Here is a 57,671-nt window from a genome sequence, read left to right on the forward strand (position 1 = left end):
AAACAGCTAAAACCATAGATACAAGCTCAGGAATAGAGAAGATCAGCGGCATTTGTTTTTGAAAAAAGATCGATAATAAGACAAGAACGGGTGCTACAAACATCGCAATTTGTAGCGTTGAGCCGACCGCGATTTCAAAAGTAACACCGACTTTATTCTTATAGGCCATCACGACAGCAGACGCATGTTCGGCTGCATTCCCGACAATCGCAACGATAATGATGCCGATAAACGTTTCGCTCCAGCCGAGCGTCCGGCCAACCTCTTGAAACGTATGAACGAGACTTTCAGAAATAAAAGCAACAGCAACCGTTGCTAAAGCGAGCACCGTAATCGCTTTTTTCTTGCTCCAATCAGCAGTTTCATCGTCATGCTCATTAGGAGCTCCCTCAATTTTATAAACATAAATTCCTCGATGGGTAACGAGTTTAAAATAGAGAGCAGCTAAGTACAAAATAATCATAATGATCGAAACCCAAATGCTTAATGTAAAAGATTCAGCGTGACTTAAACGTAAGGAAAAAACCTCTGGAAATACAAAGGCAACAACAATCGCGAAAATCATCAAGGCAGCATTATGCTGCGCATCATACACATTAAACATTTGCCGTTTATATTTTAAACCGCCAATAAAGTAGGAAAGGCCCCCAACAAGCAACAAGTTACCGAGCACCGAACCAGTAAGCGAAGCGAGCACAACCGAGAGTAGTCCCGCTTTTAAAGCGAAGATTGAAATAATGAGTTCAACGGCATTACCAAACGTTGCATTTAATAAGCCCCCAATGCGTGGACCCGCAATAATCGCTAAGCTTTCCGTAGCTCTTCCCATATAAGAAGCAAGCGAAATAATCGTTAAGCAATAGATGATAAACGATAGGACTGCCGGCCAATGCAAGAAGTTAGCAGCAAGTGATAATGGAATGCCAACGACTAAGCATATAAAAAAAATTCGATTCACCAATAAAAGTAGCTCCTTTCTTACCAAGAGTGACGGCAAGTGCATTCTCATTACGTAGTATTCCCGGCAAATGCTAATTGAAACGGCTGTTGCTTGTTCTTTTTTAGTTGACGTATTTAAAAAACACGTGTAGACTACGGGGTATATTTTATCTTGGTAGTATGTTAGCGAACTAAAGGATTTTACGAAAAGGTGTGAAAGTATGACAAAACCGCTCATGTTTGAAAAGCCAGTTGGAATGAGAGATACCCTTCCCCCGTTATATGATGCAAAGCATAACATTCGTTCTGTCCTTATGAACTCAATCGTGCAATGGGGATATTCGTTTTTACAAACGCCGGCATTAGAATATTACGATACGGTAGGTGTCACTTCGTCCATTGCGGATCATCAGTTATTTAAGTTGCTTGATGCAGAAGGACAGACGCTAGTATTACGGCCAGATGTAACAGCACCGATTGCCCGAGTTGTTTCTTCCATTATGAAAAAGGAGCCCTTTCCGCTTCGCCTTGCCTATGATTCTCCGGTGTATCGTTCACTACAAAAGGAGGGCGGTCGACCGGCTGAATTTGAACAGATGGGCGTGGAACTTATTGGTGACAAAACTAGTAGTGCTGATGCAGAAATTGTTGCCCTGATGATTGCCTTGCTTGAAGAAATTGGCTTGCGTGATTGTAAAATCGCCATTGGGCATGTTGGCTTTGTAGATGCGCTGTTTACAGACATTCTTAGCAAAGAGGAAGACGTGGATCTGCTTCTTCGCTATTTATATGAGAAAAATTACGTTGGCTATACCCATCATGTGAAAAATTTATCGCTGTCTGCACAAAATGAACAGCGCCTGTTAGCGCTTTTAGAATTAAAAGGAGGCAAAGAGACGCTAAAAAAAGCGCAAGCGATCGGGGCCCAAAATAGCAGTCCTTTATTAGCGGAAATTGACCATCTTTTTGACGTACTGAATATGTACGGTGTGCAAGAAAAAGTGAGTTTTGATTTTTCCTTACGAAGTCATATGAGCTATTACACAGGCATTATATTTGAAGGCTATACAGCGAATTATGGGTTTCCTCTCTGCAGGGGAGGACGATATGATCATTTGCTACAAACGTTTGGTCGTGTCGCTAAAGCGATTGGCTTTGCTCTTTCCATAGATGATGTGATGGAGGCATTGCCTCCTTCTGGAATTCAAAACAAGCAAGAATGTATTATTTACAGTCCCTCTTTGCGAAGAGAAGCTTACGAAAAAGCGCAGGCGTTACGGCGTAACGGATGCGCGGTTGTTCTACAAGATGTAAGAGGAATCGATGAAATGGATCACTTCACACGCCGTTTTTCATCAGTGACTTATATGTTAGACACGCATCAGGAGGGGGAGTCATGTTAACGATCGCCATGCCAAAAGGGCGGATTTTTGAAGAGGCACTACAGCTGTTGCGCGCAGCAGGTTTTCCGTTACCTTTAGAATTTGCGCAATCTCGAAAACTCATTTTAACGAGTGAAGAAGCACAATTAACGTTTATTTTAGCAAAACCAATGGATGTTCCTACCTATGTAGAACATGGTGTTTGTGACGTTGGGATTGCTGGGAAAGATGTGTTGCTTGAAGAACAAAAAGATGTCTATGAGGTGCTCGATTTAAAAATTAGTGCCTGTCATCTCGCTGTCGCAGGCATTTCAGGCCAGACATTAGATGTGGTAACACCTAAAATTGCTACGAAATATCCAAAGGTAGCTGCGGCCTACTATCGTGACAAAGGTGAGCAAGTGGAAATTATTAAGCTGAACGGTTCAATTGAGCTTGCTCCATTAATCGGACTTGCCGATCGCATTGTCGATATCGTTTCTACCGGAAGAACACTTCAAGAAAATGGACTCGTAGAATTTGAGAAAGTAAGTGAGATCACTTCTCGAATGATTGTAAATCGTGCAAGTTACTATATGAAAGGTCCGAAAATTCAAGAAATGGTAGAAAGATTAAAGGAAATTGTGTAGTAGATGGAGGTGGAGAGATGAAGATTTTACGAACAGGTGATGCACTGACGGTTACACGAAATTTAGAAGATAACATTGATTCTGAACGTGAAGCTGTGCAACGCATTTTAGCATCAGTAAAAAAAGAAGGTGATGCAGCTTTACTAGAGTGGACGAAAACGTTCGATCACGTAACACTCTCATCCTTACAAGTGAGCGAGCAAGAAATAAAAGAAGCATATGAAGCGATTGATCAAAAGACCATTACACTGATAAAAGAAGCGGCACAAAACATTGAAACGTATCACAAAAACCAAGTGAGAGCCTCTTGGTTCATGACGAATGAAGAAGGAACACTATTGGGGCAAAAGGTAACGCCTCTTGCTGCGGCGGGTGTTTATGTACCTGGGGGAACAGCGGCCTACCCATCTTCTGTATTAATGGGCGTCATTCCAGCAAAGGTTGCAGGAGTCTCTCGCATCGTACTTACATCGCCACCGATGCGTAATGGAAAGCTAACACCGGCTGTGATTGTCGCCGCGAATGAATGTGGCGTTCATGAAATGTATAAAGTTGGTGGTGCTCAAGCAATTGGTGCCTTAGCTTATGGTACACAATCCATTGCAGCGGTTGATAAAATTGTTGGTCCGGGAAATCTATATGTCGCCTTAGCTAAAAAAGAAGTGTTCGGTACGGTAGGCATCGATGCGCTCGCAGGACCGAGTGAGATTGCTATTTTAGCAGATGAAACAGCGAATGCCGCCTACGTTGCTGCTGATTTATTATCACAAGCAGAGCATGATGTGCGGGCAGCGGCTGTTCTCGTTACAACGAGTGAAACGTTAGCACAAGAGGTGAAGCAACACGTTGCCCTTCAACTAGAGCAGCTCCCGCGACGAGCCATTGCTGCCCAAGCACTCGATACGTATGGATTGATCTATGTTGCCTCTTCAATAGAAGAAGGCATTAACATCATTAACGAACTCGCACCGGAACATTTAGAAATTATGACTCGTGATCCTTATCAAGAACTTGCCTCTATTAAGCACGCAGGTGCTATTTTTCTCGGTCGCTATAGCTCGGAGCCGGTTGGCGATTATTTTGCCGGCAGTAATCATGTCCTGCCAACGAGTGGCAGTGCACGCTTTTCTTCGGGTTTAAGTGTCGATGACTTTGTGAAAAAGTCCAGTGTCATTGCTTATAGTCAACAGGCATTGAAGCATCACGGTGAAAAAATTGCTGCCTTTGCACGGTTAGAAGGTCTTGAGGCACATGCACGCGCAGTTGAACTTCGATTGGAGGAACAATAAATGACGTCACGCAACTATGAAATAGAACGACAAACAAATGAAACAAACATTGCGCTTTCGATCAATTTAGATGGTGAAGGAAACGCAGCGATTGAAAGTCCCGTTCCTTTTTTAAATCATATGTTACAAGGGTTTGCCCGCCATGGCTTATTTGATCTCTCCTTGCGAGCACAAGGCGATACCGAAATTGATGATCATCATACGACAGAAGATATTGGGATTTGTTTAGGAACCGCCATTCAAAAAGCGCTCGGTGATAAGCGAGGCATCAAGCGATTTGGCAACAGTTTTATTCCAATGGATGATGCGCTTGCCCAAGTCATTGTAGATGTTAGCAATCGACCACATCTTGAATTTCGGGCTACGTTTCCGACCGAAAAAGTAGGTGCGTTTGACACAGAGCTTGTGCATGAGTTCTTTTGGAAACTTGCGTTAGAAGCGCGCATTAATCTACACATTATTGTTCATTATGGCAGCAATACGCATCATATGATTGAAGCGGTTTTTAAAGCGTTTGGTAAAGCGCTTGATGAGGCAACGATGCGAGATGAACGCGTTCGTGGTGTTCCATCAACGAAAGGAAGCTTATAAATGATTGGAATTATTGATTATGGAATGGGCAATTTATACTCTGTTTCCGCTGCCCTCGAACGGCTTCATGTACCCTACGTCTGTAGTCAGGATCCGGAGGTGCTAAAGACGGCTGATCGGTTACTATTACCTGGTGTCGGAGCGTTTGGTGATGCGATGCGTTTATTGAATGAAACAGGCTTAGCAACGTTTATTCAAAACGCAACAGCACAAGGTACACCGCTGCTTGGGATTTGTTTAGGGATGCAATTATTGTTTGAAGAAAGTGAGGAGCATGGTGTATCAGCCGGTCTTGGATTATTACAAGGACGTGTTGTACGCTTTCCTGGTGTTGATGGATGCGGTGTCCGTTATAAAGTGCCACACATGGGGTGGAATACGTTACAGATTAAGCAAGCATCGTCGCTAGTAGATGATAGCGAGAATGCTGATGTTTATTTCGTGCATTCATATTACGTCAAGCCGGCGCATGAAAAGACAGTCATTGCTTCGGCTACCTATGGTGAAGAGAAGGTTCCTGCGATCGTTAGCGATGGCCGCCATATTTTTGGTACGCAGTTTCATCCGGAGAAAAGCGGAGGAACCGGCATGCGTATTTTGCAAAATTACTGTATGAGATCACGGAGGGAACTATGAATTCATTGACTTTATATCCTGCAATAGATTTACGAGACGGAAAATGTGTGCGGCTACTTCAAGGAGATTATGCTCAAGAAACGGTTTATAGTGAGGCACCCCTAGATATGGCGGCAGCATTTGTGGAAGAGGGCGCGCAATGGCTCCATATGGTTGATTTAGATGGAGCAAAAGAAGGCAAGCGACGCAATCACAGCCTCGTCACGCAGGCGGCAACCACACTAGACGTGTCCATTCAAGTAGGCGGTGGCATTCGCACCGAACGTGATGTGTACGAGTATCTTTCACACGGAGTTAAGCGTGTAATTCTCGGCAGTGCAGCCATTGCGCAACCTTCTTTTGTTTCGCAAATGTTGCGACAATACAAAGAGGCGATTGCCATTGGCATTGATGCAAGAGATGGCTACGTTGCTACGCATGGCTGGTTACAAACATCGTCTATAAAGGCTACTGAACTCGCAAAAGCACTCGTTGAAGAAGGTGCAGAAACGTTTATTTTTACCGATATTGCGAGTGATGGCATGTTAAGTGGACCCAATCAAGCGCGCATTGCTGAGCTTAGAGAGGCGACCCAAAAGCAAGTCATTGCATCGGGTGGCATTTCATCACTGAACGATTTACAAGCGCTACAGGAAGATGAAGCTGGCATTGCGGGGGCAATTATAGGAAAAGCATTATATACAGGACAGTTTACTTTACGTGAAGCGCTTAAGAAGGTGACGATATGTTAAAAAAACGAATCATTCCTTGTTTAGACGTAAGCGAAGGACGCGTTGTGAAAGGCATTCAATTCGTACAGCTTCGCGATGCGGGGGATCCGGTTGAACTGGCCACTTTTTATGATGCTGCAGGTGCCGATGAGCTTGTATTTCTCGATATTTCCGCTTCTCATGAAGGCAGACAAACGATGCTAGATGTGGTGCGGCGTGTTGCTCAGACACTCGCTATTCCGTTTACTGTCGGGGGCGGTATTTCTTCAGTAGAAGCGATGAAAGCTGTCTTACGAGCGGGGGCGGATAAAGTTTCCTTAAACACAGCCGCGTTAGAAAATCCAGGATTGATCGAGCAGGGTGCTCGTTATTTTGGCTCTCAATGCATCGTTGTTGCAATTGATGCGCGTTTTGATGAGACAATTGGTACGTGGCGGGTGTATACACATGGCGGTCGTAAGCCCACGCAATGGACGGTGATGGACTGGGCAGGAGAAGCCGTACGACGCGGAGCAGGAGAGCTACTGCTCACTAGCATGAATCAAGATGGACAAAAAAGCGGGTTTGAACATGCCTTAACACGAGCAGTTAGTGAAGCGGTATCAGTTCCGGTCATTGCTTCAGGAGGAGCGGGGAACGCGGCGCACTTTTATGACGTATTTACAGAAGGAAAAGCAGATGCTGCACTCGCTGCTAGTATTTTTCATTACAAAGAAACGTCCATTACAGCAGTGAAGGAATACGTGAAAAAGAAAGGTGTGAATGTTCGATGCAACTAGATAAGGTTGTTTTTGACAAGCAAGGGTTACTTCCCGTCATTGTTCAACATGTGGAAACGAAGGAAGTATTAACACTTGCCTATATGAATGAAGAAGCTCTTCAAGAAACGATGAAGCGTGGTGAGACCGTATTTTATAGTCGCTCGCGCCAAACGCTATGGCATAAAGGCGAAACGTCAGGCAATAGACAAAGAGTCATAGATATGAAGCTTGATTGTGATCAAGACGCTCTTCTCGTGATTGTTGAACCAGCAGGTCCTGCATGTCATACCGGAACCGACAGCTGTTTTTCACGCACGACTTCTTATGGTGATTATGTGCCGTTACGAATGGAGAATAGGCAAACAATCTTAGAGCAGCTGCAAGCAGTCATTGCCCAACGCGAACAAGAACAACCAGCAGGCGCCTATACGACGTATTTATTTCAAGAAGGTCTTGATAAAATATTAAAAAAAGTAGGCGAGGAAGCAGCTGAAGTTATTATTGCAGCAAAGAATCGTTCGGCAGAAGAATTAACGTGGGAGACGGCGGATTTATTGTATCATGTCCTTGTTTTATTGCAGGAACAAAAAGTGCCACTACAAGAAGTTTTACACGTTTTAACGAAGCGCCATCGTGAGAACTAACAAAGAGCTGACGCAAACCCGATGCGTCAGCTCTTTGTGTGTAAAATGATATAGGACGATAGTTTTATAGGGTGATTATTAATTGAAAATTGTAAAAATTAATGATTATTAGTCAAAAAGACCTATTATTCGCTATCTTTCTCGTGATATAATTTTGATAGGTCTGCTAGACTAGCAGATTCGAGGGAGGTATGTCGAATAGCATCATAGAATGAGTTCTAGGGCTTATCACCCGACAAAATAACAGAAAATTCTTTTATTATTCTTAGGGGGGAAACAGCTATGAATTGGAAGAAAACTGCAGGTTCATCCGTACTTGCATCTGGCCTTGTTCTTAGTTTAATGTCACCAGCAGCGCTCGCACACGAAGCCGCTCAAGGAAGCACTTCAGAAGGTGTACATAACGCGTCTGCACCGATCGATATGAACATCGTTGATCGCGACCGTTTAGCGCAAGGGCTAAAGGATCGTGGCATGATTGCTAAATCAGCTTCAAAGGAAGAAATCGCGAAAGCTGTTGATAAATACATCGCGAAAAAGAATCAAAAAACAGCTGGAAACAGCTTTAAAATTGATAACAGCAAAAAGAACATTGAGCTTAAAGCAAAAGATCGTTTAATGAAACAAAAGCAAAAAGTGGAGAAAAACAAAGCAAAAGGCAAAGCTGACCTTGATCCAGGAACGCCAAATGGAACCTTTAAGGTTAATCCAGCGAAGCCAAAAGGCTACGATGGTAGTGTGCGCAAAGATAAAGTGCTCGTATTATTAGCGGAATTTGCGGACTTCAAGCACAATAATATCGATCAAAAACCAGGTTATATGTTCTCGAAAGATTTCAATCAACAACATTTCCAAAACATGCTATTTGGAACGAAACCATTTGAACTATTTAACGGTTCGAAGATTGAAACGTTCAAAAATTTCTATGAAGAGCAATCTGGTGGAAGCTATACCGTTGACGGTCAAGTTTCTGAATGGGTAACAGTTCCAGGAAAAGCAGCAGAATACGGAGCTGATTCTCCAAAGGGTGGGAATGACAACAAAGGTCCTAAAGGTCCACGTGACTTTATTAAAGACGCGTTGGATGCAGCAGTAGCCAAAGGGGTTAATCTAGCGGATTATGATAAGCTCGATCCATATGATCTTGATGGTGATGGCAATACAAACGAACCAGATGGAATCGTGGATCACTTAATGGTCATTCATGCTGGTGTTGGTCAAGAAGCAGGTGGCGGTAAGCTTGGTGACGATGCGATTTGGTCACACCGCTGGACGCTTGGCTCTCCTTATAAAGTAAAAGGTACAGATATGAAAGCATACGATTATACGGTAGAGCCTGAAGACGGTGCTGTTGGGGTATTTGCTCATGAATTTGGCCATGACCTAGGTCTACCAGATGAGTATGATACAAAGTATTCAGGTGATGGTGAGCCGGTTGAATCTTGGTCGATCATGAGTGGCGGTAGCTGGAACGGTGAAATTGCAGGTACAACACCTACAAGCTTCTCTCCGCAAAATAAAGAATACTTCCAAAAGAACCTGGGTGGTAACTGGGCGAACATTAAGGAAGTAAACTTTAAAGATCTGAACTCACTCGGAACGATTGAAACCATCGATCAATCGGTAACCAAGTCAGAGAACCCAGGAATGATTAAAGTCAACTTACCAGACAAAACGGTTACTACGATTACGCCTAAGTTTGGGAAGAAGTTCTATTACAGTGGAAAAGCAGATAATCTTCACAGTACGATGACAACACCTGAAATTGATTTAACAAAAGCAACGAAAGCAACCGTTGATTTCAAAACGCTGTATGAAATTGAAACAGATTTTGACTACCTGAACGTGAAAGTTGTAAAGGCAGATGGAACAGCGGATACGATTGACGTGTATGGTGATGAGCTTGTAAACGAAGAGGATGGCTCTGATACTACAAACGGAGAATGGGTCGATAAATCTTATGACCTATCCAAATACAAAGGTCAAAAAGTGAAGCTTCAATTTGAATATGTAACTGACGGTGGAAAAGCACTTAACGGCTTTGCACTTGATAATCTTTCTGTAAAAGTAGATGATCAAGTCGTTCTTTCTGATGATGCAGAAGGTACACCGAAGCTTACGCTTTCTGGTGCAGAAGTATCTAACGGAACAGCTCAAAAAGAGCATAACTATTACGTTGAATGGCGTAACTATGCTGGAGCGGACGTTGCGCTAAAAGCGGGACGTGGTCCAGTTTATAATACAGGAATGGTACTTTGGTATGCGGACTCTAGCTTCAATGATAACTGGGTTGCAGATCACCCAGGCGAAGGATTCCTTGGAGTTGTCGATTCTCATCCGAAAGCAATCGTTGGTAAGTTAAACGGTGTGCCTTCTGTATTTGATTCTACGCGTTACCAAATTGCAGATGCTGCCTTCTCATTCGATAAAACACCGGCTTGGAAAGTCGACAACCCGACGCGTGGTATGTTCGATTATAAGGGTCAAGATGGTGTAACAACGTTTGACGATGGCCGTAGCTATATTGATTACACAGATTATAATGGCAAATTAGACGGCGGTGTCATTGACGATGCAGGACGTAAAGTTCCAAATCTTGGACTGCAAATTCGCGTTCTAGGTGAGGCGAAAGATAACTCTGCTGGAGCTGTTTGGATTCGCAACAAAAATTAATGAAGAAGAGGGAGATTCTCGTTAATGGGAATCTCTCTTTTTTTTTGGAAACAAGGTGCTATATCGATAAATTCCACTCTTTTTCATCGGAAAACCTATAAAATACACGTTTTTTAGCGTTGCTAAGTAAAAAATAGAAGAATAAAGTAATAGCTTCGTTTTTCAGGGTGATTTTTAATGCTGTGTTTTTAGTAGAAATCAGATACAATGAAAAGTGGTAAATGTTTAAAGAATGCAAATGTAAAAAGGGTATGCCGAAGAGTAGGACTATGGTATACTTTTTTTCGGTTGAAATGGAACGGAATCTTGAAATAATGGCTATGTAATAGCGTCTTATTTACATAGAATTGGAGGAAGAAATGAAAAAGGAAAAACACGCGGAACGTGATATGCGCATACTTCCTTTCAGACAGGACGGCGAACGCTTTTTTCAACGCGGAATGAAAGCGTACCGTCAGAAAGAATATCAAAAAGCGATACGTCTCTTTCAGCGTGCAGTTGAACTGCAACCAGAAGAGCCTACTTATTATTGTCAATTAGCGTCTACGTTAGCCGAAATCGGTGAATATGATCGCTCTAATGAATATTTAGAACAAGTGATCGACGCAATGGGACAAGACATTAGCGAGTGCTATTTCTTTATGGCAAATAATTATGCGCATCTTGGCATGTTTTCGGAAGCAGAAGCCTATGCAGCAATTTATATAAAAAAAGATCCAACCGGTGAATTTGTACCAGATGCAAAAGAATTGTTAGAATTAATTCATTTTGAAGTGGGTTCAGAAGCGCTTTCTGAAGAAGAAGAGCTCATCTTAACGCACGAGGAAGCTCGGCAGTCCATCGTGCAAGGAAATTTAAAAGAAGCCAAAAAACAGCTTGGCAAATTGATTGAAAAGCATCCCACGTTTTGGGCGGCCTATAACAATTTAGCATTAACTCATTTTTATTTAGATGAATACGATGAGGCATTATCCGTGTTGCGCTCGATTTTAGGGAAAAACCCCGGCAACTTAAATGCATTGTGCAATATTGCGATCATCCTCGATCATATGGGTAAAAAGAGCGAAGCATTACAGATGATGGACGCTTTAAAGAATGTGTATCCTATTCATCCTGATCATCGTTATAAGCTCGGAACAACCTTTGGCATGTTTCATGAACATGCGTATGCTAATCGTTGGTTATCTTCTATCCAACGCCATTATTATGGCAATGATCCTGCCTATTTACACCTATTAGCGGTCTCTTGTTATGCGACGGGTCAAAAAGAGCGCGGTATGAGAGCGTGGCGTAAAATTGAAGAAATTGATCCGGGTAAAGAAGTGGCTGCGTACTATTTAAAAAAGGCAGCTAACAACGAATTGGTCGTAACCGGGACAGATTATCAGTATCGAATACCCGTTGACGAGGTGCGAGTCTCTCAAGAACAGATGCCTAAAAACACGTTTGCAGCACGCTTTAATCAAGTAGCAAGTGGGTTTCATAAAGGTAAATTAATGCATTTATGCATGCTTCGTGGAGATACTACAACAGAAAGCATAACGTTGCTGACTGATTTTTGTTTGCGAAAGGAAGAACACCCTGTTCTCAAACAGCTTGCTGCTAGTTTGTTGTTAGAAATGAATGCCGCTAAAACAGTGACAATCACGCAAGAAAACGAGCAAGTGACAATGAGTACCATTCCTGACATGATGAAGCATGGCTTAGCCATTCTTTCTTATTTAAAGGAACACGAAACAGCAATTGACGATGACGTTACGTTTCTTTGGATTGAGTTGATGAGCGGCCAACGATTTGATACGACGTGGCTTCGCAATGAGAAGGCGTTAGCGGCAGCGATCGATTATGTATCGAAAAAAAGAAAAAGCGGAACAACACAGGCGAAGATCGCCGAGCGCTACGGAATTTCGGTTTCTATGTTGTCTTCGCGTATTCAATTTTTAAAAAGAGGGTTAGAACGCGCAGACTAAGCAAATTAATGGACGGAAAGCGCTTTATGGAGATATGATAAACGTACAAAAAACGTCTCCATGTAGAAGTTTAAAGGAGTGAATCAACATGAGCGAAGAGAAAATTTATGATGTTGTGATTATCGGTGCAGGGCCGGCTGGCATGACAGCAGCTGTTTATACATCACGAGCCAACTTAAGTACACTAATGCTTGAGCGTGGCATTCCAGGTGGACAAATGGCAAACACAGAAGATGTAGAAAACTATCCTGGTTTTGAATCGATCTTAGGACCAGAATTATCCAATAAAATGTTTGAACATGCGAAGAAATTCGGCGCAGAATATGCATACGGTGATGTAAAAGAAATCATTGACGGCGATGCGTATAAAACAATCGTTGCTGGTGGAAAAGAATATAAAGCACGTTCGATTATTATCGGTACAGGTGCAGAATATAAAAAGCTTGGTGTACCAGGCGAGATGGAACTTGGTGGCCGCGGCGTATCTTATTGCGCAGTATGTGACGGAGCATTCTTTAAAAATAAAGAGCTCGTCGTTATTGGCGGTGGTGACTCTGCTGTTGAAGAAGGTGTATATTTAACGCGTTTTGCAAGCAAAGTAACGATTATTCATCGTCGTGACACGCTTCGTGCACAACCTATTCTTCAACAACGTGCGTTTGATCATGAAAAAGTCGATTTTATTTGGAATACAACGGTGAAGGAAATTCACGGCGAAAACAATAAAGTGAGCGGTGTAACCCTTGTAGATACAGCAACTGGCGAAGAACGTGAATTTAAAACAGATGGCGTCTTCATTTATGTAGGCATGCTTCCATTAAACGGTGCGTTCCTTAATCTTGGGATTACGAACGAAGCGGGCTATGTTGAAACAAACGCTCTTATGGAAACGAAAGTCCCAGGCATTTTCGCAGCAGGGGATGTTCGTGAAAAAACACTTCGTCAAATCGTAACGGCAACAGGTGATGGCAGTATTGCTGCACAATCTGCACAACATTACGTAGAAGAGCTAAAAGAACGTTTAAAAGCGTAATGCTGTTTTAACGAAAGTGATACACGTTTGCAATGAAAAGGGAGTATGATGAAAGAAGAATACCCCCCTTTTGATAAAGTTATCTTTTGAGGCACGGAGAACTTACACTCCGTGCTTTTTTTTATGAAAAAAAGCTAATCAGTTTATAGAAATTTAAGAATAGCGTGAGGGTCTGTTCGTTGTGACAGGTGTTATTTTTTAGTATACTAAAGGTAATGTAACGGTTAATGAGGTGAACTCTGTGCAAAGAGTAACGAATTGTGTATTAGTACATGACAATGAAATTCTTCTCTTACAAAAGCCAAGAAGAGGCTGGTTTGTCGCTCCTGGCGGTAAAATGGAGTCAGAGGAGTCGATTCGCGATTCTGTGATTCGAGAATATCGTGAGGAGACGGGGATTTATTTGAAAAATCCTCAATTGAAAGGCGTATTTAACTTTATTATTAAAGAACAAGATAAAATCATTTCAGAGTGGATGATGTTTACATTTTTAGCTACTGAATTTGAAGGTGAAGCCCTAACAGAGTCCGAGGAAGGCGTACTTTCTTGGAAACCGGCATCCGATATTCGAAACTTGCCAATGGCACCAGGAGATCATCATATTATTGATTATATGGTACATGGGTCAGGAATGATTTTTGGTACGTTTACGTACACACCAGATTTTGAATTGTTATCTTATCGGTTAGATCCAGCGTAACGCTTTAATTAGCATAGAATGAGTGAAACGATAAGGGAGGGAGCAGTATGAATAAACAAGATGTACAAATGGTAATTATTACGGGGATGTCAGGCGCAGGAAAAACGGTGGCCATGCAAAGCTTTGAAGACCTTGGTTTTTTCTGTGTCGATAATCTGCCTCCCGCCTTGTTGCCAAAATTTGTTGAGTTGATGGCAGAATCTCACGGCAAGCTTAATAAAGTAGCACTCGTGATGGATTTAAGAGGACGTGAATTTTTTGATCAGCTGTTTAACGTGCTTGATCAGCTGTCGGTTCACTCTCACATTCAACCGCAAATTATGTATTTAGAAAGCAAAGATGCAGCCCTTGTTCGTCGCTACAAAGAAACGAGAAGATCTCACCCGCTTGCAAAAAGTGGCAATCCGCTCTCAGGTATTGAGCAAGAACGGGAGATGCTCCAAGAATTAAAAGGACGGGCGCAACTCGTTATTGATACGACCGACCTTAAACCGATTCAGCTTCGTGAAAAAATTATCGAAGGATTTTCTTCCGAGTCAAAACATCCGTTTACAGTAAATGTGATGTCATTTGGCTTTAAATATGGCATGCCAATTGATGCGGATTTAGTATTTGATGTGCGTTTTTTACCGAATCCTCATTATATTGATCATATGAGACCACGGACGGGATTAGAGCCTGATATTTCTGAGTATGTATTACGCTGGCCAGAAACGAAAACGTTTTTAGAAAAGCTGATTGATCTTCTTAACTTTATGATTCCACAATATAAGCGAGAAGGGAAAAGTCAGTTGATTATCGGCATTGGCTGTACAGGGGGTAAACACCGCTCTGTAGCGCTCACAGAATATATAAAAAATGCACTTTCTAAAGAATTTGTGACGTTAAGCAGCCACCGGGATATGGGAAAGGATAAGTCATAAATGAGTTTAATACCAAAAATAGTCGTTCTTGGCGGCGGCACAGGGCTATCCGTTTTGTTACGTGGCTTAAAAGCGTTTGCGGTTGATATTACTGCAATCGTAACCGTTGCGGATGATGGTGGAAGCTCTGGTCGCCTTCGTCAAGCATATGACATGCCCCCACCTGGCGATGTTCGAAATGTTCTAGCAGCGCTCTCTGAAGTTGAGCCGCTCGTAGAACAACTTTTTCAACATCGCTTTACAATTGGAGAGGGAATCACCGGGCATTCAATGGGCAACTTGCTGTTAGCAGCCATGCATGATATTACCGGTGATTTCGTCATGGGTATTCAAGAGTTAAGTAAAGTGTTAAATGTGCGTGGAAAAGTACTACCAGCAGCCAATAAAAGCGTGGTGCTTCATGCGGAGTTTGAGGACGGCTCTGTAGTTACAGGAGAATCAAAAATTCCACTTCATGATAAGAAAATTAAGAAAGTGTTTCTTACACCCACTCATATTGAGCCGCTTCAAGCAAGCATTCATGCCATTGAAGAAGCGGATCTTATTGTTGTTGGGCCAGGTAGCTTGTATACGAGCATTATTCCCAATTTACTTGTAACCGGTATTAAAGAAGCGCTTTATGCTTCCTCTGCTCCAAAGGTGTATGTGTGCAATGCGATGACACAGCTTGGGGAAACGAATCATTATACGGCGAGCGATCATGTGCAAGCGCTCATTGATCATGCTGGGCAAGGCATTATTGATACGGTCATTGTGAATAATGAACCGATTTCAGAGGAGTCAATCGCGCTCTATAAGGAAGAAGGAGCCGAACCTGTTGTTTGCGACTTAGAGCGCTTAAATGGGTTAGGCTATGAAGTAATCAGTGAAAATATTATTCATTATGGCACGCTCATTCGCCATAATGCAAAAAGAGTTTCAGAGTTGCTTATTTCTTGTTGTTTAAAAGGAAAAGCACCCTTGAAAGACGAATAAAGAACCATTGAACTCACATGTCCCTCATGATGACACCCAATGGAAGGAGGGATCACATGTCATTTGCAGCTGAAACAAAAAACGAGTTAACAAAACTTGAAATGAAAGATTGCTGTGCGAAGTCAGAGCTTGCGGCACTCATACGGATGAATGGCTCAATTACCTTTTCGAATCGGCAGCTCGTGTTAAACATTCCAACCGAAAATGCGGCGATTGCGCGCAGAATCTATACGCTTATAAAACGCGTGTATTCTTTTGATGTTGAGTTGCTCGTGCGTAAGAAAATGCGTTTAAAGAAAAACAACGTATACATCGTCCGCTTAACAGAAGAGGCGCGCACGTTACTTGAAGATTTAGCGATTATGGAGGAAGGCTTTACCTTTAACCGTAGTATAGCTGCTGAAATTCAAAAGAAATCGTGTTGTCGCCGAGCGTATATGCGCGGAGCTTTTCTAGCAGGTGGTTCCATTAATCATCCAGAAACGAGTTATCATCTTGAGATTTTTTCCATGTATGAAGAGCATACCGTGGCATTGCTAGAGCTCATGAATACGTTTGATCTAAAGGCGAAAATGCTCGAACGCAAAAAAGGCTATATTATTTATTTAAAAGATGGCGAAAAAATCTCCGAGTTTTTAACACTCATCGGTGCACATAGTGCCATGATGTATTTTGAAGATGTGCGCATCTTAAAAGATATGAGAAACTCTGTGAATCGACTGGTGAACTGTGAAACCGCCAATTTAAATAAAACAGTAGGTGCAGCGATGCGTCAGGTAGAGAATATTAAGTTCATTGAAAGTGAAGTGGGCCTAGAAATTCTGCCAGATAAACTTCGTGAAATTGCGGAGTTACGAGTTGCCCATCAAGAGATTACGCTTAAGGAACTTGGCGAAATGGTTTCATCAGGTCCGGTAAGTAAATCAGGCGTGAATCACCGTCTCCGGAAAATTGATGAAATTGCTACTAAAATTCGTGAAAGTTCTTCAACATCTCTGTAAAGAATAGAAGAAGAGAAAGGGAGGCAGAGAGTAGATGATTGAAAAGAAGGTAACGGTATTGCTGAAAACGGGTCTTCAAGCACGTCCTGCTGCTTTATTTGTGCAAGAAGCAAACCGTTATAGTTCCACTGTATTTGTAGAAAAAGATGGAAAGAAAGCGAATGCGAAAAGCATTATGGGTATTATGAGCTTAGCTATTCGTTCTGGTGCGGATCTAACGATTTCCGTAGACGGCCATGACGAAGCAGAAGCCATGAAAGCATTAGAAGCATTCATAACCGAACAAGAATAAGAAAAGCCATCTCCATGTCTGTTAAAAAAGGAGATGGCTTATCTTTTTTTCGTCGTTGCAAATAAACCTAATAGGACCAGCAAAATGGTAATTACTCCAATCCCGGCTAACACGTCATATAGAGACAATTATCTCCCTCCTACTTTAATAAAAGAGGCCGCCCCCCGATAGGAGGCGGTCTCTTTATACTTATTTCTTATTTAGTTTCTTCTACAGAAGTCATGACGCGGTCAACAAGACCGTATTTCACAGCATCTGCTGCAAGCATAAAGTTATCACGATCTGTGTCGCGCTCGATTACTTCAAGTGGTTGACCAGTATTCTCAGCAAGAATTTTATTAAGCTGTTCACGCATTTGAATAATACGACGCGCATGGATTTCGATATCCGCTGCTTGCCCTTGTGTACCACCAAGCGGTTGGTGAATCATTACTTCTGCATTAGGAAGCGCATAGCGTTTTCCTTTTTCACCAGCTGACAGTAAGAACGCACCCATAGATGCTGCCATACCGATGCAGATTGTCGATACGTTTGGCTTAATGAAGTTCATCGTATCATAAATAGCCATTCCAGCTGTGATCGATCCACCTGGGCTGTTTATGTACAGGGAAATGTCTTTATCAGGATCTTCAGCAGCCAAGAAAAGAAGCTGAGCCACGATGGAGTTAGCTACGTTATCATCAATTGCACTTCCGAGCAAGATGATGCGGTCTTTCAAGAGGCGAGAGTAAATATCATAGGCACGTTCACCACGGTTTGTTTGTTCAATAACTGTAGGTATTAAATTCATAGTAGTACTCCTCCTTTAAAGGTCTGTTTTTCATGTGTTACTGTCATCATACAAAAAAGGTCAAAAAAGGTCAAACAAAAAGCACCTTTGCTCATAATTCTATGTAGCAAGGGGTGATTCCTTCTTTCCAATGTATGTTTATGCTATCAACATCATTCCCGTTTACACAGCGTTTAAACGTGTGTGCGCTGTAAAAAAGAATCATCCCTCATTATGTATGTTTAACGTTGTTATACGCCTCTTCTAAATTTCGAATGCGTCGTACAATCTCACCATTTTTATTTAAATGATCATTGATCAACGTCCCAACAATCGAGCGATAATATGCATTCATCGCATGCGCTTTCGAAAACACATCCTTATTGCGCTCAATATATTGTTGAAAATTCTCTTCAAAAAAAGCAACCGAAAACTGCTCAGCCATCCTTGTTCCTCCTTTTCTTGCACTCCTTCTATAGTAACAGATATAGCTCTTCTGTTCTAGGGAAGGGGGTGTAAAGTGCGGGTTAATGTGTCGGCTGTTTTTATTGGGGAAATGTATAGTAAGAAATATACAGATGCGGTACAAATGTATAACTAAAAAGAAACGCAAAAGGGAGAATTGGCATACTTTTAAAAAGTAATTTAGCGCTATCGTCGTATATCAAAAGATTCCTTTATTTTGTAAACTGTTAGAAAGGGAAATTATGGAGGTGCTACGAAGCGTGCGCATAAAAAAAAGAGTGCCATTCGTAACAAGTATAGCGATTGTAAGCTTACTATTAGGAGGTTGTGGTATGACTGAAAAAAAGAAAGAAGACAGTGAATCATCTTATTATACACCTGTACAAGATTATGATGGTAAAGCGGTGGAATTACCGAATGGAACAGAGATGTCAGAGTTTGCGAAAACTCATCGTAAAGAAGTGAGTGATGCGGCCCTTCGCTATTTTAATAAAAAATATAAGATTAAAAATGCAAAAATAACGAATTTAGTAGGTGCAGAAGATGCGGTTGTCGCTCATATTAGCTCGGATCAGTTACCAACCTTTTATACATCGGTCATTGTTTTTGTGAAAAATGGTGTGGTTAATCACGTTAATGAATTGGAAGGAAATGTGGAGAGTGCCATTATGTCAGGCATTTATGTAAAAGCCTATGAAAAAGAATTTCAGAATTTAGAAAACTTTTGCAAGAAAATGACCGAGAAGTACCCTGTAGTAGGGATGCGCGAAGATGCGATACAGCGCGTTTTTGATTCGGGGGTTGTGCGACCATTTTTTCGGGTTAATATTCTCAAAATTGATGCACCCGCTACATATGATTCATTTATGAAGAATCCTCTTATGACAAGTGGGGAATTAAGGATTGAGATTGAGGAAGAGTTAAAAGCAAATGATCCTCAAATAGCGCTGACCTTTTTTATGAAAAAAAAACATAGTCCACCTGATGAAAAACTAGGTCAGCAAATTATTCAAGATTTTAAACAGAATAAATATTACCCCCCAGGGAGATATGCTGTTCTCCTTAGTAGTAACGAAATATTAAAAGATAAAGGTGACGGAAAAAGTTATAAAGGAACACAATTAGGTATTGATGAAATTCAAGTTGATATCAAGGGGAGGTGAGTCTATTGCAAGCCAATAAAGGTCGAATTATTAAAAAAACAGAATACATTAATGATGAAGATCTAGTTCGTTTAGCTGGGAAATACTCATACAAAAACCTTAAACTATTTGATAGATTAATTTTGAACAGAAAGCAATTTGAAGTGATTAATATTAGAAGTAATAAAAAAACGGGACTTAATGCAATAACAGTTTTGAATTTAAAAAGTAAAGAATACGCTGTTATATATCAAGGCACTCAAGCGCAAAAAGATGGAGGCATAGATCTTTTTGCTGATGCGAGTTTAGTAACCACACATACTTCGCATCCTCAGTTTGAGGATGCCTATCAATACCTGGTAGAAATGAAGAAGAAATTTCCAAATCTAAACTATGTAGCAGGAAATTCTCTAGGTGGAGACTTATCAAATTATGTAGCAAAAAGGACCCGAAATGAGTACCCTAAACTCAAATCGGTTACGCTTAATCCTGCTATGCTTCCTGAGGATGTACTTAACCCTAGTCAGGGGATGAAAGATGATCGTATTACGAACTATTTAACTAACAGAGATCCACTAACAAAGGCACAAATGAGTAATGGCTTTGGAAACAGAATACCGGGTAAAAATATTTATCTTGATTTTCAAATTACATCTGGATTAGGCATTGGGGAAATGCTAAGCAAAAACCATACAGGTTATGTTGAAAAAGACTATCTAGTTGTTGACGGAGTGAAAATTGAGACAGCTGCTGATTTAGCGATTGCTACTAATATTTGGACAGGAGAGTCCCTTCAGGCAACTGGTGTTGATAGAAAAGAAAAAATAATCATTAATCACGAGAACATTCAAATTCTAGTAGATGCTCTAGAAGATAGAGTTCTCACAGCTATTCACAATGCAGATCAATATTTATCACACTCTATAAAAACAGTACAAGAACAAGGAAGTCGTCTGGATGATAGGCAAGAAACGTTAAAGTTACAATTTGACGAAGTAATTAATTCAATTCCGTTGCTTTCTATATTTATGAAATGGATTAACGGTGAAAATACAACACTAGATGTAATGAAAAAGTTAAATCCTGTATGGATGATGATTTCACAGCGTGTTAACGAAATTTTACATCACCCGTTAGTCCAAGCAGTAATTTCAGAGACGACAAAAATCATATCAATGTTCAGTATAATACAAGCTATTCCAGGTTACATAGTAATTATTGAAAATATTATATATCAAATTAATAAGTTCCTAGACAGGGTTGTAAATGATGAAATACCAAAATTATTTCGAGGGATAGATAATCACTATTTTGATGGGGTTGTTGATGAATTAATTGCCCATTATAAAATTATTAAGAGTAATAAGAATATTATTGTGAAACAAGTGGGTAATTTCCAATCAGCCACTAAAAGTGTTAGTGCTGTATTTGGTAAATTAGATCGTCAATTAGCTGATAATATTGCTCAAGGCAAAGTGAACACTATTGATACTGGAGATGCTGTGATTGCTCCGGCAGATCATCATAAATGTATTACTTCAGATTTGTTGATTGATAAGATGGGGATTAAAAAGCGGCAACTAGCCTTAAATTATAAAAACTTTGCACAGAATGTGGCTGTTTCCATAAGTCCGCTGTTAGAGGCATTAGTTAATGCAATTGATCAATTACATTCAAAACTTACTGAGCTATTAAGTTCTACACTTAATGTTGCTATGGTCATGGTGCTAATTCCAGAGAGCATTTTAATTAAAATCGGAATACATAAATCCGGTGGATTGAAAAATATGCAGTCTGAAATTAAAGATTTGTTAGATCAACTCTCAGAATTTAAGAATGTTGCTCGTAAAGCAAATAATAATATGGATTCATTATTTTTGGAGTTTGAAAGTTATGTTGATACTGCTCTCTTTCATGGGACCAAATATGAAAACGTTATTTCTTTAAATTACTCTGCTCTTACTTTACTAAATAAAATGTCGTTGCAGTTTGAAAACATTTCTTATCAATTAATGGGAAATAAAGCTGACATCATTGAGCGCCTGCAAAAGCAAGCAGCTAAAATTAAGAATAATATTGATATCTTAAATGAACAAGTAGAAAGGGGAACGGTTACCCCTTAGAACGAGAGGAGCAGGAGGAATAATTATTCTTCTTGCTTTTTTTTAACATGATGAATGAAAAACGAGTAGGAGGATACATGTACAAGGTAAGTAATACCATACTACTAAAAAGTTTAGTTGCAAGTTCCCTATTATTAAGCGGCTGCGCCATAGCAGAAGAAACTACTAGTACGTCTCCATACACCCCCGTCCAAGACTACGACGGCAAAGCATTCGCCTTACCAAATGGTGAAGAAATGTCGCAGTTTGCGAAAAGTCATCGTAAAGAAGTAAGCGCGGCTGCGCTGAACTATCTTAAAACAAAATACAAACTTCAGAATACAAAAGTAACCAATTTAGTAGGCGCTCAAAATGCAGTAGTCGCTCACGTAAGCTCCGATGACTTGCCTACCTTTTATACGTCGGTCATTGTGTTTGTGAGAGATGGGAAGATTAGTGATGTAAGTGAAGTAGAGGGGAAAGTAGAAGGCTCCATTATGTCAGTACTTTATGTGAAAGCCTACGAAAAAGAATTTCAAAACCTAGGAAAATTTTGTAAGAAGATGACAGAGAAGTACCCTGTTGTAGGGATGCGCCAAGATGCCATTGAGAATGTTTTCGAAATGGGAGTTGTGCGACCAAATTATTATGTAAGTATTACAGACCTATCAGCTCCTTCTGCTTTCAAACTGTATAAAAAGAACCATAATTCATCTAGTGAGCAACTGCGAAGAGAGATTGAGAAAGAGTTAAAAGTTTCTGAGCCTCAAATAACATTGACTTTTTTTATAAAAAAAAGATTTAGCGATCCCGATAAACAGTTAGGTCAAAAACTAATTAGTAATTTTAAGCAGTACGGAAGCTTTCCGCCTGGTTTATATGCGTTTTTTCTTAATAGTAACGAAATTTTAAAAGATTCAGGTATTGGCAAAAGTCACAAAGGAACAGATGTAGGTAAAGATGAAATTCAGATAAACTTAAAAGGTCAAATGCTTTATGAGTATTAAAAATATCAATAGAAAAGACCACATTAACGATGAAGATTTAATTCGCTTGTCGGGCAAATATGTTTATATGACACTTGATCCTCGTACTATAATTAAAATTTATAAGAAAAAGTATCGGGTAGTAGATGTAGTTAAACACAAAGATACAGGTCTAAATGCGGTAACAATACAAAATCTAAAAAGTAAAGAATACGCTGTTATATATCAAGGCACTCAAGCGCAAAAAGATGGAGGCATGGATCTTTTTGCTGATGCGAGTTTAGTAACCACACATACTTCGCATCCTCAGTTTGAGGATGCCTATCAATACTTGGTGAAAATGAAGAGGGAATTTCCAAATCTAAACTATGTAGCAGGAAATTCCCTTGGTGGAGACTTATCAAATTATGTAGCAAAAAGGACCCGAAATGAGTGCCCTGAACTCAAATCGGTTACGCTTAATCCTGCTATGCTTCCTGAGGATGTACTTAACCCTAGTCAGGGGATGGAAGATGATCGTATTACGAACTATTTAACTAACAGAGTCCACTAACAAAGGCACAAATGAGTAATGGCTTTGGAAACAGAATTCATCTTGATTCTCAAATTACATCTGGATTAGGCATTGGGGAAATGCTAAGTTAGCCGATGAATCTATCAATATTGACGATATCATAGAAGGTGGAAATACGATTGTTGAAGGGAAAAAGAACTTAACTCTCTTCACATCCACTTTAGGGACATATACAGATAAAGAAGGGATTAAAGATACATATCCTGAATATATTGTGAAAAAAACAGACGAAACACTAAAATAATAAAAAAAGGATTGGCTAAAAACTAATCCTCTTTTCTTTAATTCGTGTACATCTTATTTAACGGTAAATTCAAAAGTGGATATATATTGAGGGATTTTATTCACGAAGTACATATAATTCTTGTAATCTTTCGTACCCTCTTCAAATGGAATATCACCAGCTTTCCTCCATGTAACAACACGAATAGGTGTCCGTCCTAAAATAGGTTCTGCATGTATTGATTCATCTTCATCCCAAACAACTAAAGAATAACTATTAATACTGAAAACATGAGCTTGAATTTCAGGAGTTACGTAGTAAAAGGCAATAGATTGAATCATATTTTTATCTTCTTCTTTAACAACTAATCTATCTAAATCAGCTGTAGGCATAGTGATATTAAAGTCAATCACCTTATGTGACAATTTCTCCATCATATTTCCGAAACTATCTTTAGATATTTCGATGTTATTAAAAGCTTCTTTACGCAACTTCTGCATTTTCTTTGCATCTGGTAGTGGCCCAAGGTCACCCAATTGACCAGCATTTTTACTATCGTCACTTTTTTTCTTTTCATCACCATGATTTTCAACCTTTATAGTAGAAATAGGGGATACCTCATCCTTTTTACTAAATAGATTACCGACCAAGATTAAAATTACTGCGAGAACCAATAAAGCACCTAAAATCATAAGTCTTTTTTTTGACATATCGCTCGACTCCTTTCACTATTACTTCGTTAATTTTTGTTTTAATCATCTGTTAGCATGTGATGTTAAACAAAGAAGCATAGCGTTATATGGTTATTCCAAGAATAATTATACAAAATTTTTGTATTTATGGTATGAAATTCTTAGAGAAACGCCAATGACGTACTGTTTGCTGCGTGCAAAAATTGCAAAAACCATACAGGTTATGTTGAAAGACTATATAGTTGTTGACGGAGTGAAAATTGACACAGGTGCTGATTTAGCAATTGTTGGGGAGCACATGTATGAAAAGATTCATTGTACTCATTTCTATAAATAGGAGTGAGTACAATGAATCTTTTTGTTTGAATATCCATTTTTTTCTTGAAGTGGCTTGAGAATAAGATTATTATTTTAGTAACCACTATAGTGGTTTATATAAAATAGAATGGAGAGGATTTTATGGAAAATGATGTTTATGAAAAAATAATCAACATGCTACGAAAAAATAATGTGAATTTTGAAGAGATGAGTCATGCTTCGGAAGGTGAAACTAAAAGGGTAAGTGAAATTAGAGGGAACTCTTTATCCCAATCGGCAAAAGCAATGGTAGTTCAAATTAATTTTAGTAAGAAAGACAAACAGTATTATTTAGCTGTGGTTCCAGGGAATCGAAAGTTGGACTTTTCTAAAATAAGCAGATTATTTAATGCTCAAAAAGCTTTGCTAGCACCTCCTGAAAAAGCATCACTATTAACAAACTGTGCGATGGGGACAGTTCCTCCAATTTCATTTAATGAAAATTTAAATGTATTGGTTGATGAAGCGGTAACAGATCATCATGTGATTTATTTTAATGCAGGGAGATTGGATCGTTCGATCTCCTTAAAAACTGATTTATATTTACAATTGGCACAAGCTAGAATTGTAAATATTACAATAGTAGATTAGTAATGACATTCACTTTATTTCATATTGTTATAGTTATAATAGGTGGAATTTTAGCAGGTGCTGTTGATACAATGATTGGGGGAGGAGGATTGTTTAGCCTTCCTACTTTATTCTTGCTTGGTTTACCTCCACAAATGGCATTAGGAACGAATCAGTTTGCTCTATCATTTGGTTCTCTAGTAGGTACAATAAAATTTTCTCAAAAAGGATTAATTAAGTGGTGGCCTGAATCAATCGTTGGTCTCATTGGGGCATTACCTGGTACCATTTTGGGTTGTATTGTAGCCATAGCGTTGCCGGCGTCTCTTCTACAAAGTATCGTAGTGATATTACTTGTAATAATCGGATTAGTTGTCTTAACGAAAAGGGATTTTGGAGATGAGGAACGACAAGCAGTTTCTAATCAATTGTGGATTAAAACGTTATTCACGTTTTTTCTAGGGATTGTTATAGGAATTTACGAAGGTTTTTTTGGTCCAGGAACAGGAATTTTAATAACGTTCTCTTACGTTTTATGGCTTGGATTAAATTTTTTACAAGCGAGTGGAGCTGCCAAAGTAATTAGTCTTATAGGAAACGTCACAGCGTTTATTACATTCGCAACTTTTGGAAATATAGATTGGCTATCAGGGGTTACCTTAGCTATATCTGTTTCAATTGGAGCATATATTGGAGCATTTTTTGCACAAAAAGGTGGAAGTAAGCTCATGAAACCTTTCATGTTAGGGGTAATTATTGTCTTAATAATAAATGTTTTCACACCTTTATTTTAAACTTAAAAGCAAAAGGAGATTTGAATGGAATTACTAGAAACATTACAGACATTTGGTCTTACACAATATGAAGCAAAAGCATATAAGGCATTAGTAGAGAGTGGTACTACAAGTGCTTACCAAATTAGCAAATTGTCAGGTATTCCCCGTGGACGAATTTATGATATATTGCAAGGTCTTGATGAAAAAGGAATTGTAATGGTTGAAGAAACCGAAGATGGTACAAAACAATACTCCCCACTTCCTGTGGAGGTTTTTTTAGAGCGACAAAAAAAACAGTGGGAGAAATCTTATGAACATGCTTCATCACAATTAAAGTTGTTAGAACAGCAGCAACCAGAAGCTGACGACTACATTTCAACAATTAAAGGTAGAACAGGAATTCTATCTTATTGTCGGACGCTGATTAATAATGCTGAAAAGCAAATAGTATTATCAATGTGGAATCCAATCTATACAGAACTTCTGCCTGATTTACTTAATCGTAAGCAAAATGGTTGTCATATTCAAGGGATTGTCTTTGATGTGGACAATCCAATTGATAGTGTATATAGTCATCGGAAAAATGAATATATGAGTGAACTATCCAACAATAGGTGGTTTATCCTTTCTGTAGATAATCGAGAGTTACTATATGGACATGATCAGGATCATAACCCAAAAGCCTTTTATACAAATGATTCCGTTCATTTATTTTTATTAGAAGATTACATATGGCATGACGTTTTAGTGAATCGACTAATAGAAACAGGAAATCAACAACAGCTTGATCATTGGATTTTACCGGAAATGGAGCGTTTCTTCCACAAAAAGATGCTCCCAGAAGTTTTTTGGGAAAAAAGAAATATGAGTGGTAGGAAAGAATAATATTTAAAAATATTGCAATGGAAAATACTTAATGAAACTTTTATTTGCGCGTTCTTTTATTGAAAAACACTTGCTATGAGCGCATTCCTGCCAGTTTCATAATGTCTGACAACTTCGAAGCCTTTTGACAATTGGAAATTACCATGATATAGTAAGTTTGACCATAACGTGTTCACATGACTGGATGTAAACATATAGTTTTCTTTTAGTTTGTTAGCATTGTAACATGGTTCCAATTTTTTAAAGCGCTTTAATTGCGCTGACAGGAGGATATACCCATGCAAAACGGGAAAGTAAAATGGTTTAACGCAGAAAAAGGTTTCGGTTTTATCGAAGTAGAGGGTGGAGACGATGTATTCGTACACTTTTCTGCTATCCAATCTGAAGGTTTCAAATCTTTAGATGAAGGTCAAGAAGTATCTTTCGAAATCGTTGAAGGTGCTCGTGGACCTCAAGCTGCTAACGTTGAAAAACTATAATAGCGCTATAAAAGGGCCGATGTAATCGGCTCTTTTTTTTATGAACTAATTTAGTAGTTTGCGATACTTCCGTAAAATGCAAACATGCTCGTTATATGAAGTCGTCCTCCTTTAACGATCAAGGTGCTTTCTCGACATGACTATGTTCCTCCCTTCATAAGTATAGTATGATAGAAGGTAGGAGGGATGGATCATGGAGCTGGGATTGTTTCAGCAACAGAACTTAAGCCTTGTTATGACGGCAGAGCTCCGGCAGGCGATCACCATCTTGCAATATCCAAGCTATGAGTTAAATCAGTTTTTGCAAGAACAAGCACTCGAAAATCCGTTGATCGAACTTTCAGAGCCGACATTACTTTTAAACAACAAAAAGAAAGCGCTTCAAAATCAAGGATCACAAGATTGGGAAGACATCGGTCATCGCCAGCCAGCGCGTGCAACAATGCATGAAACGTTGTTAGTGCAAGCGACTTCATTAGGCGTTCCAGATGCATTAGAGCCGATCTTACAGTATTTAATATTAAACATTGATGATGCTGGTTATCTTGATGTGACCGAAGAAGAAGTAAAGACGCGATTTCTCATGAATGATGAGCAATGGACGACTTGTCTTCATTATCTCCATCTGCTCGAGCCTGCTGGTATCGGTGCACGCACGCTTCGCGAATGTTTACTGCTTCAATTAAAGGCACTCCACATGGAAGGCGACCTATCGTATCGAATTGTAGACGGTTATCTAGAATGGCTAGGAGATCGTAAATTAAAGCAAATCGCGACGGCCCTACAAACAACGGCTGCTGATGTAGAGGCAGCGGCAGACTTCATTGTGACATTACATCCAAGACCTGGGCACGAATTTACTGAAAAAGAAGACCTCGCCTATGTCTACCCTGATTTATCCGTTATAGAAGAGGCAGGTGTTTTTAAACTCGCTATTAATGAGCCCTTTACACCGAGAGTACAGCTGCATAAACAATATGAGCACTTATTACACAATAAAAACAACAAAGCGAGTTCCTATCTACAAGAACAGTATCAAAAATACGTCTGGCTGCAAAAAAGCTTAGAACAGCGAAAAAATACCCTTGTTATGATTGCGAAAGATATCATTCGCCAACAGCAAGATTTTTTACGAAAAGGTCCTGAGGCGCTTGTGCCAATGACGCTAAAAGACGTAGCGAATCGCATTGGGATGCATGAGTCAACCGTGAGTCGCGCTGTTAAAAATAAATGGATTCAAACCCCGCGTGGCGTGATAGCATTAAAATCTTTTTTCACAACAAAGATTTCCACGCACGATGGTGAAAGCGCTTCCTCTAAAAGCGCGAAGCTGGCGATTAAGAAACTCATCCAAACGGAAGACAAGGCAAAGCCGATGTCGGATCAAAGTATTGCCGAAACACTTTATTCCGTAGAAGGTTTAAAGCTTTCCCGACGAACGGTTGCAAAGTATCGTGAAGAAATGAAAATCGGATCGTCTGCTAAGCGTAGACGCTATGCGTAATCATGTCAGCATCTATGTGAAATGTCATGCCTGGCATTTCACATATCTTTTCCTAGCATAACAATCAGCCTAAAAGGGGAATGGATCATGTCAACAAACATTCAGTTTTACACGAAACACCTCTGTCCATTGTGCGAAGAAGCGCATACACTACTAGTAGAGCTACAAGAGGAGCTCAAGCTATCGATTGAAGTGATTGATATTTATGAATCGGATGATTTAGTAGAACGCTATGGCTTAATGATTCCTGTCGTTTCTATAGACGGAGAAACGCTTTTATATGGTAAATTGAATAAAGATGGTATAAGAAAGCGTTTACTTACAAATAATAAGTAAAAAGTGTTGAAAAACAGTCACAACTTATGTAGAATGAGGGTGGCTAATAAATGAGGCGTCATTTTTTTTACCCCAATCGGGACATAAAATGACTACGAGGGACAATTCGAGTCCCGATTAGCTGCCGCAACGATAGGCGGACGATGAATAGGGGAAGGATCCATGAACGATTTAATAGAGATACAGAAAAAGCTTTTACCCGATTTGCTCGATGTGATGAGAAAACGGTATAGCATTTTAAAAATTGTTCGCTTTCATGAACCAATCGGCCGTCGCAACCTTTCGACGTTTGTGAACCTTACAGAAAGGGTATTGCGAGCTGAAGTTACTTTTTTAAAAGACCAAGGTCTCTTGTCCATACTACCTGGAGGCATGTCGTTAACACCTGATGGCATCAGCGTTCTTGATCGCTTGGAAGTGTTAATGAATGAACTTGCTGGACTTCGTGTTTTAGAAACGAAAGTAAGGGAATCCTTACAATTGTCAGAGGTCATTATTGTACCTGGCAATAGTGATGAAGACCCGTGGGTGAAAAACGAACTCGGCAAAGCTGCTGTTATGCGACTAAAGCAAGAGCTAGCTGGTGATAATATTATCGCTGTCACAGGCGGTACGACGATTGCTGCCATGGCAGAAATGATGACGCCAAGCAATAAGGACCAACAGCTATTGTTTGTCCCAGCACGAGGCGGTTTAGGCGAAAAAGTTGAAAATCAAGCGAATACGATTTGTTCGACGATGGCCGCTAAGGCACTTGGAGAATATCGCTTGCTTCATCTTCCCGATCAGCTTAGCAAAGAGACGTACCTCGCGTTACTCCAAGAACCAGGCGTTAAAGAAGTAATGGAGCTTCTTCAATCAGCAAGTATAGTCATTCATGGAATCGGCGATGCTAAAACGATGGCTGAACGGCGAAATTCTTCGCCAGCAGTAATGGAGAAGCTAAAGAACGAACAAGCAGCAGCTGAAGCATTTGGCTACTACTTTAACAGAGACGGTGAAGTTGTTCACCGCGTACGAACGATTGGTCTTCAATTGAATGACCTATCGCACAGCGATTTTATTATGGCTGTGGCCGGAGGTGCTTCTAAGGCACAATCAATTGCCGCCTTTATGAAGCATGGTCCGAAAAAGGTGTTAATCACCGATGAAGGCGCTGCGAACAAATTGTTAGCAAGCTCTTAAAAACGTGAATTAAGGGTTTTCCCTTTAATTATATTTTTGCAAAAACTAAAGGAGGTCATTTTTAAAATGGCAACTAAAATTGGTATTAATGGATTCGGCCGTATTGGTCGTAACGTGTTCCGTGCAGCACTAAATAACCCGAACGTAGAAGTAGTAGCAGTTAACGACTTAACAGACGCTAACATGCTTGCATTCTTACTTAAACATGACACTGTTCATGGTAAATTAAACGAAACTGTTGAAGTTGGCGAAAATGCATTGATCGTTAACGGAAAAGAAATTAAAGTTCTTGCTGAACGTGACCCAGCTCAACTTGGATGGGGCGAGCTTGGCGTAGAAGTAGTAGTAGAATCTACTGGTCGCTTCACAAAACGTTCTGACGCTGCAAAACATTTAGAAGCTGGCGCTAAAAAAGTAGTGATCTCTGCTCCTGCTAGCGACGAAGATATTACAGTAGTAATGGGTGTTAACGAAGATCAATACGATGCAGCTAACCACCACGTACTATCTAACGCTTCTTGTACAACAAACTGCTTAGCACCATTTGCTAAAGTTCTTAACGAAAAATTCGGAATCAAACGTGGTATGATGACAACTGTTCACTCATACACAAATGACCAACAAATTCTTGATCTTCCGCATAAAGACTACCGTCGTGCGCGTGCAGCTGCGGAAAACATCATTCCAACTACAACAGGTGCTGCTAAAGCTGTATCCCTCGTTCTTCCTGAATTAAAAGGTAAATTGAACGGTATGGCTATGCGTGTACCAACGCCAAACGTATCTCTAGTTGACCTTGTAGCTGAACTTGACAAAGACGTAACAGCTGAAGAAATCAATGCTGCGCTTAAAGAAGCTGCTGAAGGTCCACTAAAAGGAATTCTTGGTTACAGCGAAGAGCCGCTTGTATCTACTGACTACAACGGTAACACAAACTCTTCTACTGTTGATGCTCTTTCTACAATGGTTATGGAAGGTAGCATGGTAAAAGTAATCTCTTGGTACGACAACGAAACTGGTTACTCTAGCCGTGTTGTAGACCTTATTGACTTTATTGCTAAAAAAGGACTTTAATAATAGAGAGAATACTTTTTAGGAGGGGAAGGGTTAGCGAAGAGCCCTTACCCTCTTTCCTTGTTTTTCGTTTGTTTGAAGTGGCGAGCTGAAAATTAGCCGGTTTTCAAGTTCTCATTTTCGGATAAACTACGAGTGAATAAAAGTTCTCTTCTCGATTTATGACTGTTTAGGAGGAATACTTATGAACAAGAAAACAGTTCGTGACATCGACGTAAAAGGAAAAGTGGTTTTCTGCCGCGTAGACTTTAACGTACCGATGGAGAATGGTAAGATTACCGACGATACTCGTATTCGTGCGGCATTACCAACCATTCAATACTTAACAGAACAAGGTGCTAAAGTGTTATTAGCAAGTCACCTTGGGCGTCCGAAAGGGAAAGCAGTTGACGAATTGCGCCTTGATCCGGTCGCTAAACGTTTAGGAGAGCTACTAGGCAAGGATGTTGTTAAAACAGACGAAGCTTATGGCGAACCTGTACAAAAAGCACTAGACAGCCTCAGCGAGGGCGGCGTTATTCTTTTAGAAAACGTTCGTTTCTATGCTGGAGAAGAGAAAAATGATCCTGAGCTTGCCGAGAAATTTGCAGCGTTAGCCGACGTGTATGTAAATGATGCCTTTGGTGCAGCTCACCGTGCGCATGCTTCAACGGAAGGTGTAGCAAAACTTCTTCCTGCGGTAGCTGGATTTTTAATGGAAAAAGAGTTAGACGTGCTTGGTAAAGCATTATCTGAGCCTGAGCGTCCATTTACAGCGATTATTGGTGGCGCAAAAGTAAAAGACAAAATCGATGTGATTAATAACCTATTAGACAAAGTAGATAACTTAATAATCGGTGGCGGTCTTGGCTATACATTCATCAAAGCACTTGGCCATGATATTGGTAAGTCTTTGTTAGAAGAAGATAAAATCGAAACAGCGAAGCGTTTCATGGAAAAAGCGAAGGAGAAGGGTGTTAACTTCCTTATTCCACAAGACGTGCTCGTTGCGGATGATTTCTCTAACGATGCTGCTACGAAAATCGTTCCAATTGATGCGATTCCTTCTGACTGGGAAGGCGTTGATATCGGTACAAAAACGATTGAAACGTATATGGAAACGATCAAAAATTCTAAACTTGTGATTTGGAACGGACCGATGGGCGTATTTGAAATCGAAGCCTTTTCTAACGGTACACGTTCTGTGGCTAAAGCACTTGCAGAAGCAACGGACACGTATAGCGTAATTGGTGGCGGCGATTCAGCGGCAGCTGTTGAGAAGTTTGGTCTTGCAGAGAAAATGAGCCACATTTCTACAGGTGGCGGTGCTTCTCTTGAGTTTATGGAAGGAAAAGAACTCCCAGGTGTCGTTGCGTTAAACGACAAGTAAAGAGTGAAAGAGGAAGGTGAAATTCATGCGAAAACCAATCATTGCAGGAAACTGGAAAATGAACAAAACATTATCAGAAGCGAAAGCATTCGTTGCTGAAGTAAAAGGATCTATTCCTTCTCGTGATGTTGTCGATGCGGTCGTTTGTGCACCTGCACTATTTCTTGACGCGCTCGTAACAGATGTAAAGGGAAGCGACCTTGGCGTTGGTGCACAAAACATGCACGCGCAAGATAGCGGCGCATTTACAGGGGAAATTAGCCCTGTCATGCTTAAAGATCTAGGCGTAGGCTATGTTGTTCTTGGTCACTCTGAACGTCGTGAATATTTCGGTGAAACAGATGAGCTTGTGAACGAAAAAACACATGCGGCGTTTAACCATGGGTTAACACCAATCGTTTGTGTTGGTGAAACGCTTGATGAGCGTGAAGCAAGCCAAACGAAAGCTGTTGTTAAAACGCAAACAGAAAAAGGTCTTCAAGGCTTAACAGAAGATCAAGTGAAGCGTACGGTTGTTGCATACGAGCCGGTATGGGCAATTGGAACAGGAAAAACAGCTTCTTCCCAAGATGCGAATGAAGTATGTAGCTATATCCGTAGCGTAATTGCAGAGCAATTCTCTCAAGAAGCAGCAGATGCAGTTCGCATTCAATACGGCGGTAGTGTAAAACCAAGCAACATTCAAGAACTAATGAGCATGTCTGACATCGACGGTGCGCTTGTAGGAGGAGCGAGCTTAGAAGCTCAATCATTCCTTCAGTTACTAGAAGGTGTTAACAATGGCCAATAAACCAGTAGCACTCATCATTCTTGATGGCTTTGGTTGCCGTGAAGAAGATAAAGGAAACGCTGTTTCTCATGCGAAAAAGCCAAACTTTGATCGCTATTGGGAAACATACCCGCATCAACATTTAACTGCATGTGGAGAAGCCGTCGGTCTTCCTGCAGGTCAAATGGGGAACTCTGAAGTTGGACATTTAAACATCGGAGCGGGGCGCATCGTGTATCAAAGCTTAACACGTGTGAATGTTTCCATTAAAGAAGGCGAGTTTTATGAAAACCCAACGTTCCTAAAAGCAATGGATCTTGTGAAGAAAAACGACAAAGCGTTGCATATCTTCGGATTGCTTTCAGACGGTGGGATTCATAGTCATATCGACCATATCCTTGCGTTGCTAGAAACAGCTAAACAACAAGGTGTAGAAAAAGTGTACTTACACGGCTTCTTAGACGGTCGCGATGTGCCGCCGAAATCTGCTGAAAAATACATTAAGCAAGCACAAGCAAAAATGGACGAGCTAGAGCTTGGCGAAATCGCTACGCTTTCTGGTCGTTATTATTCAATGGATCGTGATAAGCGTTGGGATCGTGTTGAAAAATCATACCGCGCCATGGTGTATGGTGAAGGTCCTGACTATACGAATCCGCTGGATGTTGTGAAAGATTCATATAGCAAAGAAATTTATGATGAATTCGTTCTTCCTTCTGTTATTAAGCGCGAAGACGGTTCACCAGTTGCAACGGTTCAAGACGGAGATGCCGTTATCTTCTGTAACTTCCGCCCAGACCGTGCCATTCAAATTTCACAAGTATTTACGAATGAAGACTTCCGTGGCTTTGATCGTGGTGAGAAATTCCCGAAAGACATTCATTTCGTTTGTTTAACACACTTTAGTGAAACCGTTGAAGGCGATGTTGCGTTCCAACCAACAAACCTTGATAACACACTAGGTGAAGTGCTTTCTCAACAAAATTATCGTCAATTACGCATTGCCGAAACGGAAAAGTATCCGCACGTAACGTTCTTTTTCAGCGGTGGGCGTGAAGCGGAGTTTGCCGGAGAAAAGCGCATTTTAATTGATTCTCCTAAAGTGGCAACATACGACTTGAAGCCAGAAATGAGCGCCTATGAAGTAACCGATGCGCTGCTACAAGAAATTGAAGCAGACGCGCAAGATGCGATCATTTTAAACTTTGCCAATCCTGACATGGTGGGTCATAGCGGTATGCTAGAGCCGACTGTCAAAGCGATTGAAGCGGTCGATGAATGCTTAGGAAAAGTAGTTGATGCGATTCTTGCTAAAGATGGTGTAGCGATTATTACTGCTGACCACGGTAATGCAGATGAAGTCATCACGCTTGAAGGTGAACCAATGACAGCTCATACAACGAATCCAGTGCCAATAATCGTTACGAAAAATGGCGTTGAATTACGTGATGGTGGGATTCTTGCGGACTTAGCGCCAACGTTCTTAGATTTATTAGGCGGTCAGCAACCGAAAGAAATGACAGGAAAAACATTGATTAAAAAGTAAGGATGCGCTCTTCAAAGGGCCCTTGAAGCGCATCATCACTTGATAAATAAAGGAGAGAAAATAAATGTCAGCAATTATTGAAGTATACGCTCGCGAAGTCTTAGATTCTCGCGGTAACCCGACAGTTGAAGTAGAAGTTTACACAGAGTCTGGTGCATTCGGACGCGCAATCGTTCCTAGTGGTGCATCAACTGGTGAATATGAAGCAGTAGAGCTTCGCGATGGTGACAAAGGTCGCTACCTTGGTAAAGGTGTTCGCACAGCTGTAGAAAACGTAAATGCCCTAATCGCTCCAGAACTAATCGGTTACGATGTTCTTGACCAAGTCGGCATTGACAAAACGTTAATCGAGCTTGACGGTACAGAAAACAAAGGTAAATTCGGAGCTAACGCTATTCTTGGTGTATCTATGGCAGTTGCACGTGCAGCGGCAGATCTTCTTGGTCTTCCACTTTACATGTACCTTGGTGGATTCAACGCTAAGACGCTTCCAGTTCCAATGATGAACATCTTAAACGGTGGAGAGCATGCAGATAACAACGTAGACATTCAAGAATTCATGGTAATGCCTGTTGGCGCACCAACATTCTCTGAAGCTCTTCGTATGGGCGCAGAAATTTTCCACAGCCTAAAATCTGTTCTTAAAGAAAAAGGCTTAAACACAGCAGTAGGTGACGAAGGTGGTTTCGCACCAAACTTAGCTTCTAACGAAGAGGCACTTCAAACAATCATGGAAGCAATCGAAAAAGCAGGTTACAAACCTGGTGAAGAAGTTCGTCTTGCAATGGACGTTGCCTCTTCTGAGCTTTTCAACAAAGAAGATGGTAAATACCACCTTTCTGGCGAAGGCGTTGTAAAAACATCTGAAGAAATGGTTGCTTTCTACGAAGACCTCGTAGCAAAATACCCAATCGTTTCAATTGAAGATGGTCTTGACGAAAATGACTGGGCTGGTCACAAGCTTCTTACAGAACGTCTTGGCGACAAAGTACAACTTGTTGGAGATGACTTGTTTGTAACAAACACAGTGAAACTTGCACAAGGTATTGAGCAAGGTGTTGGTAACTCCATCCTCATCAAAGTGAACCAAATTGGTACACTTACAGAAACATTTGATGCAATCGAAATGGCGAAACGTGCTGGTTACACAGCAGTCATCTCTCACCGTTCTGGTGAAAGCGAAGATAGCACAATTGCTGACATCGCTGTTGCAACAAATGCTGGACAAATCAAAACAGGTGCTCCGTCTCGTACAGACCGCGTAGCGAAATACAACCAATTACTTCGCATCGAAGACGAATTGGCAAGCATCGCTCGTTACCCTGGAATGAGCACATTCTACAACCTACAAAAATAAGTAAAATAAAAACGCCGAAGCGCATGCTTCGGCGTTTTTTTGCGCGGTGACTTGGGAGATTTCTCCTCGTTCGCGCGCAGAGGTGCTCCGTTCGCGCGCAGAGATGCTCTGTTCGCGCGCAGAGGTGCTCTGTTCGCGCGCAGAGGTGCTCTGTTCGCACGCAGAGGCGTTCCGTTCATGCGCAAAGCTGCTTTAATCGCGCGTCAACACTCAAAATCGCGCAGAAAGCTCTCTTAATGGGACGAAAACAAGAAAATATTACGTGAAAAACCTTCAAATAGAGCAAAACCTAAATAAAATGTTGTGCAAAGACCTGTGATTGCGTAAATAGCAAAAATGTATATAAAACTCTTTCATCGGCGAGCAGAGTCGCTCCATTCGCGCGCAGAGCCGCTCTGATTGTCATAATCATGAGCAAAGCTCTCTTCATAGAACAAAAATAGTATAAAATTGCATGAAAAATCTCTCAAATAGGATAAAACTTATATAAAATGTCTGATGGCTTAAATAGCACTAAATTGCGCATAAAACTTTTTCCCTACGCGATTCGCACGCACCCAAGCACCTACCCTCAACCACTACTAACAAAGAATGGATACGCATACAATCGTTCACATAAGGGAAGTGTACATTAACTATTTTTCTCTCTGGAGGTCTATATTTATGAATCTAGAGCTAGAACGTCTTATTATTCGACCGGTTTCTGAACGGGATGCGCCTGATTTGGCGTGTTGGAAAAGCACAGCGACCTTTCGGAAAATGTCGACAGGTAGTGCGACCTTTATTTCAGAACAGAATGAACGTGCTGATATTCGACGCAGCCTTACCTCGTGTAAAGAAACTTATGTGATATTGGAGAAACAAAGCAGTGGAAGGAGCATTGGTTATGTGCGCTTCAACTGGATGGAGATGGCCCAAAAAGTAGGCTGGTTGCGATTTGGACTAGGCGAACAAGAAGGATCAGGTTATATGAGTGAGGCACTTACCGGTCTATTTCACGTCTTGTTCCAACGAGCTACCCATCGTATCGAGGCCGAAGTATATAGCTATAACGAGCGGAGTCAGTCGCTTTTAACAAAGCTAGGTTTTCAAAAAGAAGGGGTGCGTCGACAAGCCCATTATGATGAAGGCATATACAGTGATATTTATGGCTTTGGATTGTTAGCGCACGATTGGCGCATGCAACAGGAACAACGAACCGCTCATACACTTTTGCCAAAATAATCTTTTTCATTTGTTTGGAGTAGAGTATAATGATACTAGCTGAATAAGCGAAGAAGGTCTGTTGCTCCACACGATGCAACAGTTAAAAGGGAAGCTGGTTAAAGTCCAGCGCGGTCCCGCCACTGTAATCAATGAAAGTAGATTCATTGAAAGTCAGACACCTGCCCTCTATGCTTGTGAAGAACCTTCGAGGAAAGGTGAATCAATAGGCGTCGGTGCGTGACGTTGTATTGACTCGTCCTCGTGAAGGGGGCGTTTTTTTTATGGCTTATTCGGTACACTTACTCTAGGAGCGTGAACATAGTGAAAAGAAGTTTACAAGCAATCGCGATGCTCGTCATCGTTATGATGATTGCCGCGGGCTGTTCAGGTGGAAAGTCATCATCTGACGGAAACAACAAAGAAACTGCAAGTAAAAATGAAGCTTTCCCTGTTACGATTAAAGATGCGGTCGGTCATTCGGTTAAATTAGATAAAAAACCAACGAAAATTGTATCGCTTATTCCGAGTAATACAGAAATTGCTTTTGCGCTTGGTTTAGACAAAGAAATCGTTGGTGTAACGGATAACGATACATATCCGAAAGAAGCATTAAAGAAGCCGAAAGTAGGCGGTATGAAATTTAATGTTGAAAAAATTATCGGTATGAAACCAGATGTTGTGCTTGCCCATGCGTCGGCTGCTCATAACTCGGCAGATGGCTTAAAACAGCTTGAAGATGCGGGTGTGAAAGTCATTGTTATTAACGATGCGAAAAGCTTTGATGATACGTATAAAACGATTGATATGATTGCGAAAGCAACGGGTACAGAGAAAAAAGGACAAGAAATTGTAGACGATATGAAAAAGAAGCTTGCAAGTATTGAAGAGCAAGCGAAGCAAGTAAAAAAAGAGAAAAAAGTATGGGTTGAAATTTCTCCTTCGCCAGAAATTTATACGGCAGGTCAAGGAACGTTTATCGATGATATGCTAAAAAGCATTCATGCGAAAAATGCCGCTGGCGCGTTAAAAGGATGGCCAAAAGTTTCCGAAGAACAGCCTGTAAAATACAACCCAGATGCTATTATTACAACGTATGGCAGTAGCGATCAAGACGTATGGAAACAAATCTCCGGACGCAAAGCATGGAGCAATGTTCAAGCAGTGAAAGCGAAAGACATTCACAATCTCAACAATGACTTGCTTTCTCGTCCAGGACCGCGCTTAGCACAAGGAGTGGAAGAGCTTGCCAAAGCGATCTATCCAGACGTATTCAAAAAGTAAATGGACCTTTTCATATATAGCGATGCTGCTTCTTTTAGCAGTCGTCGCTGCTTTGGGGATTTCGGTAGGCTCTATACCTATCCCCCTTTTTCACGTTATTAAGATAATTGGCGCGAATGTCTTTCATCTCGGATCACTAGCAACGATTGATCCGACGGAAAGCACGATTGTTATGGACATTCGCTTTCCACGCGTTTTACTCGCCTTGCTCGTTGGCGGTTCGCTGTCGCTTGCCGGCGCTGCCTTTCAAGGATTATTAAAAAATCCTCTTGCTGATCCGTACACGTTAGGCGTATCGTCAGGTGCTTCGCTCGGGGCGGTAAGCGTCATTTTCTTTGGTATACAATTGCCATTCGTAGGCGCTTATACGCTGCCAATCGTTAGTATAATAGCGGGGTTTGTGACGTTAGTCGGGGTTATCGTATTTGCGCGCCTTGTGCAACGTAATTTAACGGTCGAAACGGTCATCTTAACGGGCATTCTTTGCAGCTCTTTTTTAGGCGCACTCATTTCGCTTATTATTGCTTTAACGGGAGATGAGCTTCGCCAAGTGATCGGCTGGCTCCTCGGCAGTGTTTCCATGCGAGGCTGGGCGTATGTTAATCTCATTGCGCCATTTCTGATACTCGGCTTGCTTTTGCTGCTCGCTAGCGCACGCGAATTAAATGCACTGTCGTTTGGGCAACAAGAAGCGCGTCATATTGGCGTCAATGTGAAGCGTCATACGATGAGCGTATTGCTTGGTGCGTCGTTATTAACAGGAGCGGCTGTAGCGGTTTCAGGAACGATTGGCTTTGTTGGCTTGTTGATTCCGCATATGGTGCGCATGATTTGGGGAGGCGATCATCGTCATTTATTGCCACTTTCCATGATTGCAGGGGGTATTTTTCTCGTTGTGATGGATATTGTCTCGCGGCTGATCGTTGCGCCATCAGAGTTGCCGATTGGCGTCCTTACCGCCATTATTGGTAGCCCCATTTTTGCTTTTATTTTCATAAGTTATCGCCGAAAGAAGGGAACCTCATGATCGTTGTAAACAATGCATCCGGTGGGTATGACGGAACGAAAAAAGTAAATAGCGTTTCTTTTCAGGCGAAAAAAGGGAAGCTCACAGGCATTATTGGCCCGAATGGAAGCGGAAAAACAACGCTAGTAAAGATGATAACTGGACAGCTTCCTTGTATGGAAGGCAGTATTACCATTGACGGCACAGCGATTTCTGACTTTTCGTCTAAAGAGTTAGCCAAGATTGTGGCGGTGCTGCCGCAACATGGTGAAAACTCCTTTGACTTTTCCGTGCAGGAAGTGGTGGCACTCGGGCGCTATCCGTATTATAAAGGCTTATTAAAGCGCGCCACGAGCGAAGATGAGCGCGTTGTCCGTGACGTGATGAACATAACGGGCGTAGCGCATCTTGCTTCACAAAGCATCGCTTCTTTAAGCGGAGGAGAGCGGCAGCGTGTGTTGTTAGCGAAAGCCTTAGCACAAGAACCACAGCTATTGCTATTAGATGAACCGACGAATCATCTGGATCTCTCGTATCAAGTGAAGCTGATGGATACGTTAAAAGAACGCGTGCAACAGCACGAGTTAACGGTCGTTGCTATTTTACATGATTTGAATATTGCTAGTTTATATTGTGATGATATTCTTTTGCTTCATGAAGGGAAAATGATGGCGCACGGAACGCCTTCAGAAATGATGCAAACCCAAGTTTTGCAAGACGTCTATCGAACGCAGTTACACGTTCAGGGCCATCCGGTTGAAGCGAAGCCCCTCATTGCGCTAGCTCCGAGCACTCAACAAAACGTACCGAATCAGCATGAAAGTGTAACGATGGAACAAAAGGGCGATCACCTCTGTATGCAGGCGCCTTTTTTATATAAAACACTTTCTTCTGCCCTCATTGGTGAAGGTTTCTCCTGGGCACATACGTTTATAAATCGTCATGTACCCAAAAATTATGCTTGCAGTGATGCAAAGCAAGAGTTTCAAGACTATATAGAGCAACAGCGCTATTCTAGCGATGAGACGGTAGGCATGATGACAGCCGCTTTCATTGAAGATGTAGGTGTGGCAAGTGTAAACAACGTAACCGCCTATGTGACAGCAGGTGTTGGCAATGCCTGTGACGCGTCGCGTGCTTGGCAACAACCGACTCATGCCGCTCCGGGAACGATTAATATGTTTTTATTTATTGAAGGTACGTTAACGGATGCCGCCTTTTTGCAAGCGATGATGACGGCAACAGAGGCGAAAAGTGCAGCGTTGCGTGACCGTGGTGTACGTGATGAGCAAGCTCAAACGCTTGCCACTGGTACGACAACCGATTGTGTCAGTGTAGCAGCGACACAACAAGGGAAAACGATTCACTATGCAGGAACCGCAACAGCGCTCGGAAAGGCAATTGGTAAAGCTGTTTATGAAGCGCTTACACAATCGCTAGCTCACTATGACCAGCGGGTCGGTACACGCTCATGATCATCGTGTATCATACGCTTGCCTTATCGCTTGCTGTCTTGATTGACCAGCTAATCGGTGATCCTCGCTGGCTGCCGCATCCTGTCATCGGATTTGGTAAAATAATTGCCGCGCTGGATCGTCTGTGGAATAAAGGGCGCTATCGAAAGCTAAAAGGTGTTGCGATGCTGCTATGTCTTCTTTTCCTCACGGTAAGCTGTGCTTACGTTGTGGTACATTTCGCTTATAGACTTCATCCTCTGTTTGGCATTGCAATCGAAAGTATTCTTATTGCAACGACCATTGCTGCTAAAGGGTTAAAAGAGGCTGGTCAGTCGGTTGCTAACCCATTACGCCAAGGCGACATGCCCGAAGCGCGTAAGAAGTTAAGCTGGATTGTCGGCCGTGATACCGACACGCTTACTGAAGCAGAGATTGCCCGCGGAACAGTTGAAACTGTCGCTGAAAATACGAGCGATGGTGTCACTGCTCCCTTGTTTTTTGCTTTTATAGGCGGCGCACCGCTCGCATTACTCTATCGAGCCGTGAATACATGTGACTCTATGGTCGGTTATAAAAATGAGCAATACCACGCCTTTGGCTGGGCGTCGGCTCGCTTAGATGACGTCCTGAATTACATACCAGCAAGATTGACCGGTCTGCTGATGCTGATTGTTCCGATTACCCCTACGTACGTTTCTTTTACATGGTTACGTCGTCAGGCGAAGAATCATCCGAGTCCGAATAGTGGCTGGTGTGAAGCGGGGGTAGCGGGGCGCTTAGGGATTCAGCTTGGCGGCACGAATTACTATAAAGGACGCGTATCACATCGTCCGCTCATAGGCGAAGCGAACGTCGTGTTAGCCGTCGCACACATTGAAAAAACAACGATGATGATGCAACGTACCGTATGGGCATTTTGGGGTGTACTCATTGCGTTAGGAGGTCTGTATGCAATCTTTACCAAACCATGGAGCTAATCCTCAATTGCTTGCACAAGCATTAAACGTAGGTGCTCGTAAGATTACCCATGATTATAGTGTGAATGTTAATCCCTATCCACCGCTCGCTCTGCTACAGGAGGAGTGGCAGCGCAGTGTGGACCATATGTTTCATTACCCGCATCCAACAGCGGAACCGCTCCGTGCCGCGATTGCGTCTCAAGAGGGGCTCTCGCTCGATCAAGTCATTGCCGGAAACGGTGCGGCAGAACTGATTTATTTACTAGCCCACGTTTTTCAAAAAAGCGAGGTATTGATTATTGAGCCAGCTTTTTCGGAATATCGAGAGGCGTGTGAAGCAAATGGATGTAGGGTAACTTCTTACATAACGACGGAAGCTGACGATTGGCAGCTTTCATTAGAACATTGGAAAGAAGCGGTACGGGGCAAAAAGCTATGTTTTCTCTGTCGACCGAACAATCCAACGGGAACGCTCTTGGCTGAGGAAACGCTTGCCGAAATGATTGCCATCTGTGAACAAGAGCACGTATATCTTGTCATTGATGAAGCATTTATTCACTTTACAGAGCAACCGTGTTCAGCAGCTTCGTATGTTCGTGCCCATGATCATGTCATCCTTTTACGCTCCTTAACGAAAATGTACCAGCTGCCAGGCTTGCGTCTCGGTTATGCGCTTGCTTCTCAAGCAGTCATTGCGGCGATGATGGCTCTTCAGCCGCCGTGGAGTGTCAATGGACCTGTTCAACACATTGGGGAACGTGTGCTAAAAGAAGGAACGCCGTATGCGCAAGAAACGGCCCGCAACATGGCAGAGGAACGACAGCGCTTCTTTCCTATGCTAGAAGCGCTCGGCTATGTCGTCAGTCCATCGCTAGTGAATTTTTATGTGCTTCGAACAAAAGAAACGACCGATTTACTTCCACTCGTTAAATTTCTGCTTTCCGAAGGCGTTGCGGTGCGGCACACGTATAATTTTCACGGCTTAGCTGGCGCCTATATTCGGCTTGCCCTACGCACGCCTGAAGAAAACGATATCTTACTTGCGCTATTAGCGAGAGGTAAAGCATGCTTACGATGATCATAGGTGGCGTTCGTAGTGGTAAAAGTGGTTACGCTGAACGCTTAATGATGGATGAAGTAAAAGCAGATGAAGTGCTTCATTATATTGCGACGAGTGCGCCGTATGATGAAGAAATGAAGCAGCGGGTGAAACGTCATCAAGACGATCGCCGCCACTACCATCATCAGTGGAAAACGTGGGAGCAGCCACGCCATGTTGAGCAACTCGCCGCATCTTTTACAGCGCAAGATCGTGTCTTGCTTGATTGTTTAACGAATCTCGTAAGCAACGAACTGTTTGTAGGCTGGGAAGCTGGACTAGAACCGTGGCGAGAACCGGCGTTTCGTCAAGCATGCTACGAGAAGATTCGTGATGGAATTCGGCAACTAACGCACACCGCTGGCCACGTCGTCGTTGTTTCTAATGAAATTGGACATGAGACGGTATGGGACGATGAAGCGACCTTATATTATGGGCAACTATTAGGTGCATTGCATCAAACCTTCGTCGCCGAAGCAGAGCGGGTGCTACAAATGGAATATGGCTTACCACTTCTGAGAAAGGGAGCGAAGCAAAATGGGTGAAGAACGAAGTCGTTTATCGTTTCTTGTCGGGTTTGGGCTAGCGTTGCAATTTTTAACAGCGCTTCCGATTAAAGCTTCGTTTGCTTGGAATGAGCAGAGTGGGAAATGGAGCTTACGCTGTTATCCGCTCGTTGGTGTCATCCTTGGTAGTCTACTAGCGCTTCAAGCGTATGGCTTGCTGCACCAGCAGACAGTACCTTTAGAAATGGTCGCTTTTTATCTTGTTACCTTTTCAGTCGTGTTTACTGGTGGGCTTCATTTAGATGGATGGATGGATTGCTCTGATGCGTTTTTTTCCTATCGCGATCGAGCGAAGCGTTTAGAAATTATGAAAGACCCACGAACAGGGGCCTTTGGCGTGTTAAGTGTGCTTTTTCTCTTAAGCTGGCGCACCTTATTTCTGTATGAAGTGATCAAGTTGAATCCAGAAGCGGCGCCTTTTATCTTTTTCGCGATCCCTATTTTAAGTCGCATTAGTATGGGCTGGATGCTCGTGACGGCTCCGCTCTCGCGAGAAGAAGGCATGGCATATAGCATGCGGCAAATGGCTGATCGCCGTCTTCGTTTCTTTTATGGTGTGGTGGCTCTTCTGCTAGTAGGCGTGGCGGTGCTTTGGCATCATAGCCTGCTTGGAGGTAGCTTGCTGCTTGCGATGATTCTCTTTTTTCTTTTGAGCAAACGGTTTTTCACAGTCGCTTTTGGTGGAATTAATGGCGATACGTTAGGTGCCTTAACGGAAGGAGTGGAATCATGGCTATGGATGATCAGCTGGCTATTACTTTGCTTCGTCATGGGCTAACAAAGGAAAATCAAGAAAAGCGTTATATCGGTTGGAGCGACCCACCGCTTTGTGAGGAAGGTCGTCAGCTCCTTCACCCACTTACCGACACGCCAGACGTTATTTACAGTAGCCCTTCTTTGCGCGCGATGGAAACAGCCGCAATGTTGTTTCCTAATAGTGACGTCACGGTTTGTGAGGGTTTTCGCGAGCTTCATTTCGGAGAGTGGGAGCTGAAAACGTATGCTGACTTATGTAACAACCCTCATTACCGGCAATGGATTGATCATCCTACAACGATTACACCACCGGGTGGGGAGTCGTATGCTACGTTTACAGCGCGTGTGTTGCATGCGTGGTTTACGATGCTTGAGCAGATGCAGCATGACGATAGGCAACAGGCGGTCATTGTTACACATGGCGGTCCGCTTCGGTTATTGCTATCGCACTTTGCGCCACAAGAAAAAGACATGTGGCACTGGTCGGTTTCTCACGGGCAAGGTTTTACGTTACAGTGGCAACAAGAGGAAAGGAGAGGGGTCGGTCGATGTACTTCATTACAGGAGGCGCCTTTCACGGCAAAGGACGCTTTGTACAACAACACTTTCAAGTAGACAAGCCTAGTAACCAATGGTTTAGTTATTTTCATGAGAACCAGCTCACGCTCGACGGCTACAGCGATTCAGTGCTTGTGATAGAAGGATTAGAGCAGCTCGTAGCGAATGTGGTAAAGCAGGACGCAACATCAGCGCGCGAAGTGCTTTCCATGCTTTTAGAGAAATGGTTGGACTTTGAGCGTGAAGCACCCGGACGTTCTGTCGTTTTAATTGGTACTGACGTGGGCAAGGGCATTGTGCCGATGGAGCGTGAACTTCGTGACATTCGCGATATGACGGGTTGGTTTTATCAAGAGATTGTGCAAAGAGCCGCCGCTGTTCAACTGATTTGGTATGGACTTGCCCAAACGTTAAAATGAGGAGGAAGTACAAACATGAAGCTCTATACAAGAACGGGAGATGAAGGCAAGACGAGTGTCATTGGTGGACGATTAGAAAAGAACCATATTCGGGTGAACGCCTACGGAACGATTGACGAGCTTAATAGCTTTGTCGGTTTAGCGCTTACCAAACTTTCACAGCCTATGTTTCTAGATTTGGCAAGTGAGTTAACAAAAATTCAACATGAACTGTTTGATTGTGGTGGCGACTTATCAGCGGTCAAAAAAGATTATCCCTTTAAAGCGAACCAAGAGATGATTACGTTTTTAGAAGAACGCATTGATGACTATATAAAAGAGGCACCGGAATTAGAGCGCTTTATCCTGCCAGGCGGATCGGAAGCTGCGGCCATGATCCATGTGTGTCGCACCGTAGCCCGTCGTGCGGAACGAGAGATTGTAGCGTTAAAAGAGCAACAGCATACGATCAATCCGATTGTACTAAAATACGTCAATCGCTTATCGGATTATTTCTTTGCGATTGCCCGCGTCATTAATTTCCGTCTCGGCGTGAGTGATGTAGAGTATGAGCGCAGCGCCCTCGTCTTTCGTGGTGGAAAACGAAAAGAAGAACCCTCAAACGATTCAGAGTAAGATAGGCGCAGGAGCGGGCTGTTCTCTAAAATACATTGCCTAGCACCCGTTCCTATGGTACATTTAGTTTAAATGTATAGTGTTGTCCGTGGAGGTGTGAAAGATGGAAACTGCAGCAACCATTTTATTAGTTATCGTTTCGATTGCTTTAATTCTCGTCGTTGTTCTTCAATCCAGTCGTTCAGCAGGTTTGTCCGGTGCGATTACTGGGGGAGCTGAACAGCTATTTGGAAAGCAGAAAGCCCGTGGGATGGAAGCGGTATTAAGTCGTATTACTGTTGTCCTCGGCGTGTTATTTTTCCTATTGGCGATTACAGTCGCTTACATCGTATAACGTATACTCTTAGAACAGCAGGTGATGTGCTCACTTGCTGTTTTTCTTTACCTGATGAATTGTGTGTTTGATTTGATAAATCAGGGTATCCTATAGAGAAAAAGGGGAGTATTTATGGTCGGCTGTCTTTGTCTTCACGGATTTACGGGAGGTCCATTTGAAGTGCAACCGGTAGCAGATTATTTACGCGCTCGTACGGACTGGGAAATTGCTGTACCTACATACCCTGGGCACGGGGAATTACTTCATTTAAGAGGTGTGAAACAAGCGCGCTGGGTAGAAGAAGCGGAGCGTGCTTTTTTGGCTTTACGGCAAAAGCATGATACGCTGTATGTTGTTGGCTTTTCGATGGGTGGCATGATTGCCGCCTATTTAGCGGCAAAATACCAGTGTCAGAAGGTAGTATTGCTTAGTGCGAGCGCTTTTTATTTAAATCCTATTCATTTGCAAGATGAATTAAGCGCTTGGTTACGGATGAAACAAAGCCATGCGCCACACGACGAATGGATGTATAAGCAATACTGGCATCGGGTTACGAAAACACCCGTTTCTGCTCTGTTTCAATTTCGCAAGCTTGTTAAGGCGCTTAAGCCGTCTTTTTCGCAGATTACAGCTCAAACGTTGATCGTCCAGGGGAAAAAAGATGGACTCGTTCCGCTGAAAAGCGCGCACTATATATATGAAACCATTCCTTCTGATCAGAAGAAGCTACTGTACTTAAAGGACTCACGTCATATGATTTGTCATGATGTGAACAGTGAAGAGCTTCTCACAGAAGTGTATACATTTTTACAAGAAAGATGATGTAGAGGAGAGAGCAACATGATGAAAATCTCAGCACCAAAACCATTTACATTTGAAGGAGGAAAGCGAGCCGTTCTAATGTTGCATGGCTTTACGGGAAGTTCTGCTGACGTGCGCATGCTCGGCCGCTTTTTGCAAAAGAAAGGCTATACGTGTCATGCCCCGCAATATAAAGGTCATGGCGTACCTCCAGAAGAGCTTGTACATACAGGACCAGAAGATTGGTGGCGTGATGTCATCGGAGGTTATGAACATTTACAGGATCTCGGCTATGAGGAGATTGCGGTATGTGGACTATCACTTGGTGGCGTATTCTCACTGAAGCTTGCAATGGAAAAACCGGTTAAAGGTGTCGTTCCAATGTGTGCGCCAATGTACATTAAGAGTGAAGAAGTGATGTATAAGAACGTGTTAGAATATGCGCGCGAATATAAAAGCCGTGAAAACAAAACCGAAGAACAAGTGAATGAAGAGATGGAAGCCTTTAAAGAATCACCTATGAAGACGTTAAAGGCCTTGCAGCAGCTACTAGGCGATGTACGTAACGATATTGACATGGTGTATGCGCCGACCTTTGTCGTCCAAGCGCGTCATGATGAAATGATTAACACAGATTCAGCAAACATTATTTATAATGAAGTAGAAAGCATTATGAAAGATTTAAAATGGTACGAAGAGTCAACGCACGTCATTACATTAGGTCAGGAAAAAGAACAGCTTCATGAAGACGTTTATCAGTTTTTACAGAAGCTTGATTGGTCCGTGGAATAAGGCAAAGTGACGGCTTCCTTAAAGGAGGAAATAGAGTGGATAAACAGCAATTGCTGGCTTTTATGAAAGAAGAAGTATATAAACCGCTAACGGTGAAAGAACTAGAGGCGGCGTTTACCCTAGAAGGTGCAGATGCCTTCAAACAGCTCGTTAAGACGTTAAATGCACTTGAAGAAGAAGGCGAAGTTGTGCGTACGCGCTCCAATCGCTACGGCGTTCCGGAGAAAATGAATTTAGTAAAAGGTAAAGTGCAAGCGCATGCCAAAGGGTTTGCTTTTATTTTACCAGAAAGCGGCGAAGGAAAAGACGTCTATGTTGCTCAAGGTGATCTCGGATCTGCCATGAATAATGATGTCGTGCTCGTACGCTTAAATCAAGATTCTAAAGGCACGCATCCAGAGGGTGTCGTCATCCGTATTTTAGAGCGTGGTGTGACCGAAACAGTCGGTACGTTCCAACAAAGTCGTGGCTTCGGGTTTGTTATTGCTGATGATAAGCGTATTCCAAATGATATTTTCGTACCAGCCGATTGTGTAAATGGGGCTATCGATGGTCATAAAGTGGTTGTGAAAATCGTGAAGTACCCTGAAGGACGCAATTCAGCAGAAGGCGAGATCATCCATATTCTTGGCCATAAAAACGATCCTGGTGTGGATATTTTATCGGTGATTTTTAAGCATCAATTACCGCAGGAATTCCCGGTTGCAGCGCTAGAACAAGCACATGACGTACCTGAGGAAATTGATCCGAAAGATATCGAAGGACGCCGCGATCTTCGCCAAGAAACGATTGTTACCATTGACGGTGAAGATGCCAAAGACTTAGATGATGCCGTTAACGTAACGAAGCTAGAGAACGGCAACTATAAGCTAGGTGTTCATATTGCCGATGTGAGTCATTATGTTACAGAAGGTTCTCCAATCGATGAGGAAGCATTAGAGCGCGGAACGAGTGTCTACTTAGTGGATCGTGTTATTCCGATGATTCCACATCGTCTATCTAACGGAATTTGTTCCTTGAATCCACAGGTCGATCGCTTAACGCTATCGTGTGAGATGGAGATTACGCCAAAAGGGGAAGTCATTCGTCATGACATTTTCCCGAGTGTCATTCGTACGGTCGAACGGATGACGTATACGAACGTTCGTAAAATTCTTCAAGATGAAGATGAAGAAGTGAACAAGCGCTATGAGTCGCTGATCCCGTTCTTTAAGCTAATGGGTGAATTAGCTGAAATTTTACGCAAGCGTCGCTTCAATCGTGGCGCCATTGACTTTGATTTTAGTGAAGCAAAAGTAATCGTGAATGAAAGCAGCGAGCCGTTAGAAATCGCGTTGCGTGAACGGTCGGTAGCAGAAAAACTTATTGAAGAGTTCATGCTCTGTGCCAACGAAACGGTTGCTCAACATTTCCATCAAGCGGATCTGCCATTTATGTACCGTATTCACGAAGAGCCTGATGCAGAAAAACTAGCACGCTTCGTTGAATTCATTTCCATGTTTGGCTATGTGTTAAAAGATGGCGTAACCGAAGTACATCCAGCCACGCTTCAAAAGCTCTTAGAAGAAGTAAAAGGCGAGCCAGAAGAAATGGTCATTAGCAAAATTATGCTACGCTCCATGAAGCAGGCGAAGTATTTCCCGGAAAGTCTCGGTCACTACGGATTAGCAACCGAGTTCTATACGCACTTTACGTCACCGATTCGTCGTTATCCTGACTTAATCGTGCACCGCTTAATTCGTACCTACTTAATCAATAAAAAAACCGATGACAAAACGCTCGGTAGATGGTCTGCGAAGCTCGAGGACATCGCCAAGCATGCATCGGCGATGGAACGCCGTGCCGTTGATGCAGAACGAGAAACGGATGACCTTAAAAAAGCGGAGTTTATGCAAGATAAAATTGGCGAAGAATATGAAGGGGTTATTTCCTCTGTAACGAATTTCGGGCTGTTCGTCGAGCTGCCGAATACGATTGAAGGACTCGTTCATGTAAGCTATTTATCCGATGATTATTATCGCTATGATGAAAAGCATATGGCGATGATCGGGGAGCGCACAGGCACCGTCTTCCGCATTGGTGATGAGTTAGCGATTCGCGTCATTAACGTTAATTTAGATGAGCGCGCGATTGACTTTGAAATCGTCGGCATGAAAGGAACGCCGCGTCGTCGTGGCAAAGAGCGTCCGAAAGTGATCGATAGCGGCAATCGTAAACGCAAAACGCGTCGTCCTGAAGGAGAGCGAGGCCGAGGTCGAGGTCAAGGTCAAGCGAGTAGCGCAAAAGATAGCAAAAGCGGCGAATCAAAAAAAGGCAAGAAAAAGCCGTTTTATAAAGGAAACTTTGCGAAAAAGAAAAAGAAAAAACGCTAAGCAAAGCAGTCAAAATACGATGAGAACCGCTTCAGGCGGTTCTTGACGTTTTCTGACCAAATTGCTACAATAATAGTCTGTAACATTTTGGGGGAGGTTAGAAGTATGCCAAAAGGAGAAGGCAAGCTTGTCGCGCAAAATAAAAAAGCGCGCCACGATTATCATATTGAAGATACCTTTGAGGCTGGACTTGTCCTCCAAGGAACAGAAATTAAAGCGATCCGAGCAGGACGCATTAATTTAAAAGATTCTTTCGCTCGCGTACAGCAAGGCGAAGTGTTTGTCCACAACATGCACGTTAGCCCGTACGAGCAAGGAAATCGCTACAATCATGATCCGATGCGCACGCGTAAGCTGTTGCTGCATAAAAAGCAAATCAATTTATTGCTTGCAGCGACAAAAGAAAAAGGCTACAGCATCGTACCGTTAAAGCTGTACTTGAAAAATGGCTTTGCGAAGCTGTTAATCGGTATTGCAAAAGGGAAAAAGAACTACGATAAGCGTGAAGACTTAAAACGTAAAGATGCCAAACGTGAAATTGATCGTGCTTTCCGCGATCGCCAAAAGGCATAATGTACCGCGCACCTTTCATTGACTTTTTCGCGAAAGGTGTTATACTATTTACACTGCTACAATACAAATGAATATGCATTGCAGCGGCTTTTACTTCCCGTAGAATCACCCCGGGACTTACTCATGGGGACGTTACGGATTCGACAGGGGTAGTTCGAGCTTAAGTTGCGAGTCGAGGGGGTCGGCCTCGTTAAAACGCCAACGCCTATAACTGGCAAAACTAATAACAACCTAGCTTTAGCTGCGTAATAGCACTTTAGCTGATCCTCCCTCCATCGCCCATGTGGTAGGGTAAGGGTCTCACTCTTAGTGGGCTACGCCGGCTGTCCTCCGCCTGAGGACGAAGGAAGAGCGCAATCAGGCTAGCGTCTCAAACGCCTGTCGATAGGCAAATGAGACTGCGAAACGCCAATGTATCGACTACACTCGTAGAAGCTTAAGTGCCGATGTCTCTGGACGTGGGTTCGACTCCCACCGTCTCCACCAATATACATATGTTGGTGGTTTTTTTATGTCTGTGAATCAAAGGCTAACATTGCCTTTTGCCAACACCTTGATAAATTAGGGTTTTGGCATTTTTTCATTTTTTCGTTACATGAGTATAGATAGCCATTGTCGTTTTCACATTTTAATGGCCAAGTCTATTTAGTGATGCTTCAGATCAAAAGAAGAGAGCAATGTGTATGTCTTAGGCCATATGGTGTAAAAGATTAATGGCTACGGATTTTCAAGCAGCCCTTGCATGATTTTTTTATAGGATTTTGTCCATTTCTCGCAAAACGTTTCTAGCGCTTCTTTTGCCAGTTCATCACTGCAAGCTTGATGAATTGTTTTAAAATCCTCACAAATTTCGATCTTCCACACGAACTTTATGAGCAATGTTGCGCGCAATGAAAATAAACAATAAAACCTCTTTAACGTCACGTTCTTTGACTTTTTCCGGCAACTCTTTTCAGTTATAGGCGGATTCAGTTGGGGCAATCTAATACGTAATTATTTTGCCTTTGTAAAATAAATAACCTCTCTAGTAAATAGAGAAGTTTAAAGGTTTTCGTGTAAAGACCCCGAGTAATCGAGGAAGGACAGAATTAATATTTTTCAATAAAATAAAAATTCCTAATGATAGCAAGCTCACCACAAATCCTAAAATGGTTAAACCATTAGATAATGTAGATAACATAGATACCACCCCTTCCTGAATACCAGTCAAATCTAACTGTCCTCGTTTCTTCATTGACATTCACCTATAAAGGTTCCAGGGCAGGACAACTATAGTATACCATCTTTTCTATAATATTTTGACAAAAATTCCAAGTAACTAAAGTATGTAAACATTGTCTTATTAGAGGTCTTCTTGTTTTTTTCATACATTTTCTGAAAAGCATTACGCAATTCTTTTTCTGAAAAGTACATTAGAAGTAAGTATAGAATCCAATAGTTTATTTTCTTACCATTTGAATTCTTGGTAGTAAGCACATAATGTTTTTTTATTTTTGGTATTTCTATTAGCTTTTCAATGGATTGTAATAAGGTATCATCTATTTTTAAAGAGGGGGATCCTTTAAGAATATAAACACCTGGTTGATCTATAATTAAATTTTTAGCTTGATCGGTGTTCGTGTTTATGAAATAAACATTTTTAAAAGTAGCATTAGAGAAATCGGTATCTTTTATATTTGCTCCATAAAAGAGTACATTTTCGAAGTATACATTTATGAATTTACTTTTTTTAAGGTTAGTGTTTATAAAATCTACTCCATTTATTTTGCTGTTTCGAAAATTACAAGCCGTTATATTAGATGCAGTATACTTGATGTTTTTAAAAAAGGAATCAACAAAAATCAGATTATGAATATTGGTTTTATATAGATGTTTGTTAGTTCTTCCATCAAATTTTCGAGGTGAATTTGCTAAGGAGAATGGAACATGTTTACCTTTTTTAATTTTTTTAATTCTCTTCAGTTTTTGAATTGTTTTTTCTTTCTGTTTACCTCTACACATCTTTGTTCCCCCTATAATAAAAATAACTATTTTAAATATAGTATTTGGTATATAAAGGTTGTTGAATAGAACATTTCTTGATTGTTAGCTGGATGCACTTACAAATGTAGCTTATTTAAGAACGTATATGCAATATGATTTTTTTAATATTTCTAAAAGAATTGTAATATACAATCAGTAACAATTACTGTAAAATTTTAGAGTGTCGTCTATCCGTTAATTACATAAGCTTTAACTTGGTAAAAAAATAATCATAAGGAGTTTTACAATGGAAAAGTGGGACCTATATGATCAATATCGTCATAAAATCGAAAAACAAATAACCCGTGGAGAGACGCTAGCACCAGATGAATTTCGTTTAGTTGTTCACGTATGTATTTTTAATAGCAAAGGAGAGATGCTCATTCAACAGCGGCAGCCTTTTAAGCAAGGATGGTCGAATCTTTGGGATCTTACGTGTGGAGGCAGTGCGGTAATGGGCTTCGAAAGAGGAAATCATAAATCTCATACAACAAGAGAAGTTTATCCCGTATTATGAGAGTTTAATTGCGTTTCTTTTTGAGAGCCGTCATCAGTATGGCACTCACCGTCGTTAAAGATTGTTATACTCTCAAAGATTAATTTGATGAGGGGAGACAAACATACTGTTACTGCAAAAAGCACGGCAGATGGCAGCAATCTATCGGCAAAATCCTAACATAAAAGCCATCTTGTTAGCAGGTTCGGTTTCAAGAAACTAGAAAGATGAACACTACGATATCGAATGACATATATTTTGGTCAACACCACAAGAAGATGAAGGTCGTCACCGTCCGATCCAACACGTTGGAGGGACGATTTATAGCAAATCGTAAGGTGAGTAAAAGGGAGGTGCCTACATGAAAAAGGGGATTGAAATTACAATTGTCGTAACACTTATTGGTCTTTTGCTTGCAATCTTTTCTTTTGCCGAGTTTATTTTTCTAAATTTGTTTGGATTGCAGTATGAATCAGTAGGTGCGCTTCTGTTGTTTCTGTTTGTTGGCTTTCTCATTGATGTGCCTTTATCGCTTCTTATAGCGTCCATTCCACGCGTATTGAAAGCGTTTGGTATGCTGAAATCGAGCAACAGGAGTGTCGCTTTTATTTTACATTTAGGAAGTGCGTGGATTTTAATTGGGCTTCTAGATTTAATGATGGATGGTGTGAGCATTTCAGTAGGCGGAGCTTTCTTGGTTGCTTTAGTCGGTGCAATGATTGATTGGCTCTTTAACGGTAAAGACGATCAGAAGTTTACGTATCAAACGTACGAAGAAATAAAGAAACAGCGTGAATTGAAAAAAAGCGGAGAGGATCACTAAATAGCAGTTATGTACATACGGTAAGAAGATTGTGAGGGATCTGACTATGAATCTGCAACAATTTCAACAAAGTATTTCAACTCTTTTTCCACAACAACTCCTTGAAGACTTTACAGGGGATTATGGTTTTACGAGTAAAAAAAATGACTGCATTTCTACGATCGGTTATTGCACGAACCTATCATTAGAAGTAATGGAGCAAGCAGCTGCGAATAACGTTGATTTACTCATCACACATCATGATGCATGGGATTTTCTGTACGGATTGCAAGAAGCTTGTGTTGCGAAGTTAGAAGCGTATAACATAAGTCATTTTTGGATTCATGGCCCGCTAGATATGATTGAGTTTGGTACGTGTACGTCGCTTATGAATGAACTTGGCCTGTCAGTTGTTCGTTATTCAACGTACGATGATGATACGGAATTTCCTGGCATTGGCGAATTTCATCTCCCGGTTTCGTTTGAACAGCTTGCAGGGAAGATGAGCAGCACTTTAGCTGAACCCGTTCGAGCTTGGAAAAACAATGAAAAACAGGTGAAAAAGGTTGGAATTTTAACAGGGGCGGGGCATGCGTCGCAGCATTTGAAAATGGCCTATGAGCAAGGCTGTGATACATATATTACAGGCGAAGTAACTTTGTATACCATTCAATATGCGCAATTTCTCGGTATGAATTTGCTCGTAGGTAGTCATACGTTTACGGAGTTTTTCGGAGTGAAAAGTCTTTGTGAACAGCTTGAAAATGAACATCCTGCGCTACGTTTCGTTCCGTTAAAAGAGTCTCATTTTGAGCTGCAAAATGCGTAATACAAAAGCAATCGCTGCAAAAGAGAGCGATTGCTTTTTGTATTATTCCCGCAGCCCTTTGCCTGCTAAAATCGCTTCTATTGCTTTTTCGATTCGACTTTGGCGGGTTTTGCTTTGTTTTGGTTGTGAAAAGTGAAGGATATAGGCGCGCTGTCTTCCCGGTGTGAGTGCTTTGAAGGCGTGTTCGAATGCTGGTGTAGCGGAAAAAGCAGCTACTAGTTCTGGTAGCGAGAGGTCGACGGTAGTGTTTTTTGGCAGGGTCTTCTTTTCTTGTTCAATCACGATTGCTTCGTGAAGATAGGCTGTAATGATGGCTGCTTTGTTCTCAATGTCTTGTAGATTCGTAAACCGCAACTGCCGAGCGCTTTGCACGTTTTCTGTTTGTTGGATGAGGAGGTTGTGCGGATCGCTCATGAGGGCGCCTTTATGAAACAAAAGAGCGATATAATCTTTAAAGTCATGAATTAATACGACGTTACGATTGTGTAGCGTATAGCATGGATGCTTCCATTTCATCGTTTCGTGAAGATCGCTACACAGTATGATTTGTCGCAGTGCTTCATACTCTTTTTGCCAGTGCTGTACATTGCTAATAAATTGGTCGACGGTTGTAACTGACATCCAAATCCCCCTCGATTTCAATAGAGCCGTGGTTAATCATAGTGTGCCTTATACGTGATGTTATGTCAAAAATTTCATCATAAAAAAAATCCGAACAGTGCTGTACTGCTCGGAAGAAGTCGTTAGCTATGCTTGGCGTAGTTTCGATTCAAATCAATGCACGCTAAATCATGTCGAGGCTGACCGAGCAGTTCGTCTCGTAAAAGGGTGGCACCAATCATGCTATAAACCGTTCCATTGCCACCATAGCCAAATAAATAGTATAAATGCGGTTTGTCAGGATGGCGACCGATGAACGGCAGGTTATCAACAGATTCACCGAAGCTTGCTCCCCAAGCATAATCAATGGTAAGGGAGAGGGAAGGGAAGAGACGTTGCAGCTCTTCTACGATGCGTTTGCCGCGATCGGCAATCCACGCTTCATCATGAGGTGCTTCAGGCGAATCTTCATCTAGTCCGCCAGCGATAATGCGGTGATCAACCGTCGTACGCATATAAAAGTACGGTCGTTTCGTTTCCCAAATCATCGCGCGGTCTTCCCATTGCGATAAGTCGGCAATCGGTGCTGTCGCAATGGCATAGGAACGATTAATATCAGAACCAACGTAGCTTTGCATCGGATTTGAATCATAGCCGGTAGCATAAACGACAGAGGAGGCATAAAAAGAGCCAATGCTTGTCGTTAACTCGACGCCCTGAGAAGAAGATTCCGTTTGCAGCGCTTCAACGCCTTCAAAAAGATGCACACCTTCTTGTGCAAGCTTATAAAAAATACCGTGAACGAATCGATACGGATTCACTTCTGCATCACCATACGTCACAAGAGCAGCGGGTTTCGTAAACGGCATATGCTTAGCGACGTCATTCGCATCCCAGTAATCCGCAGCGAATCCGTACTGTCGTAACGTTTCATATTCCTTTTGCACTTTAGCGACGTGGGAATCATCACTAGCATAACAAATGCTTTTACGCATAATAAAATGAGGATCAATTGGAAGCGTGCGGGCCACGTCATGTAATTGTTGGACCGCTTGCTGACATTCTCGATAAAAGTTCACCGCGTCTTGTTCCCCGATTTGAGCAATCAGTTCATGCAACATAATATCGTTGGCATACTGAAGCAGCCCGGTATTTGCCGAAGAACTACCATGTGCCATTGCTCGCTTATCGATGACGGCGACTGTCATCCCTTCTTTTGCTAGCGTATAGGCTGTTAGCGCCCCAGACATGCCGCCACCGACAACGATGACGTCATAGTGTGGGGCAATTTTTGCTGTGTTCGTTGCTACAGGCGTATCAAGTGTTGTTGGCCAATACAATGATCCATTGTGTAATTTCATCTTTTCAACCTCGTCTCCGGAAAATAATTATCCTTCTCTACCCAACTAATGGCGAAAACGAAACAAGAAAATGATAGAAATCGTTAGTTCTGTATGATTTTATGCACAAGATCGGTGAAAGTGCCATGAATGATGTGAACATTTTGTATGTAATAAAAGGTGGTAAGCTTTTCATGAAAGGAAGCTTCATCCGCTTCGTAAAGGTACACCGTTTTTCCTTCTGCGAGTGCGATGCCAAGTTCAACATGTGTACCATTGCCTCCAGGTAAAAGAACAACTAAAAAATCAGCTTGTTTTACGCCTTGAAGCTCAGCTTCTCCAATGGCGCGAAGAGCGTCTGCGGTTGTCGCTCGTTCGTTGACCGTCCAATCGTACGTATGCTCAAAACCGTGTGCTTCTAGCTGTGCTTTTAACTGTTGCACGAGCGCTTTATTTTGAAATCCTGAGGCAATATAGAAGGACGGCATTACTGATCGC

The 57,671-nt window shown here is 41.8% G+C and carries 61 protein-coding genes, 1 other RNA gene, 1 pseudogene and 1 riboswitch (2 of these 64 running past the window's edge); of the genes and pseudogenes, 52 read left to right on the forward strand and 11 right to left on the reverse strand.

What is annotated here, in order from left to right:
• Window positions 1–961 carry the 5' portion of a calcium/proton exchanger gene (gene cax / locus A374_RS02110; RefSeq protein ID WP_040340246.1) on the reverse strand. It extends 104 nt beyond the left edge of the window, so only the first 961 of its 1,065 coding nucleotides appear in the window; the start codon lies at window positions 959–961; the stop codon falls past the left edge of the window.
• 199 nt (window positions 962–1,160) lie between these two features.
• Here cax and A374_RS02115 point away from each other — a divergent pair, with 199 nt between their 5' ends.
• From A374_RS02115 to A374_RS02190, 16 genes are all read left to right on the forward strand, one after another.
• Window positions 1,161–2,342 (forward strand): ATP phosphoribosyltransferase regulatory subunit, encoded by a 1,182-nt coding sequence (locus tag A374_RS02115; protein ID WP_007200523.1) that lies wholly within the window; start codon window positions 1,161–1,163, stop codon window positions 2,340–2,342.
• On the forward strand, window positions 2,336–2,950 hold the full coding sequence (hisG, locus tag A374_RS02120; RefSeq protein WP_007200524.1) for an ATP phosphoribosyltransferase: 615 nt from the start codon (window positions 2,336–2,338) through the stop codon (window positions 2,948–2,950). Before A374_RS02115 ends, hisG begins: the two co-directional genes overlap by 7 nt.
• A 17-nt stretch (window positions 2,951–2,967) precedes the next feature.
• Entirely contained in the window at window positions 2,968–4,239 is a 1,272-nt protein-coding gene (hisD, locus tag A374_RS02125; RefSeq protein WP_007200525.1) for a histidinol dehydrogenase, read from the forward strand.
• Window positions 4,240–4,830 carry an imidazoleglycerol-phosphate dehydratase HisB gene (hisB, locus tag A374_RS02130; RefSeq protein ID WP_007200526.1) on the forward strand — a complete coding sequence of 197 codons (591 nt, stop codon included), beginning with the start codon at window positions 4,240–4,242 and terminating at the stop codon, window positions 4,828–4,830. It begins immediately after the preceding gene.
• Window positions 4,831–5,466, forward strand: a complete 636-nt coding sequence (hisH, locus tag A374_RS02135) for an imidazole glycerol phosphate synthase subunit HisH (RefSeq protein WP_007200527.1) — start codon at window positions 4,831–4,833, stop codon at window positions 5,464–5,466.
• The gene (gene hisA / locus A374_RS02140) at window positions 5,463–6,197 is read left to right on the forward strand and encodes a 1-(5-phosphoribosyl)-5-[(5-phosphoribosylamino)methylideneamino]imidazole-4-carboxamide isomerase (protein WP_007200528.1); all 735 of its coding nucleotides are present in this window, start codon (window positions 5,463–5,465) and stop codon (window positions 6,195–6,197) included. Before hisH ends, hisA begins: the two co-directional genes overlap by 4 nt.
• A complete protein-coding gene (gene hisF / locus A374_RS02145; protein ID WP_007200529.1) occupies window positions 6,191–6,955 on the forward strand; it encodes an imidazole glycerol phosphate synthase subunit HisF in 765 nt (254 codons plus the stop codon). The genes hisA and hisF overlap by 7 nt, the downstream gene beginning before the upstream one ends.
• On the forward strand, window positions 6,946–7,581 hold the full coding sequence (gene hisIE, locus A374_RS02150) for a bifunctional phosphoribosyl-AMP cyclohydrolase/phosphoribosyl-ATP diphosphatase HisIE (RefSeq protein ID WP_007200530.1): 636 nt from the start codon (window positions 6,946–6,948) through the stop codon (window positions 7,579–7,581). Before hisF ends, hisIE begins: the two co-directional genes overlap by 10 nt.
• Window positions 7,582–7,863: 282 nt before the next feature.
• Complete coding sequence (locus A374_RS02155) at window positions 7,864–10,254, forward strand: immune inhibitor A domain-containing protein (RefSeq protein ID WP_007200531.1); 2,391 nt, start codon at window positions 7,864–7,866, stop codon at window positions 10,252–10,254.
• 359 nt (window positions 10,255–10,613) lie between these two features.
• Window positions 10,614–12,224, forward strand: a complete 1,611-nt coding sequence (locus A374_RS02160; RefSeq protein WP_007200532.1) for a tetratricopeptide repeat protein — start codon at window positions 10,614–10,616, stop codon at window positions 12,222–12,224.
• Between the two features lie 88 nt (window positions 12,225–12,312).
• The gene (gene trxB, locus A374_RS02165; RefSeq protein WP_007200533.1) at window positions 12,313–13,257 is read left to right on the forward strand and encodes a thioredoxin-disulfide reductase; all 945 of its coding nucleotides are present in this window, start codon (window positions 12,313–12,315) and stop codon (window positions 13,255–13,257) included.
• Between the two features lie 241 nt (window positions 13,258–13,498).
• On the forward strand, window positions 13,499–13,957 hold the full coding sequence (locus tag A374_RS02170) for an 8-oxo-dGTP diphosphatase (RefSeq protein ID WP_007200534.1): 459 nt from the start codon (window positions 13,499–13,501) through the stop codon (window positions 13,955–13,957).
• Window positions 13,958–14,004: 47 nt separating this feature from the next.
• Window positions 14,005–14,880, forward strand: coding sequence for an RNase adapter RapZ (gene rapZ, locus A374_RS02175; RefSeq protein WP_007200535.1), 876 nt, complete (start codon window positions 14,005–14,007; stop codon window positions 14,878–14,880).
• Window positions 14,881–15,855 carry a gluconeogenesis factor YvcK family protein gene (locus tag A374_RS02180; RefSeq protein WP_007200536.1) on the forward strand — a complete coding sequence of 325 codons (975 nt, stop codon included), beginning with the start codon at window positions 14,881–14,883 and terminating at the stop codon, window positions 15,853–15,855. It begins immediately after the preceding gene.
• 56 nt (window positions 15,856–15,911) lie between these two features.
• Window positions 15,912–16,856 (forward strand): DNA-binding protein WhiA, encoded by a 945-nt coding sequence (whiA, locus tag A374_RS02185; protein ID WP_007200537.1) that lies wholly within the window; start codon window positions 15,912–15,914, stop codon window positions 16,854–16,856.
• Between the two features lie 34 nt (window positions 16,857–16,890).
• Complete coding sequence (locus tag A374_RS02190) at window positions 16,891–17,148, forward strand: HPr family phosphocarrier protein (protein WP_007200538.1); 258 nt, start codon at window positions 16,891–16,893, stop codon at window positions 17,146–17,148.
• 196 nt (window positions 17,149–17,344) lie between these two features.
• On the opposite strand, the gene clpP is transcribed toward A374_RS02190, so the two are convergent.
• The gene (clpP, locus tag A374_RS02195) at window positions 17,345–17,938 is read right to left on the reverse strand and encodes an ATP-dependent Clp endopeptidase proteolytic subunit ClpP (RefSeq protein WP_007200539.1); all 594 of its coding nucleotides are present in this window, start codon (window positions 17,936–17,938) and stop codon (window positions 17,345–17,347) included.
• Between the two features lie 211 nt (window positions 17,939–18,149).
• The gene (gene yvfG, locus A374_RS02200) at window positions 18,150–18,362 is read right to left on the reverse strand and encodes a protein YvfG (RefSeq protein ID WP_007200540.1); all 213 of its coding nucleotides are present in this window, start codon (window positions 18,360–18,362) and stop codon (window positions 18,150–18,152) included.
• A 352-nt stretch (window positions 18,363–18,714) separates the two neighbouring features.
• On the opposite strand from yvfG, the gene A374_RS02205 reads away from it, so the two are divergent.
• Genes A374_RS02205 through A374_RS02220 form a run of 4 tightly spaced genes read left to right on the forward strand, consistent with a single transcriptional unit; the run spans window position 18,715 to window position 23,165 of the window.
• Window positions 18,715–19,545 carry a DUF1672 family protein gene (locus tag A374_RS02205; protein WP_007200541.1) on the forward strand — a complete coding sequence of 277 codons (831 nt, stop codon included), beginning with the start codon at window positions 18,715–18,717 and terminating at the stop codon, window positions 19,543–19,545.
• Window positions 19,546–19,550: 5 nt separating this feature from the next.
• Window positions 19,551–21,647 (forward strand): SA1320 family protein, encoded by a 2,097-nt coding sequence (locus A374_RS02210; protein WP_007200542.1) that lies wholly within the window; start codon window positions 19,551–19,553, stop codon window positions 21,645–21,647.
• A 47-nt stretch (window positions 21,648–21,694) separates the two neighbouring features.
• Window positions 21,695–22,633: a DUF1672 family protein gene (locus tag A374_RS02215; protein WP_040340247.1), complete on the forward strand. Its 939-nt coding sequence runs from the start codon at window positions 21,695–21,697 to the stop codon at window positions 22,631–22,633.
• A complete protein-coding gene (locus tag A374_RS02220) occupies window positions 22,623–23,165 on the forward strand; it encodes an Mbeg1-like protein (RefSeq protein ID WP_007200544.1) in 543 nt (180 codons plus the stop codon). The genes A374_RS02215 and A374_RS02220 overlap by 11 nt, the downstream gene beginning before the upstream one ends.
• A gap of 318 nt (window positions 23,166–23,483) precedes the next feature.
• On the opposite strand, the gene A374_RS02225 is transcribed toward A374_RS02220, so the two are convergent.
• Complete coding sequence (locus A374_RS02225) at window positions 23,484–24,119, reverse strand: hypothetical protein (RefSeq protein ID WP_007200545.1); 636 nt, start codon at window positions 24,117–24,119, stop codon at window positions 23,484–23,486.
• A 441-nt stretch (window positions 24,120–24,560) separates the two neighbouring features.
• Here A374_RS02225 and A374_RS02230 point away from each other — a divergent pair, with 441 nt between their 5' ends.
• The 29 genes from A374_RS02230 to ssrA all read left to right on the forward strand — a co-directional run bounded on the left by A374_RS02230 (window position 24,561) and on the right by ssrA (window position 51,570).
• Window positions 24,561–25,049, forward strand: coding sequence for a YbaK/EbsC family protein (locus tag A374_RS02230; protein WP_007200546.1), 489 nt, complete (start codon window positions 24,561–24,563; stop codon window positions 25,047–25,049).
• A 2-nt stretch (window positions 25,050–25,051) separates the two neighbouring features.
• Window positions 25,052–25,822: a sulfite exporter TauE/SafE family protein gene (locus A374_RS02235; RefSeq protein WP_083841919.1), complete on the forward strand. Its 771-nt coding sequence runs from the start codon at window positions 25,052–25,054 to the stop codon at window positions 25,820–25,822.
• A 24-nt stretch (window positions 25,823–25,846) separates the two neighbouring features.
• Entirely contained in the window at window positions 25,847–26,689 is an 843-nt protein-coding gene (locus A374_RS02240) for a TrmB family transcriptional regulator (protein WP_007200548.1), read from the forward strand.
• Window positions 26,690–26,967: 278 nt separating this feature from the next.
• A complete protein-coding gene (gene cspD, locus A374_RS02245; protein ID WP_007200549.1) occupies window positions 26,968–27,168 on the forward strand; it encodes a cold-shock protein CspD in 201 nt (66 codons plus the stop codon).
• A 193-nt stretch (window positions 27,169–27,361) separates the two neighbouring features.
• Window positions 27,362–28,672, forward strand: coding sequence for an RNA polymerase factor sigma-54 (gene rpoN / locus A374_RS02250; protein WP_007200550.1), 1,311 nt, complete (start codon window positions 27,362–27,364; stop codon window positions 28,670–28,672).
• Between the two features lie 87 nt (window positions 28,673–28,759).
• On the forward strand, window positions 28,760–29,008 hold the full coding sequence (locus A374_RS02255; RefSeq protein ID WP_007200551.1) for a glutaredoxin family protein: 249 nt from the start codon (window positions 28,760–28,762) through the stop codon (window positions 29,006–29,008).
• 162 nt (window positions 29,009–29,170) lie between these two features.
• Complete coding sequence (locus tag A374_RS02260; protein WP_007200552.1) at window positions 29,171–30,193, forward strand: sugar-binding transcriptional regulator; 1,023 nt, start codon at window positions 29,171–29,173, stop codon at window positions 30,191–30,193.
• A gap of 66 nt (window positions 30,194–30,259) precedes the next feature.
• The gene (gene gap / locus A374_RS02265; protein WP_007200553.1) at window positions 30,260–31,267 is read left to right on the forward strand and encodes a type I glyceraldehyde-3-phosphate dehydrogenase; all 1,008 of its coding nucleotides are present in this window, start codon (window positions 30,260–30,262) and stop codon (window positions 31,265–31,267) included.
• 184 nt (window positions 31,268–31,451) lie between these two features.
• On the forward strand, window positions 31,452–32,636 hold the full coding sequence (locus tag A374_RS02270) for a phosphoglycerate kinase (protein ID WP_007200554.1): 1,185 nt from the start codon (window positions 31,452–31,454) through the stop codon (window positions 32,634–32,636).
• A 25-nt stretch (window positions 32,637–32,661) separates the two neighbouring features.
• Entirely contained in the window at window positions 32,662–33,426 is a 765-nt protein-coding gene (gene tpiA / locus A374_RS02275) for a triose-phosphate isomerase (RefSeq protein ID WP_007200555.1), read from the forward strand.
• The gene (gpmI, locus tag A374_RS02280; protein ID WP_007200556.1) at window positions 33,416–34,951 is read left to right on the forward strand and encodes a 2,3-bisphosphoglycerate-independent phosphoglycerate mutase; all 1,536 of its coding nucleotides are present in this window, start codon (window positions 33,416–33,418) and stop codon (window positions 34,949–34,951) included. The genes tpiA and gpmI overlap by 11 nt, the downstream gene beginning before the upstream one ends.
• 64 nt (window positions 34,952–35,015) lie before the next feature.
• Complete coding sequence (eno, locus tag A374_RS02285) at window positions 35,016–36,308, forward strand: phosphopyruvate hydratase (protein ID WP_007200557.1); 1,293 nt, start codon at window positions 35,016–35,018, stop codon at window positions 36,306–36,308.
• Window positions 36,309–36,971: 663 nt separating this feature from the next.
• Window positions 36,972–37,532, forward strand: a complete 561-nt coding sequence (locus tag A374_RS19430; protein WP_007200558.1) for a GNAT family N-acetyltransferase — start codon at window positions 36,972–36,974, stop codon at window positions 37,530–37,532.
• A 37-nt stretch (window positions 37,533–37,569) separates the two neighbouring features.
• A riboswitch (cobalamin riboswitch) is annotated at window positions 37,570–37,715 on the forward strand.
• Between the two features lie 120 nt (window positions 37,716–37,835).
• Window positions 37,836–38,795: an ABC transporter substrate-binding protein gene (locus tag A374_RS02295; RefSeq protein WP_007200559.1), complete on the forward strand. Its 960-nt coding sequence runs from the start codon at window positions 37,836–37,838 to the stop codon at window positions 38,793–38,795.
• Window positions 38,758–39,822 carry a FecCD family ABC transporter permease gene (locus A374_RS02300; protein ID WP_007200560.1) on the forward strand — a complete coding sequence of 355 codons (1,065 nt, stop codon included), beginning with the start codon at window positions 38,758–38,760 and terminating at the stop codon, window positions 39,820–39,822. Before A374_RS02295 ends, A374_RS02300 begins: the two co-directional genes overlap by 38 nt.
• Entirely contained in the window at window positions 39,819–41,276 is a 1,458-nt protein-coding gene (locus A374_RS02305; RefSeq protein ID WP_007200561.1) for a heme ABC transporter ATP-binding protein, read from the forward strand. The genes A374_RS02300 and A374_RS02305 overlap by 4 nt, the downstream gene beginning before the upstream one ends.
• The gene (cbiB, locus tag A374_RS02310) at window positions 41,273–42,235 is read left to right on the forward strand and encodes an adenosylcobinamide-phosphate synthase CbiB (protein ID WP_007200562.1); all 963 of its coding nucleotides are present in this window, start codon (window positions 41,273–41,275) and stop codon (window positions 42,233–42,235) included. The genes A374_RS02305 and cbiB overlap by 4 nt, the downstream gene beginning before the upstream one ends.
• Window positions 42,207–43,295, forward strand: coding sequence for a threonine-phosphate decarboxylase CobD (cobD, locus tag A374_RS02315; RefSeq protein ID WP_007200563.1), 1,089 nt, complete (start codon window positions 42,207–42,209; stop codon window positions 43,293–43,295). The genes cbiB and cobD overlap by 29 nt, the downstream gene beginning before the upstream one ends.
• On the forward strand, window positions 43,283–43,861 hold the full coding sequence (locus A374_RS02320; RefSeq protein WP_007200564.1) for a bifunctional adenosylcobinamide kinase/adenosylcobinamide-phosphate guanylyltransferase: 579 nt from the start codon (window positions 43,283–43,285) through the stop codon (window positions 43,859–43,861). The genes cobD and A374_RS02320 overlap by 13 nt, the downstream gene beginning before the upstream one ends.
• Complete coding sequence (gene cobS, locus A374_RS02325; RefSeq protein WP_007200565.1) at window positions 43,854–44,660, forward strand: adenosylcobinamide-GDP ribazoletransferase; 807 nt, start codon at window positions 43,854–43,856, stop codon at window positions 44,658–44,660. The genes A374_RS02320 and cobS overlap by 8 nt, the downstream gene beginning before the upstream one ends.
• Entirely contained in the window at window positions 44,612–45,253 is a 642-nt protein-coding gene (locus A374_RS02330; RefSeq protein ID WP_007200566.1) for a histidine phosphatase family protein, read from the forward strand. Before cobS ends, A374_RS02330 begins: the two co-directional genes overlap by 49 nt.
• On the forward strand, window positions 45,187–45,615 hold the full coding sequence (locus tag A374_RS02335; protein ID WP_007200567.1) for a bifunctional adenosylcobinamide kinase/adenosylcobinamide-phosphate guanylyltransferase: 429 nt from the start codon (window positions 45,187–45,189) through the stop codon (window positions 45,613–45,615). Before A374_RS02330 ends, A374_RS02335 begins: the two co-directional genes overlap by 67 nt.
• Window positions 45,616–45,630: 15 nt before the next feature.
• Window positions 45,631–46,230, forward strand: a complete 600-nt coding sequence (locus A374_RS02340) for a cob(I)yrinic acid a,c-diamide adenosyltransferase (RefSeq protein ID WP_007200568.1) — start codon at window positions 45,631–45,633, stop codon at window positions 46,228–46,230.
• Window positions 46,231–46,333: 103 nt separating this feature from the next.
• Window positions 46,334–46,564 carry a preprotein translocase subunit SecG gene (gene secG / locus A374_RS02345; RefSeq protein WP_007200569.1) on the forward strand — a complete coding sequence of 77 codons (231 nt, stop codon included), beginning with the start codon at window positions 46,334–46,336 and terminating at the stop codon, window positions 46,562–46,564.
• Between the two features lie 114 nt (window positions 46,565–46,678).
• Entirely contained in the window at window positions 46,679–47,368 is a 690-nt protein-coding gene (locus A374_RS02350; RefSeq protein ID WP_007200570.1) for an alpha/beta hydrolase, read from the forward strand.
• An 18-nt stretch (window positions 47,369–47,386) separates the two neighbouring features.
• Complete coding sequence (locus A374_RS02355) at window positions 47,387–48,139, forward strand: alpha/beta hydrolase (protein ID WP_040340248.1); 753 nt, start codon at window positions 47,387–47,389, stop codon at window positions 48,137–48,139.
• 35 nt (window positions 48,140–48,174) lie between these two features.
• Window positions 48,175–50,511, forward strand: a complete 2,337-nt coding sequence (gene rnr, locus A374_RS02360) for a ribonuclease R (RefSeq protein ID WP_007200572.1) — start codon at window positions 48,175–48,177, stop codon at window positions 50,509–50,511.
• 105 nt (window positions 50,512–50,616) lie between these two features.
• Window positions 50,617–51,084: an SsrA-binding protein SmpB gene (gene smpB, locus A374_RS02365; protein WP_007200573.1), complete on the forward strand. Its 468-nt coding sequence runs from the start codon at window positions 50,617–50,619 to the stop codon at window positions 51,082–51,084.
• A 125-nt stretch (window positions 51,085–51,209) separates the two neighbouring features.
• Window positions 51,210–51,570: a transfer-messenger RNA gene (gene ssrA, locus A374_RS19790) on the forward strand.
• Window positions 51,571–51,804: 234 nt separating this feature from the next.
• Here the strand turns inward: ssrA and A374_RS21415 are convergent.
• The 3 genes and pseudogenes from A374_RS21415 to A374_RS19435 form a co-directional block, all read right to left on the reverse strand.
• Window positions 51,805–52,066: pseudogene (locus tag A374_RS21415) on the reverse strand (transposase); the annotation flags it as partial.
• 42 nt (window positions 52,067–52,108) lie between these two features.
• Entirely contained in the window at window positions 52,109–52,318 is a 210-nt protein-coding gene (locus A374_RS02370) for a hypothetical protein (RefSeq protein WP_007200575.1), read from the reverse strand.
• Window positions 52,319–52,353: 35 nt separating this feature from the next.
• Entirely contained in the window at window positions 52,354–53,085 is a 732-nt protein-coding gene (locus A374_RS19435) for a pentapeptide repeat-containing protein (RefSeq protein ID WP_007200576.1), read from the reverse strand.
• Window positions 53,086–53,353: 268 nt separating this feature from the next.
• Between A374_RS19435 and A374_RS02380 the strand changes: the two genes are divergently transcribed.
• The 3 genes from A374_RS02380 (at window position 53,354) to A374_RS02390 (ending at window position 55,233) form a co-directional block, all read left to right on the forward strand.
• Entirely contained in the window at window positions 53,354–53,623 is a 270-nt protein-coding gene (locus A374_RS02380; protein ID WP_007200577.1) for an NUDIX hydrolase, read from the forward strand.
• 340 nt (window positions 53,624–53,963) lie between these two features.
• Entirely contained in the window at window positions 53,964–54,425 is a 462-nt protein-coding gene (locus A374_RS02385) for a YrvL family regulatory protein (RefSeq protein WP_007200578.1), read from the forward strand.
• 46 nt (window positions 54,426–54,471) lie between these two features.
• Entirely contained in the window at window positions 54,472–55,233 is a 762-nt protein-coding gene (locus tag A374_RS02390; RefSeq protein ID WP_007200579.1) for a Nif3-like dinuclear metal center hexameric protein, read from the forward strand.
• Window positions 55,234–55,275: 42 nt separating this feature from the next.
• Here A374_RS02390 and A374_RS02395 read toward each other — a convergent pair whose 3' ends face one another.
• From A374_RS02395 to A374_RS02410, 4 genes are all read right to left on the reverse strand, one after another.
• Window positions 55,276–55,854 (reverse strand): YdeI/OmpD-associated family protein, encoded by a 579-nt coding sequence (locus tag A374_RS02395; RefSeq protein ID WP_007200580.1) that lies wholly within the window; start codon window positions 55,852–55,854, stop codon window positions 55,276–55,278.
• Between the two features lie 122 nt (window positions 55,855–55,976).
• Window positions 55,977–57,194: an NAD(P)/FAD-dependent oxidoreductase gene (locus tag A374_RS02400; protein WP_007200581.1), complete on the reverse strand. Its 1,218-nt coding sequence runs from the start codon at window positions 57,192–57,194 to the stop codon at window positions 55,977–55,979.
• Window positions 57,195–57,277: 83 nt separating this feature from the next.
• Window positions 57,278–57,661 carry a nucleoside 2-deoxyribosyltransferase gene (locus A374_RS02405; RefSeq protein WP_007200582.1) on the reverse strand — a complete coding sequence of 128 codons (384 nt, stop codon included), beginning with the start codon at window positions 57,659–57,661 and terminating at the stop codon, window positions 57,278–57,280.
• On the reverse strand, window positions 57,661–57,671 hold the 3' end of the coding sequence (locus tag A374_RS02410) for a polysaccharide deacetylase family protein (protein WP_007200583.1). 820 nt of this gene lie beyond the right edge of the window; 11 of the gene's 831 nt are visible here — the last part of the coding sequence; the start codon falls outside the window, past its right edge — the gene reads right to left on this strand; it ends in the stop codon at window positions 57,661–57,663. Before A374_RS02410 ends, A374_RS02405 begins: the two co-directional genes overlap by 1 nt.

The sequence above is a fragment of the Fictibacillus macauensis ZFHKF-1 genome (genome assembly GCF_000269865.1).
GTDB classification, from domain to species: Bacteria; Bacillota; Bacilli; order Bacillales; family Fictibacillaceae; genus Fictibacillus_C; species Fictibacillus_C macauensis.

Coding starts and splice junctions, on each gene's coding strand:
- A374_RS02115 (WP_007200523.1), top strand. CDS start 1,161: ATGACAAAACCGCTCATGTTTGAAAAGCCAGTTGGAATGAGAGATACC.
- hisG (WP_007200524.1), top strand. CDS start 2,336: ATGTTAACGATCGCCATGCCAAAAGGGCGGATTTTTGAAGAGGCACTA.
- hisD (WP_007200525.1), top strand. CDS start 2,968: ATGAAGATTTTACGAACAGGTGATGCACTGACGGTTACACGAAATTTA.
- hisB (WP_007200526.1), top strand. CDS start 4,240: ATGACGTCACGCAACTATGAAATAGAACGACAAACAAATGAAACAAAC.
- hisH (WP_007200527.1), top strand. CDS start 4,831: ATGATTGGAATTATTGATTATGGAATGGGCAATTTATACTCTGTTTCC.
- hisA (WP_007200528.1), top strand. CDS start 5,463: ATGAATTCATTGACTTTATATCCTGCAATAGATTTACGAGACGGAAAA.
- hisF (WP_007200529.1), top strand. CDS start 6,191: ATGTTAAAAAAACGAATCATTCCTTGTTTAGACGTAAGCGAAGGACGC.
- hisIE (WP_007200530.1), top strand. CDS start 6,946: ATGCAACTAGATAAGGTTGTTTTTGACAAGCAAGGGTTACTTCCCGTC.
- A374_RS02155 (WP_007200531.1), top strand. CDS start 7,864: ATGAATTGGAAGAAAACTGCAGGTTCATCCGTACTTGCATCTGGCCTT.
- A374_RS02160 (WP_007200532.1), top strand. CDS start 10,614: ATGAAAAAGGAAAAACACGCGGAACGTGATATGCGCATACTTCCTTTC.
- trxB (WP_007200533.1), top strand. CDS start 12,313: ATGAGCGAAGAGAAAATTTATGATGTTGTGATTATCGGTGCAGGGCCG.
- rapZ (WP_007200535.1), top strand. CDS start 14,005: ATGAATAAACAAGATGTACAAATGGTAATTATTACGGGGATGTCAGGC.
- A374_RS02180 (WP_007200536.1), top strand. CDS start 14,881: ATGAGTTTAATACCAAAAATAGTCGTTCTTGGCGGCGGCACAGGGCTA.
- whiA (WP_007200537.1), top strand. CDS start 15,912: ATGTCATTTGCAGCTGAAACAAAAAACGAGTTAACAAAACTTGAAATG.
- A374_RS02190 (WP_007200538.1), top strand. CDS start 16,891: ATGATTGAAAAGAAGGTAACGGTATTGCTGAAAACGGGTCTTCAAGCA.
- clpP (WP_007200539.1), bottom strand. CDS start 17,938: ATGAATTTAATACCTACAGTTATTGAACAAACAAACCGTGGTGAACGT.
- yvfG (WP_007200540.1), bottom strand. CDS start 18,362: ATGGCTGAGCAGTTTTCGGTTGCTTTTTTTGAAGAGAATTTTCAACAA.
- A374_RS02205 (WP_007200541.1), top strand. CDS start 18,715: ATGACTGAAAAAAAGAAAGAAGACAGTGAATCATCTTATTATACACCT.
- A374_RS02215 (WP_040340247.1), top strand. CDS start 21,695: ATGATGAATGAAAAACGAGTAGGAGGATACATGTACAAGGTAAGTAAT.
- A374_RS02220 (WP_007200544.1), top strand. CDS start 22,623: ATGAGTATTAAAAATATCAATAGAAAAGACCACATTAACGATGAAGAT.
- A374_RS02225 (WP_007200545.1), bottom strand. CDS start 24,119: ATGTCAAAAAAAAGACTTATGATTTTAGGTGCTTTATTGGTTCTCGCA.
- A374_RS02230 (WP_007200546.1), top strand. CDS start 24,561: ATGGAAAATGATGTTTATGAAAAAATAATCAACATGCTACGAAAAAAT.
- A374_RS02235 (WP_083841919.1), top strand. CDS start 25,052: ATGACATTCACTTTATTTCATATTGTTATAGTTATAATAGGTGGAATT.
- A374_RS02240 (WP_007200548.1), top strand. CDS start 25,847: ATGGAATTACTAGAAACATTACAGACATTTGGTCTTACACAATATGAA.
- cspD (WP_007200549.1), top strand. CDS start 26,968: ATGCAAAACGGGAAAGTAAAATGGTTTAACGCAGAAAAAGGTTTCGGT.
- rpoN (WP_007200550.1), top strand. CDS start 27,362: ATGGAGCTGGGATTGTTTCAGCAACAGAACTTAAGCCTTGTTATGACG.
- A374_RS02255 (WP_007200551.1), top strand. CDS start 28,760: ATGTCAACAAACATTCAGTTTTACACGAAACACCTCTGTCCATTGTGC.
- A374_RS02260 (WP_007200552.1), top strand. CDS start 29,171: ATGAACGATTTAATAGAGATACAGAAAAAGCTTTTACCCGATTTGCTC.
- gap (WP_007200553.1), top strand. CDS start 30,260: ATGGCAACTAAAATTGGTATTAATGGATTCGGCCGTATTGGTCGTAAC.
- A374_RS02270 (WP_007200554.1), top strand. CDS start 31,452: ATGAACAAGAAAACAGTTCGTGACATCGACGTAAAAGGAAAAGTGGTT.
- tpiA (WP_007200555.1), top strand. CDS start 32,662: ATGCGAAAACCAATCATTGCAGGAAACTGGAAAATGAACAAAACATTA.
- gpmI (WP_007200556.1), top strand. CDS start 33,416: ATGGCCAATAAACCAGTAGCACTCATCATTCTTGATGGCTTTGGTTGC.
- eno (WP_007200557.1), top strand. CDS start 35,016: ATGTCAGCAATTATTGAAGTATACGCTCGCGAAGTCTTAGATTCTCGC.
- A374_RS19430 (WP_007200558.1), top strand. CDS start 36,972: ATGAATCTAGAGCTAGAACGTCTTATTATTCGACCGGTTTCTGAACGG.
- A374_RS02305 (WP_007200561.1), top strand. CDS start 39,819: ATGATCGTTGTAAACAATGCATCCGGTGGGTATGACGGAACGAAAAAA.
- cbiB (WP_007200562.1), top strand. CDS start 41,273: ATGATCATCGTGTATCATACGCTTGCCTTATCGCTTGCTGTCTTGATT.
- cobD (WP_007200563.1), top strand. CDS start 42,207: ATGCAATCTTTACCAAACCATGGAGCTAATCCTCAATTGCTTGCACAA.
- A374_RS02320 (WP_007200564.1), top strand. CDS start 43,283: ATGCTTACGATGATCATAGGTGGCGTTCGTAGTGGTAAAAGTGGTTAC.
- cobS (WP_007200565.1), top strand. CDS start 43,854: ATGGGTGAAGAACGAAGTCGTTTATCGTTTCTTGTCGGGTTTGGGCTA.
- A374_RS02330 (WP_007200566.1), top strand. CDS start 44,612: ATGGCTATGGATGATCAGCTGGCTATTACTTTGCTTCGTCATGGGCTA.
- A374_RS02335 (WP_007200567.1), top strand. CDS start 45,187: ATGTACTTCATTACAGGAGGCGCCTTTCACGGCAAAGGACGCTTTGTA.
- A374_RS02340 (WP_007200568.1), top strand. CDS start 45,631: ATGAAGCTCTATACAAGAACGGGAGATGAAGGCAAGACGAGTGTCATT.
- secG (WP_007200569.1), top strand. CDS start 46,334: ATGGAAACTGCAGCAACCATTTTATTAGTTATCGTTTCGATTGCTTTA.
- A374_RS02350 (WP_007200570.1), top strand. CDS start 46,679: ATGGTCGGCTGTCTTTGTCTTCACGGATTTACGGGAGGTCCATTTGAA.
- A374_RS02355 (WP_040340248.1), top strand. CDS start 47,387: ATGATGAAAATCTCAGCACCAAAACCATTTACATTTGAAGGAGGAAAG.
- smpB (WP_007200573.1), top strand. CDS start 50,617: ATGCCAAAAGGAGAAGGCAAGCTTGTCGCGCAAAATAAAAAAGCGCGC.
- A374_RS02370 (WP_007200575.1), bottom strand. CDS start 52,318: ATGAAGAAACGAGGACAGTTAGATTTGACTGGTATTCAGGAAGGGGTG.
- A374_RS19435 (WP_007200576.1), bottom strand. CDS start 53,085: ATGTGTAGAGGTAAACAGAAAGAAAAAACAATTCAAAAACTGAAGAGA.
- A374_RS02380 (WP_007200577.1), top strand. CDS start 53,354: ATGGAAAAGTGGGACCTATATGATCAATATCGTCATAAAATCGAAAAA.
- A374_RS02385 (WP_007200578.1), top strand. CDS start 53,964: ATGAAAAAGGGGATTGAAATTACAATTGTCGTAACACTTATTGGTCTT.
- A374_RS02390 (WP_007200579.1), top strand. CDS start 54,472: ATGAATCTGCAACAATTTCAACAAAGTATTTCAACTCTTTTTCCACAA.
- A374_RS02395 (WP_007200580.1), bottom strand. CDS start 55,854: ATGTCAGTTACAACCGTCGACCAATTTATTAGCAATGTACAGCACTGG.
- A374_RS02400 (WP_007200581.1), bottom strand. CDS start 57,194: ATGAAATTACACAATGGATCATTGTATTGGCCAACAACACTTGATACG.
- A374_RS02405 (WP_007200582.1), bottom strand. CDS start 57,661: ATGCCGTCCTTCTATATTGCCTCAGGATTTCAAAATAAAGCGCTCGTG.